The organism is Pseudoalteromonas sp. NGC95 (assembly GCF_015864705.1).
GTDB lineage: Bacteria > Pseudomonadota > Gammaproteobacteria > Enterobacterales > Alteromonadaceae > Pseudoalteromonas > Pseudoalteromonas arctica.
In genome coordinates, this window is sequence record NZ_JADYWR010000009.1 from 1 (window position 1) to 57,671 (window position 57,671).

The following is a 57,671-nucleotide window of genomic DNA, read 5'->3' on the forward strand; positions in this document are numbered from 1 at the left end:
AATGAAATGAGGCCGCATTTGAGTTTAGGAATGAAAACACCAAACCAAGTGCACAAAAAAAGCCAGGAGCAAAAGCTACTGGCCTTCAATTAAAACCGTCAACGTATTTTAGGACGGGACAAATTGATAAAATAGCTTACTGCGCTAACTTACCTCTTGTGATAGAAAAATCAGCAAACCTAACACGTTCTTCATCAACTCGAAGGCTGTCGGTTTCAACAATTGAGCGGTATATTCCCCACTTAGGACGAGCAAAATCATCATCATTAAAGCCGCGCCACATATCTATGTTTTGCTCGCTTATATTAAATATCTCTGCGTTGTCGCTTAAGCGCGTTAATGTCATATCAAGCTTACCACTTTCACTAAATGTAGCTTGTACAAATACCTCGACCCATTCATCTGTTATTAAAGACCAGTCGGTTTCAATTAAGTTTTTATCAAGACCCGTGCTGTTACCGTTTTCGTCAAAGCCTGCGCTATATCGAACCTGTAGTTGATTGCCTGTACTGTTTTTTTGCGCACCCGAGAGCGTAATAATAGGCTGATCGTCATTACCATTGGTGTTGTCGTTACTTTCGTTACGCGCTTTTATTTGAAAAAAATGGCTAAACTTACTCGTAAGCTCAAGCTCGCTGCTTACTTTAAATTTCCAGCTGTATTGAAATGTCTCCCCCTCAAACGCCAGTGTTTCTTGCGGTGATTTATCGTAGGTTTTTATTTCGTTGCGTTGCCTGTCACTTGCGCCTTTGTCTTTATCTTGGTCATCATCTCGGTGGGCTAAAAATACAAAATGGCTACCAATTATCGTATCGGTATCTTCGATAATATGGACAACACTTTCATGATTGCCAGCGTATAAATCTGGAGATTCAATTGACCCTTCGCCGAATGCATTTTCAATAAGTGTGTATGCGTCAAGTCCCGAATCTACGCCATCTGATTGCAATAACACGTGCGAGATGCTCTCAAAGCCATCAGCTTGAGTTATTGGTGCACCAACAATTGTTATGATAATTTGTGCGCCAGTACCATCTAAAGAGTTTACTGTTATTGTGTCTTGCAGTGTTTCATCTTCCCTTAAAGATGTTATTGAAGCATTTAAATCATCAAGTGTGTATGACCAATCTCCACCAGCATTTAAGCTAAAAAAACCATAGCTTGTAGCGCTATTTTCTTGTGCTATAAAAGCAGCCTCACCGGATTGTTGATCAGTAATGGTTAATGAGCCTGTTATTGCATCATTACTATCACTAATAACTTCGCCTCGGCTATTACCACCAATTATTGCAGGAGTTTGTAAAGTAATCGCTTCATTATTTTGCACCGTAGAATCAGAGCCAGAGCTGCCACAACCAACAACTAAACAAGATAGAAGTGCGGTTGTAATTACATTACACAGTTTAAGATTATATTTAGGCATTGTTAGCTTTATAGTTAATAGTAAGTTAATAAAACATAAACTTACCAATTAACTATGTAAATAACCACAACTCAATTACCAATTAACATGACCAATTTGATGGCAATCCATTTAAAATTATAAAGCTATGTTTTTTCAGTGTGATACAAACAATTATTCCTATAGAACGTTTATTTATATATGTTTTAAAATAAAATTAGGTTAAAGCTGAGTTACTTGAGATAATTAGTACTGACATAATTATTTAGGTTCATTATGAAACTATTAGTTCGTAACTTGTCTCGTGCTACCACTGAGCATGAGCTTCGTACTTTATTTGCAGAGCACGGTAAAGTGACTACCTGCAACTTGGTACTTGATAAAGAAACTGGCCAATCTAAAGGCTTTGCCTTTTTAGAAATGCCAAACGACATAGAAAGTAAAAGCGCCATTAAAGCACTTAACCAATCTACTGTTGATAAAAGTAAGATCCGCGTAAAGCTTGCAGACGCATAAAGCTAACTGCAACTTATACTAAAAAACCAGCTAATGCTGGTTTTTTGCTTTTAGTGCCAAGTATTGTATTTAAGCTTTATATTTAGCTAAAAAAACTAAGCGGTTATTAAGCCGCTTTTTTTATACTTATAGTGCCCAATATTATAAAAGAAGCAGACAGCACAAAAAATGTCTCCTGCTCAGCTAATATTGCAGCAGCAAAAAATGCAATGCCACTAGCTATAAATAAATACCCACTTTTTTTACATTGGCTCATTATGTGCTCCTTTAGGTTGTTCGTTATTTATACACCTTATAAAATCAATCTGCAATTGAATGAAAAGTTCTCTATAAAAATTCGACATCGCTGCGGTGCTTCCTTTATATTGAAAGCCTAATTAAATAACAATATGAAGACTATGGCATCTACTCTTTTAAAAAGCGCTAGCCTAAGCCTGCTAGTTGCACTCTTTGGCTGCTCAGAGCCTGCAAGCGAACAAACCCCATTAGAAAATACAGCCGGTGTAAGCCTTAGCAATATTAAACAGCATATTAAAACGCTAGCCTCTGATGACTTTCAAGGCCGAGGCCCGCTTACTCATGGCGAAGTGAAAACAGTAGGCTACTTAAGCGAGCAATATAAAGCGCTGGGTTTAACCGGTGCTTATAAAGGTAAATACTTACAGCCTGTAAAAATGGCAATGGTGACAGCTAATCAGGACATGCAGTTAAAGGTAGGTGATTTGAGCTTTGAATCAGGCAAAGACTTTACCGCACGTACCGAGCAACTTCAGCCATTAATTGATGTAAGAAGCTCTGACGTTGTATTTGCGGGCTACGGTATTAATGCGCCAGAATATAGCTGGAATGACTATAAAAATATTGATGTAACTGGTAAAACAGTGGTTGTGCTAGTTAACGATCCAGGCTTTGCTACTCAAAACGATGCCCTTTTTACTGGCAATGCAATGACCTACTACGGTCGCTGGACTTATAAATATGAAGAAGCCGCTCGCCAAGGTGCAAAGGCTGTATTTATTGTTCATGAAACAGCACCTGCGGCATACCCTTGGGGCGTAGTTGAAAGTTCAAACACCGGCACTAAATACACGTTAATGGATAACAATTTAAACGCGTCTAAATTACCGGTTATGGGCTGGCTAACACTTGATGCGACTGAGAAAATGTTTAACGCCGCAAAGCTTAACTATCAAGATTTAAAACAAGCAGCATTAAATGATGACTTTAAAGCGACGCCACTCAACTTAAAAGCAAACCTTGCCTTTAAAAACGAAGTATCTCATGCAAAATCGCATAACGTAGTTGCACAAATTACAGGTAGCGAATCACCTGACGAATACGTTGTTATTAGCGCTCACTGGGACCACTTTGGTACTAAACAAACTGATACTGGCCCTAAGATTTATAACGGCGCAGTAGATAACGCTTCAGGCACTGCAGCCACGCTTGAAATAGCACGCATCATGAGCAAAATGAACAAGCAAAAACCATTTAAACGCTCAATTATTTTTGCTAACTTTACAGCAGAAGAAACGGGGTTAATTGGTTCTGAAGAATTTGCATCGGGTGCGGTTGTACCTACAAAAAAAATGGTCGGTCTATTAAATATTGATGGCATGAACGTGCTTGATGGCACTGACTACATTTTACAATACGGTAAAGATTTATCGACAATGGAAAACTATTTAGCAAAGGCTGCAAAATCACAAGGCCGTGTTGTTAAAATGGATCCTCGCCCGCAAAATGGCTTATTTTTTAGATCTGATCATTTCTCACTTTCTAAGCAAGGTGTGCCTAGTCTATTATTTATGAGCCTGGGCGATACCGATCCTGAGTACATTGCGCATAAATACCATAAAGAAGCAGACGACTACTCAGCTGATTGGTCGTTAGGTGGCGTTAAGCAAGATATAGATCTTATTGTTGATATAGCCACTCAACTTGCAAACAATGGCGATTGGCCAAAGTGGACGAGCGAGTCTGACTTTAAAGCCAAACGCGCGCAAGATAAACAATAAATAACTATTAATAGTTATGTAATATAAAAATCCTCCTACTTGGAGGATTTTTGTTTTAAACGAGCCCGCATTAATAGCGTTTCGGCCTTTGCTCCTAAATAAACATAAATAGCTAGTGCAATTAAAAGCCCCACTACTGCAAGCATCATCGCTATTGCAGGCATTAAATACTCCGATTGCCCCAACGCCGCTTTAAACATAGTTAACAACGCCTCAATTGATATAGCAATTAACACGGTAGATATAAACCGTGTAATAGTGCGCCGCGTAGATGAGTGCCTAAAAATATCCTTATGCATAAGGATTTCTTCTTCGAGTATTGTTTTACCTAAATCGAATACTGCTAATGCTAGGGTGATGTAAATAATGATACTAAAGGGTTCAAGTGGGTCTGATGAGGTATCTACATGGGTTAATAGCGCGTATATATCATTAAAAACGATATTCAGTAAAAATAATACTAAGCAAAATAAGCACGCAACAATAATACCGTAACCCGCTTTAAAGTAAGGCGACATATTAGCGCGCGCAGTATCACCCATTACAAACTCAATAAGCTGCGTTAAGCTCACATCAACGACCAAGTAATGTTGATTATTAATTGGTTTTTTTAGTTCTTTAATCGCCGATATACATAAATGGTTAGTCGCTATAGAAATGTAGGGATCAGTAAAGCACACCCTATCACTTGTTTTAGCGTTCAAAAAATAGGGGCGCTCGCTTAAATCTTGTTGATTACCACTTTCACCTAGTTTTTTTCTATATGCCCGTTTAAAGCAGACATTATTACCCTGCTGCAAACCTTCTGCATTTAAACAATATTGTAATTCTAAAAATGGGTACTGCTTAATCAGGTAGCGGGTATCACGCTCCTTAGTTAACCCATCCTCAATACTCATCAAAATAGATTTAAGTAAGCTGTGTATTACATGCTCATATTCGTGGTAGCGCTCAACACTACTGATATAACTCATTCGCGCCATTTTAAATACTCATTAACCTAAGTTATAAATAGATTTGCAAGTTTAAAACCAATAATAAAACAACTTAATAATCAGTAACTTAATTAAATTAAAACTCGAGTTTTGCACTATTTTGGTGACTAAACAGTAATATATTAAGTTAAATGCACAAAAAAGCAGCTAAGTATTAATTACTTAGCTGCTTTGTGAGTATGACTGGTAAGGCTTTACGACTAACTTAAATATAGAGCCTGTTACTGAACCTTCGAAAACTCTTCTTTAGATAATTCGCCATTTCCATCTGCATCTAATTGATCAAAAAGCTGTACTAGTTGCGAGTTTACTTGGGCTTCTGTTTTACTAATTACGCCGTCGCCATCAGTATCAAAAGAATCAAAATCTACCGCAGCAAACGCCGCTGAAGAAGAAGCAAGGGCTACAAGTGGTAGGGCGTGTTGATCTTTGGTGGGTGAATTTGCAGCAGTATGTTTGGTTTTTAGGCAAGGCAGAGCCTATGTAGTGTGGTTATTCCCCATAAATAGGCGATAACGCAGCATAAATACCAAACATGCGCTGCCCTTTGGGTTCTTTCTAGGGACGATTAACTCTTTGTTGCTCGGTTTTTACTTAGCCCACTAGGTTACAAACCTCGCGCCGCGATTTAATCGCCCCTAGATTGAACAAATTTCAATCCACAAAGATCAATACGCCCTAAAGTTTTGTGTAATGTTTTCATAATCGTTTCCTTAGGCTTTGAGCCTGATTAGGGGTGACCTGATTAGAGGTAAGAAGTCCTTTTCAAAGATCCTTTAGGAGTAAAGTGTTTATAAATTAATATTCAAAAAAATCATTTTCTGTCGGACCACCGCTACTTTGAACATTTAGCTCGTCAAATTGCTCTATCACTTGCACCGACTCTTCAGCTTGACTAATTGAAGCGTTGTCGTCTGCATCGAGTGTTTCAAAGTCTGTGTTTGCAAATACTACTGACGAAGAAACAATAGCCATAAGTACAAATGTTGATTGTAGCTTTTTCATAATTTAATCCTTCAAAAGTATGCGGTGTCCTAAATAAATTTGCTCTATAGTGCTCTCTAGTCACTTCCTGGTTATTCTTTTTAGTAGGCTCCCTTGCCTACTTAGGTTGTCTTTGGCAACTCAGAATTTAGATAACATTACAGAACATTAACTGCTTAAGGCTTTAATTTTAGGCCTTAGAAAACTCATCTTCAGATAACTCACCATCTTGGTTTGTATCGAGTTCTTCAAATTTGCTTAAAAGCTCAGCATCCACTGATGCTTCGGCTTGGCTGATTGCGCCATTACCATCTACGTCTAGCGTATCAAAATCTGTTGCTGCAAAAGCCGCTGATGAAGAAGCTAGCGCCATTAGTACTAGTGTTGATTGAAATGTTTTCATAATAGTATTCCTTCATTGGGTTGTTGCGATTAAGGCCTTTGGCTTTCATCACGTTTTGCTTAATACACTCTAGGTATTACAACTTTGGTGCCACTTTTTATTTATTATTTAAAAACAATGAGTTAAACAATATAAAGCGAGAGAAGCTTAATTTGAGGAGGTGTTATTGTTGCTATTTAGCAACAGCCATTTACCTAAAAATAATAAACCGATATAAATCAATTAGTTAGGTTTAGTTAAAAAGACACACTTTTGCTAAAAAGCCAAAAAGGGGGGTGTTTGGGTTAGTCTTCAAAATAAACTGAATATGAACATGGAAGTAACATAGGATTTGTTCGCGACTATTAAATAATTAATTCATTTATAATTAGTCAGTTACATTATTTTTGAGATTTATTATAAAAATTTTGAAAGGATATTTTGAAATTAACTGTTTTGTTGCCAAATGGCGAATTACTCAGAAAGAATGTGATATATGAGCTAAGTTATAGCATTGAGTTCATAACTTAATGCGCCGTAAAATATAGGTTCGCTTGAGTTAAGCAAACCTACATCGTGTGCCAGCTATCTGCAAATGTGCCGCTATTGGAGTGAGGTAAACTATGTAGATTTAAACTACTTCCACCCTTGCAGCCACTTTTGGTTATCTTTTAAATCTCGCCAACTAATTGGATATTGATTTTTTGACATAACAGCCTCGGTAATACATTCAATTACGTTGCCATCTTCATCAAATTCCACCTCAACAATAATGAAGTGTTTTTCTTTATTTATAGAAGGTGTTGCGGTCCATTTACTATTCAATAATTTTTTAGGGTTTAATTTATTCATTTAATGTAACCACTCCTACTCATAACTTATATAAGGCAACTATACGACCCCAACACCTACTTAGTTCAGGTTACTGAGCAACTAGCTTGCCTTTGTACATTTTCATTTGGCAATGAAAGTCATACTCACCGGCTTCAAGCGCAGGTAGTTTAACTGTATTGCCATCACCCATTGCCAGCGTTTTACTTATATCAAGCTGTGGAAATACCACGGTTTCGGCGCACGGCGCGCTGTCTTTTCTATCAAAGGTAAGTACAACCTCTTTGTTGGCTGCCACTTTAATGTGTCCTGGCTTATAAACACCGTTATCAACGACTATCGTTACTTTGTTGTCATCACTTTGTGTTTGCTCTGGTTTGTATAGCCAAAACCAATAAATAATTGCGGCTATTAACAGTGCACCACCTATATTAATCATCAACATAATGTACTCCTTAGCTTAAATTACGATTTATTTGGTTTGAAAAAACGTAAGCGATTAGCGTTACTTACCACTGTAAGCGATGAAAGTGCCATAGCTGCACCTGCAACAACAGGGTTAAGTAGTATGCCAAAAAATGGATACAACACGCCGGCTGCAATCGGAATACCCGCCACGTTATAAATAAAGGCACCAAATAGGTTCTGTTTAATATTTAAAATAGTTGCACTACTCACTGCAATTGCATCAGCAAGGCCATGTAACGAACCACGCATTAAGGTAATGTCTGCACTTTCTATTGCAACATCGGTACCTGTGCCAATTGCAAACCCTACATCCGCTTGCGCAAGTGCGGGGGCATCGTTAATACCGTCACCTGTCATACCCACTATTTCACCGTTTGCTTGGCGCTTTGTTACTTCGTTTACTTTGTCATCGGGCATTACTTCTGCAATAAAGTCATCAATACCAACTTGCTTAGCAACGGCTCGTGCAGTGGCTTTGTTGTCACCTGTTAGCATAACTAGGTGGATACCTTTATCTTGCAGGCGTTTAATAGCTTCAACTGAATCCTCTTTAATAGGATCTGCTACCGCAATAATAGCTTGGAGCTTATTATTACTTGCAAAATACATGGGCGTTTTAGCATCACCGGCAAGTGTTTGAGCTTGCTCGGTTGCATCATCAACGGCCACATCGTATTTATCCATTAGCGCTTTATTACCAAACAACAATGTTTGCCCGTCAACACTGCCGGTTACACCTTTACCTGTAATTGCGTTAAAGTCGGCTACTTTACTTAAAGCTAAGCCCTGCTTTTTAGCGTGTGCCGTAATTGCTTCTGCCAGTGGATGCTCTGAGCTACTTTCAAGGCTTGCAACACGTTGCATTACTGTATTTTCATCACTGTTGTTAAACGTAACTACATCGGTAACTTGCGGTGTGCCTTGAGTAATCGTGCCTGTTTTATCTAAAATCATGGTGGTGATTTTAGATGTTGTTTGCAGCGACTCACCATTTCGAATTAATATTCCTGACTCTGCAGCTTTACCAATACCCACCATAACCGACATAGGGGTTGCGAGTCCTAGCGCACAAGGACAAGCAATAATAAGTACGGTGGTTATTGCAACAACGGCATAAGCAATTGATGGCTCAGGTCCAAAGTTTAACCATGCAAGACCCGCAAGTACTGCAATAATCATGACTGTTGGTACAAATATTCCTGATATAACATCAGCTAAGCGCCCTATTGATGGCTTAGAGTTTTGTGCACGTTTTACCATATTGATAATATTAGCCAGTGTGGTTTCGCTACCAATGTGCGTGGCTTTAAATAATAAAGTGCCACTTTTATTAATACTTCCGGCAACGACTTTGTCGCCCGTTTTTTTGCTTACAGCCATTGGCTCACCAGTAAGCATTGACTCATCAACCGTACTGCTGCCTTCAATAACATCGCCATCCACAGGGATTTTTTCACCCGGGCGTACGCGTACTTCATCATTTTTTACCACATCACTAATGTCGATGTCTTGCTCTTGCCCATCGCGAATTACGCGTGCAGTTTTTGGTTGCAGGCCAATTAAGCGTTTAATTGCTTGTGAGGTGCGCCCACGTGCTTTTACTTCAAAAGCGAGCCCTAAACTAATTAAACCGATGATCATCGATGATGCTTCAAAATATACGTGTCTTGCAACTTCCGGTAATAAGTTTGGTGCTATTACCACAAACATTGAATACAACCACGCAGTACCTGTACCAAGCGCTATTAATGTATCCATATTGGCAGCATGGTTTTTGAATGCCTGCCATGCACCGTTGTAAAATTGTTTACCTGATATAGCCATAACCACAAGCGTGACTATACCCACTAAAAACCATGCTATTCGTTGTGTGTCGGTGGTCACACTCATGTCAAAAATAAGCCCGTATATCATTAACGGCGTACCGACCCCTAACGCTAATATCATATTACGCATTAGCTTTTTATAATGTGCCTCATCCGACTTTGCTTTTTCATCAAGTGCATCTTGATCAGACTCGTTACTCATTGGCTTAGCTGAATAACCAATGTTTTCGACTGCTTTAATGAGCGTGCTTTCGCAAGCTTTACCTTCTACACGGACAGTACGCTGTGCAAAGTTCATTTCCACGTTTTGCGCGCCTTGCACGCTATTAAGGGCTTTTTCAATTTTAGCCACACAACTGCCGCAATTAGCGCCTTCAATAATAAAGTTTTGCGCGGTGTCTTTTGTATTAGTCGTCATTACGCTGCTCCTTATTTGCAGAATCGTTTATTGGATCAACAAAAGATTCTATTAAACTACACACGTCACTGGCATTTGCACCATCGGCTGATGTATCCCATTGCTCCAGAGCTGCATGCATTCTGTTTCGTAATTTTAATGTTTCTTGAAATAGTGCTTCGGTTTCTTCTAGGCGTTTAGTAATGAGTTTACGCGTTAACGGACAAGGACAATTCCCCTGCTCTGACTCGCCTATAATGTGTTGAATATCTTTGAGTGAAAAACCAAGTTGACGAGAGCTAATAATAAACTTTAAACGCTGCTGGTCTTGCTTTGTATACTCTTGATAGCCATTTTCTTCACTGCGTATTGGGTTAAGTAACCCAACACGTGTGTAATGACGAACAGTATCGGCAGTCACGCCCATTAACTTGGCGAGTTGTTTAACATACATAATTTAGCTCCGTCGTGTTTCAGTAGCTTCATAATAAACCTAGGTGCAACACATAGGTCAATGACTATTTTAAAACTAATAAAATAATACCAATTCGCTTAATTAAGTAACCTATTTAAGACAAGAAAATCGTGTTGATAACAAGGCAAAGGTTTCGTTATTTAGTTGTTATCACTAATTGCCCCCTGCATCCATGCAGTCGTATATCAAAAATGTTTAACGCAGTTAACGCCGAATTTAATCCCTTAAATTGATTAAGTATTGTTGCTCATTAGTATAGTGACACAAACATAATTAACTTAAGCTGATATCGGGCGTGTATTATCTGGAGGGGATGTAATTCAGGAGAGAAGCGCCTAAGTAAGGCGCGTATTAATCTAAGGGCGTGTTGATCATTGGTGGTTTAATTTACAGCAGACTGTTTGGTCTATAGGCAAGGCACAGCCTATGTAGTGTGGTTATTCCCCATAAATAGGCGATAACGCAGCATAAATACCAAACATGCGCTGCCCTAGTTTGATTCGCTACGGCTTTGCTCTAATTCGTCGCTTAGTTGCTGCGCTAAAGTTTGTATTTTAGGCATAGCATCTTTCATTAAGCTTTGTGACATTTGCATAGACTCTTGCATCACAACAGGCATTTTTTCAAGTATTTTTTGCCCTGTATCTGTTTTATAAAACGCTAACATATCGGCAATTTCTTGCTCACTAAAATGTTTGTCGTACACGCTAATCATCATCGGCTGCATTTTGGCCCAGCTCATTTCGGTTTTTAATACCGTCGTCATGTCGCTGTAGTATTTATCAAAAATTGCCTGTTCAGAAGGCTTAACGCCCATTTGATCTGACATGCCTTTCATCATACCTTCAACCTGGCCGTACATAGAGTCAACCATTGAATCTAAATTCATTACACTAATAAGTTCATCTATTTTTTGCTGCTTAGTATTTTGTTCAGCATACAAACTACTAGAAAAAATCAGTAATGATAAAAGTAGTACCTTACCCATAATAATATCCTTTCATATAAATAATCGTTTTATAGTTACATTATTAATTAGTCTTGTAAAGGGTACAAGCAGTCACTAAAAAGGCCGAATAAAATGAATTTATTCGGCCTTTTATAAATATATTTTTATGTTAATCGTCTTCTACATTATCTAGGCCTTTAGTGCCTTCTTTGGCTTTTAGCTTATGATGAATAGCTGATTTTATTAGCATGTAACCACTAATCGGTGCCGTAATTAGTAAAAATATAGTAATGAGTATTTCTTTAACACTTAGGCCATGCCCTGAATTTGCAAAATAAACCATAGCTGCAATTAGCATACTTGCCATGCCCAACGTTGTTGCTTTAGTTGGCCCATGCAAACGCATAAAAAAGTCAGGTAGTTTAACTAAGCCTATTGAGCCAATTAAAATAAACGTACCACCAAATAACAATAATATTGATACAACCCATTCGCTGATCATGTTTTCACCTTATTCAATTATATCGCCACGTAGTAAATACTTACACACTGCAACTGTACTTATAAAACCGAGCATGGCAATAAGCAGTGCAGCTTCAAAATAAAGCCCTGTATCCATACTAATGCTATATAAAATAATCAGTGCAATGACGTTAATGTACATTGTATCGAGCGCTAAAACACGATCAGGCACTGATGGACCAATGATCAATCGCCATAAATTAAGCAATAATGATAAGCCAATCATCGAAAAAACAATGAGTAATACGGTGTCTAACATTGAAATATCTCCTTTAGTGGAGCTTCGTAGCGTTGTTTTATTTGTTTGATAAGTGCTTCTTCATCTTTAAGGTCAAGCACATGTATTAATAAGTAGCGTTGTGTTGGCTCTTCACCCTCAGGTAACGATTCAGCAATTGGGTAAACCTCTGCACTCACTGTACCGGGTGTAAGCGATACACTACTGGCCAATATGGTAATTGGCATATCATGAGTTAAATCTATCGGTACTTTTATAAATGCCGGACGCAAATTTTTAGATGGCCCAAGTATAAGTAAAGCCACTTGTAAATTTGCTACGACAATATCGTACAGCACAATAAGCAACTGCTTAAGAGCCAAGCCCGGCTTTAAAATTAGTGGCTGAGGCTCGCGAAGCGAAAAACTTAATATTGGGATAAGTATTGCAAAAATAGTCGCTAATACTAAGTGCCCTACCGACACGCTATTATTTAACAATAGCCAAACCATAAACAAAAATAAGCTACGAAATGGCGTTGGTAACCAACGAAAACGGGCTTGTAATCTCATCACATGCCTCCTTTAAGTACAGCATTAATACCGCCGCTTATATCATGTAACTGAGTAGCAGCACCTAGCATGTATTCACTTATTGGTCCGCCAAAAATAACGAGCAATGGCGAACACGCAAGTAAACCTATAATTACAATTACCTGCAACGGGTGTGCATTTGCACAATCTGCGTTTTCGCTATTTTTACTTTTATGCTCCCAAAACAAGGTCGTGCCAGCACGCGAAAGCGCTACCAACAACGCAAAGCTTGTTACTAAATATACAGGCCAAAATAGTAAAGCTTGCTCACTATTTAATGTGGCTTTAAGTATCCAAATTTTACCTACAAAGCCTGATAGTGGCGGCATACCAACTACAGTTAAAGCTGCAACAATAAAGCACACACCTAATAAAAATGGTTGTTTAACAGAGCGACCCGCTACTAGCCTATCACCAACTTTACCGCGCTGGATTGAAACTAAGTCTGCTAGTAAAAACAGTGCGGCACTAACAAGTGTTGAATGCACTAAATAATATAAAAGTGCAGCAGTGGCATTTACATTTTGCAATGCAATTAGCGCAACCAACGTACCTACCGATACTAATACTAAGTTAGAGGTGAGTTTACGTAAGTCTTGCGCTGCCATAACGCCAATGGCACCCACTATAATGGTGGCAATTGCTAAGCCCCAAAGCCAAGGCTGCGCCATATGTTCAAGCGCTCCTGCTTGTTCGCCAAATATCACCGTGTAAACACGAAGCATGGCGTAAACGCCTACTTTGGTCATAATCGCAAACAATGCAGCAACCACAGGTTTAGCGCTTGAATACGTATTTGGAAGCCATAAATGCAGAGGTAATAGTGCGGCCTTTAAAGCAAATACAATTAATAGTAATAAACCACCTGCTTTTGCTAGGTATACATCATCGCCCGAAAGCTGTGATACTTTTTGCGCCATATCTGCAATATTAAGCGTACCAAGTACACCGTACAAAATACCCAAACCGATTAAAAATACGCTTGAGCCAACTAAATTTAATATTACATATTGCAGTGCCGCACGAGTGTTTTGTTTATCACCTGCATGCATTAACAATGCATATGATGCAATCAGTAACACTTCAAAAAATACAAATAGGTTAAATAAATCGCCAGTTAAAAACGCGCCATTTACACCCAATATTAAAAAATGAACAAGTGGATGATAAAAGCTACCCTTTTCATCATCGCCAGCACTACCATATAAAATAGCGCCCAAACCTAAAAGTGAAGTTAACGTAACCAATAAGGTAGATAACATATCAGCGACTAAGACTATCCCAAATGGTGCAGACCAATTACCAATAGCGTAAACATTAATACCCGTATTATTAATATGTACAAGCAAAAGCACACTAATGGCAAAAGTAGCTATTGCCATTACAATTGAAACTAAGCGGCGAATTTTGACGCTTTTACCACATGGCGGCAGCAATAAAATAACTGCCGTCAGCATAGGTAATAAAATAGGTAGCGAAGCTAAATGTTGGATCATTTTTGCTCCTTATTATCTGCAGAGGTGTTAGGCACATAACCATCAACATGGTCACTACCTAAATCGGCGCGCCCACGTATTGCCAAAATAACCACAAATGCGGTCATCGCAAAACCAATCACTATTGCAGTTAGTACTAATGCTTGAGGTAGAGGATCGGCGTATTCTGTGCCAGTACCAAGTACTACCGCTTTATTAATAGTAAGGCGACCTGCTGAAAACAAAAATAAGTTAACAGCGTATGAAATCATAGTAAGCCCAAGTACTACAGGGAACGTACGAGCTCTTAGCAGTAAAAACACACCGCAACTGACCAATACTCCAACGCAAGATGCGTACAATAATTCCATTAAATATTTACCTCTTTTTTCTGGGTATCTGCTGTCATATTACCTAAGCTTGCTAAAATCATTAATGTAGCGCCTACAACAGTTAAGTAAACACCTAGGTCAAATGCAATCGCGCTGGCAAGCTCTGTTTTACCGACAAACGGAATATCAAAGTAGTCAAACCAAGTTGTTAAAAATGGCTTATCGAAGAACCAACTACCCACACCTGTAAACAAAGAAATACCAATGCCTGAAGCTATAATTTTGCGATAATTAACATCAAAACGTTCGTTTATCCATGCTGTACCATGCGCCATGTATTGCAAAATAAACGCGATTGACGTTACCAGTCCTGCAATAAAGCCACCACCAGGTAAGTTATGCCCACGTAAGAAAATATATGCAGAGACCAATAACGCAAGCGGTAATAAACTTTGTGAAATACTCGCCAGTAATATTGGATGGCGCTCTCGTGCCCATGGGCGCCCTTCGCTGTCGCTTGCTGGCATAAATAATGGAATTCGAGAAAGTACTTTAAATATACCTAATGCGGCAATGCCTAATACGGTAATTTCACCAAGCGTATCAAAGCCCCTAAAGTCGACTAAAATAACGTTAACTACGTTAGTACCACCGCCACCAATTTTAGCGTTAGCAATAAAGAAGTCTGAGATTGAATCTAGCGGGCGTGTAAGTAATGCATAACAAATACTCGCGATAACTACACCTAACGTAGAGGCTATTGCTAAGTCTCGAAGTACGCGTAATGAACTTGATTCTTTTGGCGTATGCTGCGGCAAGAAAAACAATGCCAGCATAAGTAAAATAATAGTAACAACCTCAACAGTTAGCTGCGTAAGCGCTAAATCTGGAGCAGAAAAGCGTGTAAATACAACCGACACCATTAATCCTACAATTGAGAGCATTAATAGCGATACCATTCGAGAGCGATGCCAAATAACGGTGGCAAGAGCACCAATAATCAATAAGCCTGCACCAATTGCATTGTGCACATCAACAGGCGTAAGTGGCATGCTACCGGCAAGTTGTTGCATTTCAAATAATGGCCAACCCGCACACAGTAATACCACCGCTAACATAATTACAAGATAGCGCTGTAGCGATCCATTTTCGATACTGCTTACCTTTGACTGACACCAAGCAATAACGCTTAATATCACACGTTCAAACGTTTTTTTAGCGTTTAGAGGTGGTAATGATGCTTGAAACTGAAATAGATATTTACGATTAATATAAATAAATAAGCCGCCAGCAATCGCCATCGCACTCATTAGTAGAGGCAAGTTAAACCCATGCCAGATAGCCAATTCGTACACCGGCATTTCTTTTCCAAGTACAGCTAAAGACGCCGCAGATAAAATGCCATCAATTGTAAAGTGCGGGAACATACCCACTAACAAACAAATCACAACGAGTATTTCTATTGGTACACGCATATAGCGCGGTGGCTCATGCGGCGTACGAGGTAAATCAATTGGTTCACCATTAAAAAACACGTCATGAATAAAGCGTGCTGAGTACGCAACAGCTAATGCACCTGCAACAGTTGCCAGTACTGGAATTAACCACGACATAGAACCAAGCACTTGCTGGTGTAGCGTTTCTGCAAAAAACATTTCTTTAGACAAGAAGCCATTTAGTAAAGGAACTCCTGCCATTGCAGCCGCCGCGACCATCGCAAGCGTTGCAGTGTATGGTAAGTATCGCCACATACCATTTAATTTACGCATATCGCGCGTGCCCGTTTCGTGATCAATAATACCAACGGCCATAAATAACGACGCTTTAAACGTTGCATGGTTAATTATATGAAAAATAGCAGCAACAGTCGCAAGCTCAGTATCAAGTCCGAGTAATAGCGTTATTAAACCCAAATGGCTTATTGTTGAATAGGCTAACAAGCCTTTTAAGTCGTGTTTAAATAGTGCTATATAAGCACCAAACAACAGCGTAGCTAAACCCGTTAACCCAACGAGCAAGAACCAAGTATCGGTGCCGGCTAAAGCAGGATGAAAACGTGCTAACAAAAATATACCGGCTTTTACCATCGTCGCAGAATGTAAATACGCGCTTACTGGCGTAGGCGCTGCCATTGCATGAGGAAGCCAAAAGTGAAATGGAAATTGTGCCGATTTAGTAAACGCACCCAGTAGCACCAATACCAATGCTACTTCGTATAAATCATGAGATTGAATTATTGCTTTACTCGCTAGAATAACATCTAGGTCGTAACTACCAACAATATCACCTAATAGCATCAATCCAGCAAGTAACGCTAAGCCGCCCGCGCCTGTTACAGCAAGCGCCATACGTGCGCCTTTTCGCGCTTCTGATTTATGCCACCAAAAACTAATTAATAAAAATGAGCTGATGCTCGTTAATTCCCAAAACAACCACAGTTGAATGACGTTGTTAGACATAACAATACCAAGCATTGCAGTCATAAATAGCATTAAGTAACTATATAGCTTAGCCATTGAGTCATTAGCGCTTAGGTAGTAACGGGTGTAGAGGATAACGAGCAAGCCTATGCCTAAAATCATAAACATAAACAATAAACTGAGGCCGTCTAACCGCAGAGACAAATCGAGTCCTATTGACGGGATCCAAGCTAAAGAATAACGAATGGTTTCGCCCGCTAAAACGGCAGGTGCATGGTATAGAGTAATCCCCAAAGCCGTCAAAGGCGCAAGAGCCGTTAAACTAGTGCTTAAATTGCGGGATAACTTACCTGTGCATGCAGAAATAACACTGCCAATTAAGGATAACAAGGGTATCCAGAGCAAAGTCATAATGTAGGGCCTTTTATTATCATAAGTTTATCAGGGCATCTCTTTTTAATACTAAGTGATGCTTTTACTGCCTGTTTTTAAACGACATTAATGACTATAGTTATACTGAAAAACACTGATTTTGTCTATAAAAAGCGGTTCTGTATGGGTGTTTTTTAAACAAGAACTAACAATTTATTAAGCCTAAAAAAACAATTAATTAATACTGATAATTGTTAATTTAATATGGCCTTATTTGCAAATGTAAGCGCGCCAGGGTGACGATGAAAGTTACCATTGGTCATATCTAAATGTTTCAACCAAAGTTGTCTATACTGCGCTGAGAGCCCTAACTGCTGATATTGCATAATAGACCAATTTTCACTAGGTTTATAAGCAATACCCCCTACCTGGCAACTCTTTGCTTTATGCCAACCTGTTGGCGGCGACTCACCATGAGAAATAAATAAATTAGGTGCAACAAAACCCGTTTTTGCACACAACCATGCTTGCTTAGTTTTAGGCAAAGCGTATTCATCTTCAAAACCGTTAAAATGCATCAGCTCATGCAAAAATATACTGTATTTTGCTTTTGAGTTTATTAGCATTGTCCCATTCGTAACATTAGCCGTTCCGCCTTTTGGCATCATCACTATAAAATCAAAATTGTTAGGAAGCTGGCTATTAAGTTTAGATGATTGCCAGTCACACTTTGCTATTTGACTAGTACTACTTTTACACTCAAGCATACCCGCAACGTAAACGGGTTTTGAAAAGCAAAAAATATTTTCACGGGGCTCTGGTTGTTTATTATAAGCATTAATAAACTCTGTAAGTTTATATAAGCCACTGCGATGATCGCTCATAGTCAGCACGTTAAACATACATTGCTTATTAGGTTTGCTTATATTCCTTAAAGATGAAAAACCGAGATCGTGGATAAACGCGGTAGATATTTTACTCTGTGGTATTTTTAACTGAAGTTTTAGATGATTTAGTACATCCCCTGCTGGTAATTTGTTTTTACTAGCGAGTAACTCTAAATCGCTCCAACGTGATTGCTCAAGTAACTTTGTTGCTAATATTTTACGCTCTGGGATTGTTAAGTCATTTATAGCGGAGAGCCAAAATTGTTTTGCAGTATCACTCTGACTGCTTTTAATAAGCTTAAGAGAATACATATATTGTGCTGAGGAAATTTTACTGCGAGCAAGTATAGCTAAAGAGGTCTTTGGTAACTGCTCTAGGTGATCAGAAAAATAAGCTGGTGAATTCCAATAACTTTGTAGAACATTGGCTTTTGTATTTAAAACATGCCAAAAGCCAATAGCGCCAAGGTGATTACTCGAGCCTGTAATTAACAAACAACATAGTAATACACCTATTAATTTAAAACGCTTAACTTGCGTCAACACCTTCCATCAACTCAAGTTCTAAACGCGCATATTTGTACTCAATAAACTCATGTACATTGGTTGCTAACGCAAGCCTAAAATAGTCTGATGCTAAATAAAGCTCACCCGCTGCTTGATGCATTTTAGCTAGGTAAAAATAAGCTTCACATAAACGCTGCGCATATTCTTGCTCAGTTCTAACACCATCACTAATGCCTGATAAAAATGCATGTTCACTCATATCGCCCGTATAAAGAGAAATTAACTGATACGCCCATTGCGAATCATCAAGCGCAGTCGCATTTTGTTTAAGTGCATCAAGTGCGATTACTTTATCCTCTTGTGCCTGGGCTAAATAAACCCATAAAACACGGTACGGATCTTTAGGAGAACGGGCTAAAAACTCGTTAAAGTCATTTTTAGCAAGGCCAGCTCTATCGCCGTAATACAGTGCAATTCCTCGATTTAAATAGGCGTATTCATGCTCTTCATCAAGTTCTAGAGCTGAATCGAAAAACTCATAGGCTTTTTCGAACTGCTGCATTAGCGTATGTTGAATACCTAAAAAATTATACACTTCAGCTAAATCAGGCTTAAGTTTTACTGCACGGTTAAAATCAATACGCGAAAGAGTGGTCATACCTAGACTATCAAAAAGTACACCACGGTCGTAATAAAGCTTAGCTTGTTGCTCTTCGCTTAAGTCAGCCCTATTCAATAACTCTGAGTAGCGTGCAATAGCAATTTCACTTCTAAAGTCAGAGGCTAAAGGTGCAGTAAATGGCACATTAACAATCGGGGTTGGTTCTGAATCTGTTGTAGTTTGGCAAGCGCTTAAAGACAAAATAGCAAAAGATGCCAAAGCTAAATGTTTGAGTATCATTAAAATCCTTAATACCAAGATATATCGCGATTAATATAAGACAGACCTTGTCCAATAAGGTTTCATTAAAGCATAAAAAAAGGGGCTAAACAGCCCCTTTTTTATCATCTAGCTAATATAACTAGATTAATAAGTTAACAATTACGCGTCAGTTGGCGCGTCAGCTGCAGGTGCTGCTGATTCCATTGCTTCTTTAATACTTAGACGTACACGGCCTTGGCGATCTACTTCTAGTACTTTAACTTTAACTTCTTGACCTTCAGAAAGGTGATCAGCCACGTTATTAACGCGCTCAGTACTAATTTGAGAAATATGTACTAGACCATCTTTACCAGGAAGAATGTTTACAAACGCACCGAAATCAACAATACGTACAACTTTACCTTCGTAGATAGTACCTACTTCAAGTTCAGCTGTTAATTGCTCAATACGGCTAATTGCATTAGCTGCACTTTCGCCATCAGTAGCGGCAATTTTAATTGTACCGTCGTCACCGATTTCAATCGTTGTACCAGTTTCTTCAGTAAGCTGACGAATAGTTGCGCCACCTTTACCGATAACTTCAGCGATTTTCTTCTGTGGGATTTTCATTGTGTATATGCGAGGAGCAAACATTGATAGCTCTTCAGAAGGAGCAGAAATTGCTTCGTCCATCACTTCTAAGATATGTAAACGTGCAGCTTTTGCTTGTTTAAGCGCAATTTGCATGATTTCTTGAGTGATACCTTCGATTTTGATATCCATTTGAAGTGCAGTGATACCTGCAGCTGTACCAGCAACTTTAAAGTCCATGTCACCTAAGTGATCTTCATCACCTAAGATGTCAGAAAGAACAACGAATTTATCGTCTTCTTTAACTAGACCCATCGCAATACCGGCAACAGACGCTTTAATTGGTACACCGGCATTCATAAGTGCAAGTGAAGTACCACATACAGAAGCCATTGAAGATGAACCGTTTGATTCAGTGATTTCAGATACTACACGGATTGAATATGGGAATTCAGTCAATGTTGGCATTACAGCTGCAATACCACGTTTAGCAAGGTTACCATGGCCGATTTCACGACGCTTAGGAGAACCAACAAAACCAGTTTCACCTACACAGAATGGAGGGAAGTTGTAGTTAAGCATAAAGTGGTTTTTATGAGTACCCGTTAAATCGTCGATTAACTGTGAATCACGTTCTGTACCAAGTGTAGCTGTTACTAACGCTTGAGTTTCGCCACGAGTAAAGATAGCAGAACCGTGAGTACGCGGTAATACGCCAGTCATTACATCTAGTGCACGAATCATATCTGGTTCACGACCATCGATACGTTTTTCGCCAGAAGCGATACGGCCACGAACGATTTTCTTCTCAAGTGAACCGAAGATTTTACCAATTTCTTGCTTATCTAAAGACTCGCCTTCAGCAAGTTCAGCTGTTAACACTGCAACAACTTCATCTTTAGCTACGCCAAGTGCTTCTTTACGCGCTACTTTATCAGTGATTAAGTAAGCTGCGCCTACTTTATCAGCAGCAATTGCTGCAACTTTATCTTCTAGTGCAACGTTTTTAGCTGGTGCAGTCCAATCCCAAGTAGGCTTGCCTGCTTCTGCTTTAAATTCTTCGATTGCAGTGATGATCGCTTGAGATTGCTCATGACCATATACAACAGCGCCAAGCATTACGTCTTCTGCAAGTACGTTAGCTTCTGATTCAACCATAAGTACCGCTTTATCAGTACCGGCTACCACTAAATCAAGTTGGCTTTCTTCAAGCTCTTTTAATGTAGGGTTAAGTACATATTCGCCGTTGATGTAACCAACGCGAGATGCACCAATTGGACCACTGAACGGGATACCAGAGATAGCAAGTGCTGCTGAAGTACCAATCATCGCAACCATATCAGGTTGGATTTCAGGGTTAACAGAAACAACAGTAGCAATAACTTGTACTTCGTTTACAAAACCGCTTGGGAAAAGTGGACGAATTGGACGGTCAATAAGACGTGCAATAAGTGTTTCGCCATCGTTAGGACGACCTTCACGCTTTAAGAAACCACCTGGGATACGACCAGCAGCGTACATACGCTCTTGGTAGTTAACTGTTAGTGGGAAAAAGTCTTGGCCAGGTTGTGCTTCACGCTTACCAACAACAGTTACTAAAACTGAAGTGTCGCCAATGCTTGCAAGTACGGCGCCGTCTGCTTGACGAGCGATTGCACCAGTTTCTAGAGTCACTGTATGTTGACCTAGTTTGAATTCTTTAATAATTGCTTGCACTTAAAATATTCCTTAAATGTATTCTAATAAGTTGTCATCAAAGTACCAATTACAGTACATAATTGTATTCAGTTGGAAATCAATTAAGTACTACAATTGGCAATGATGTGAATAAGTGTAGATAAACCTTTTTACCTACGCGCATAGTATATACCAAAGCTGCTTCAAAATGCGAGTCTAGGGTGTGTTGTTCTTTGTGGATTGAAATTTGTTCAATCTAGGGTCGATTTAATCACGGCGCGAGATTTGTAACCTAGTGGGCTAAGTAAAAATCGAGCAACAAAGAGTTAATCGCCCCTAGGATGAACCCGCAGGGCAGCGCATGTTTGGCATTTATGCTGCGTTATCGCCTATTTATGGGGAATAACCACACTACATAGGCGCTGCCTTGCCTAAAGACCAAACATACAGCTGCAAAATTAATCACGAAAGGTCAACACACACTAGCTACTAGATTTAAACTGGGCTAATTAGCGGGTAAATACAACAGCTATTGGTAGGCTATGAAATGGGGGTTTTATATTATAATTCAATAGGTTTAAGAATTTTCTTAATTTGGAAACACAAATTTCAGGCACAAAAAAAGGAGCTAAAAAGCTCCTTTTTCTATAATCTAGTTCTTAGCGACGTAGGCCAAGTTCTTTGATTAACGCAGTATAACTAGTGATGTCTTTACCTTTAAGGTAATCAAGTAGTTTACGGCGAGTGCTTACTTTACGAAGCAGACCACGACGTGAGTGGAAGTCATGCTTGTGATCAGCAAAGTGACCTTGAAGCTTGTTGATGTCAAAAGTAAGTAATGCTACTTGTACTTCTGATGAACCTGTATCGCCTTCTGCACGTGCAAATTTAGCAATGATATCGATTTTTTCTTGATTGCTTAGTGACATAGTAACTCCAAAAATTAAATTTAAAAGGTGTCTTAGCCGATCACTAATTCAGCCAAAACGATTAAGCGGGCGTATTCTACCAACTGTAGGAATAACTACAAGCTAATTATCCCCAACTACAACTAATAAGCCACCGTTAGGCACATTAGTTGCTTATTCAGGCTTCACGTAATCGTCTTGCTGACTAGCAAGACCACGTTTAACCTTTAAATGACCGTTTGAGTTACGCTCACCAGTACCAATAAATATATTATCCGCAACAACTTTAATTGCACCATCAGGTAAAGCGATTGATAATTCTACAGCTTGCCCGTGACTAAAAATTCCCCCTTGTTCTTTTGTAATTTCAACAACGGGTAAATCAGTTAAAGCAGTATCAATTGGTAGCAATAGCGAGTCTAAATAAGTTGAAGGCGCAAGCTCTTCTTCTTTCGCTTTAGCAAGCAACGCTTCAATCTCATCAAGCGAGACCATTTTATCTGCCGGATACTGACCAACAGCGGTTCTGTGGAGCATAATAACGTGTGCGCCACAGCCTAGGTTTTCGCCTAAATCATCAACGATTGTACGAATGTAGGTCCCTTTAGATACATGGGCCGTCATTTGTAATACGTTGCTTTGTTCATCAAATTCGTCAAACGATAAGCTAAACACGTTTATTTTTCTGCATTTACGAGGAACTTCAATACCTTCGCGCGCGTACTTATATAACGGTCTACCTTGGTACTTAAGAGCTGAGTACATTGACGGATATTGTTCAGACTCACCAACAAAAGCAGCTATTTCTTTTGTTAGCTGTTCACGCGTAACGTTCACATCTTTAGTGCTAACAATTTCGCCATCAGAATCTGATGTTGTTGTACGCTCACCCAGTTGTGCACGAACGATATAGGTTTTATCTGTATCGAGTAAAAACTGCGTAAACTTAGTCGCTTCACCAAAACAAATTGGCAGCATACCTGTGGCAAGTGGATCTAAAGCACCTGTGTGCCCAGCTTTTTGCGCAAAATAAACACTTTTTGCTTGCTGTAATGCTTTATTTGATGAAATGCCTTGCGGTTTGTTTAACAACAAAATACCGTCAACTGCACGGCCTTTACTGCGCTTTGCCATCTGTATCAGTGCCTTCTTCGCTATCTGTATCGTCTACGTGATCAGTACCTTCTTCGCTATCTGAAACATCAGCAGCATCAACACTTTCTACGTCTTCATCTACATGCTTTGCGTTATCTTCGCGAATAATAGAATCCACTAAATTAGAAATACGCATACCTTCCATTAATGAGTTATCAACTACAAACTTTAACTCAGGCATTATACGTGCACGGATACGCTTACCAAGTAACGAGCGAATATAGCCCGTTGCTTCATTAAGTACTTTTGCGCTTTGCTTTGCTGCGTCTTCATCTTGTGTGTTAAACACAGTAATGAAAATTTTGGCATAAGATAAATCGCGCGATACTTCTACCGCTGACACTGTCACCATACCTAAGCGTGGATCTTTAATTTCGCGTTGTAAAATTACAGCAATCTCTTTTTGGATTTGCTGTGCAACACGATCAGTGCGAGAAAATTCTCTCATTATACTTGTCCTAAAATAATAACTTATTGAAATGAAATAATAAGTTAACTAAATAATGGATATGCAAATGGGGGCTAAGCCCCCATTTAAAATCTTAGCGTAGGGTGTGTAGAACGTCCGGCGTTAACCTGAGCGTTCAATACTCCCTAGTAACAATTATAGAGTACGTTGTACTTCAACTGTTTCGAATACTTCGATTTGGTCACCAACACGTACGTCATTGTAGTTCTTAACGCCGATACCACATTCCATGCCGTTACGAACATCAGCAACATCGTCTTTAAAGCGACGAAGTGACTCAAGTTCACCTTCATAGATAACAACGTTTTCACGTAGTACACGGATTGGAGCGCTACGTTTAATAACACCTTCAGTAACCATACAACCAGCGATTGCGCCAATTTTTGGAGACTTGAATACGTCACGAACTTGAGCAAGACCAATGATTTCTTGTTTAAACTCTGGCGCTAGCATACCTGACATTGCTTGTTTAACTTCGTCAATCAAGCTGTAGATTACGCTGTAGTAACGTAGGTCTAAGTTTTCAGTCTCGATAACTTTACGAGCTGAAGCATCAGCACGAACGTTAAAGCCAACTACAATTGCGTTAGACGCTGCAGCGAGTGTTGCATCAGTTTCGGTAATACCACCAACACCTGAACCAACAATCTTCACTTTCACTTCATCAGTAGAAAGTTTAGTTAGTGAATCAGAGATTGCTTCGATAGAACCTTGAACGTCTGCTTTAAGTACCACGTTAACTTCAGAAACATCGCCTTCAGTCATGTTAGTAAACATGTTTTCAAGCTTAGCTTTTTGCTGACGTGCTAGTTTAACATCGCGGAACTTACCTTGACGGTATAAAGCAACTTCACGCGCTTTACGCTCATCTTTAACTACAGTCGCTTCGTCGCCTGCAGCAGGAATACCAGAAAGACCTAAAATCTCAACTGGGATAGATGGACCAGCTGACTTAATGTCTTTACCGTTTTCATCGCGCATTGCACGAACACGGCCATACTCAAGACCACATAATACAATGTCACCTTGGTTAAGCGTACCAGATTGAACAAGTACTGATGCTACTGGACCACGGCCTTTATCAAGGCGAGATTCAATAACAACACCAGCCGCCATACCTTCAGTAGGTGCAGAAAGCTCTAAAAGTTCAGATTGGTTCAATACTGCTTCAAGAAGGTCGTCAATACCTAAGCCAGTTTTAGCTGAGATATGAACGTACTGCGTATCGCCGCCCCATTCTTCTGGAATAACGTCTAGTACAGCAAGTTCGTTTTTAACACGATCTGGATCTGCGCCTTCTTTATCCATTTTGTTTACTGCGATGATTAAAGGAACGCCAGCTGCACGAGCATGCTGTACCGCTTCTTTAGTTTGTGGCATAACGCCATCATCTGCTGCAACTACTAGGATTACGATATCAGTCGCTTTAGCACCACGAGCACGCATTGAAGTAAATGCAGCATGTCCTGGTGTATCTAAGAAGGTGATCATGTGACCGTTTACATCAACATGGTATGCACCAATATGCTGTGTAATACCACCGGCTTCGCCAGAAGCAACCTTCGCAGAACGAATGTAATCAAGAGTTGATGTTTTACCATGGTCAACGTGACCCATTACAGTTACTACTGGAGCACGTGGCTCTGACTTACCATCTTCGTGGCGGTCATTAAGTACTGTTTGCTCTAATTCGTTTTCTTTAACAATGATAACCTTGTGACCCATTTCTTCTGCAACTAATTGTGCAGCTTCTTGGTCAATCACTTGGTTAATAGTAACCATGTCACCCATTTTCATCATTGTTTTAACAACTTCAGCGCCTTTAACGGCCATGCGTGATGCAAGCTCAGCTACTGTAATTGTTTCGCTAATACGCACTTCATTTTTAACATCAACAGTTGGTTTTTGGAAACCATGTTGTAATGATGCAGGTGCTTTTAACTTAGACTTGTTACGGCCTCTTGACGCTGCAAATTTATCTTTTGCTGGCGCTTTTTTCTTTTTCTTAGCACGGCGTGTACCTTGCTCATCACGAGCATCGGCAACATCTTCTGCTTCACGTGCATAAGTAGAAGTCGTAAGATGGTGATCCGCTGTTTCTTCGCGTTTCTTACGTTCTTCTTCTTCTTTCTTCCAGCGTGCCGAGTTTTCTTCAGCTAGCTTTCTTGCTTCTTCTGCTTGACGTTTCGCTTCTTCTTCAGCTTTCTTCAATGCGGCCTCTTCTGCTTCTTTTTGCAGACGCTCAGCTTCTATGCGATCTTTCTCAGACTTAGCACTTTGCTCTGGGGTCATCTGCTTTTGTTTCGCTTTACGCTCTGCATCAGCTTTGCGTTTAGCTTCTTCTTTGGCTTTACGGTCGGCTTCTTCTTTCGCTTTGCGTTCTGCCTCTTGTTTCGCTTTTAATTCTGCGGCTTCTTGGTCAGCTTTTTGCTGCTCTTCAAGACGCACTTTTTCTTCAGCAGCTAAGCGAGCTTGCTCTTGCTCTTGTTCCATTGCGCTTTTCTTCACGTAAGTACGTGTTTTGCGAACTTCAACTTGAACATCTTTTGCTTTACCAGTAGAGCCCGTAACACTTAAAGTGCTTTTGCTCTTACGTTGTAAAGTCATACGCGCTGGGCCATCTGAACCTGTACCGCCATGATGCTTGCTTAAATGATCAAGTAACGTTGCTTTTTCAGCTTCTGTTACGTTATCAGTTGCTTGCTTAGTGATACCTGCTTGTGAAAACTGCTGTAGCAATTTATCAACAGTCGTACCTATATCGCCGGCTAGTTTTTCAACATTTACTTCTGCCATAGTGTGTAATACCTCCGTTAATAAATTACTCGTCTGCAAACCAACAAATGTTTCGTGCAGCCATAATCAGTTCACCCGCTTTTTCAGATGAAAGTTCTGTGATATCAACTAATTCGTCAATACCTTGCTCTGCCAAGTCTTCAAGTGTAACAACACCCTTGCTTGCCATAACAAATGCTAAGTGACGCTCTAAACCTTCAAGCGCAAGTAAGTCTTCAGCTGGCTCTGCGCCATCTAAGCTTTCTTCCGTTTTAAGTGCTTTAGTTGTCAATGCATCTTTTGCGCGTGAGCGCAGTAAATCTACAGTCTCTTCATCAAGACCATCAATTTCTAAAAATTCAGACGCTGGTACATACGCCACTTCTTCAAGTGTCGAGAAACCTTCGTTGATAAGTAATGATGCAAACTCATCATCAATTTCTAAATTTTCAGTGAATAAGTTAAGTAACTTATCAGATTCAGCTTCATTTTTAGTACGCATGTCTTCAACAGTCATTACGTTTAGTTCCCAGCCAGTTAACTGACTTGCTAAACGAACGTTTTGACCATTACGACCAATTGCTTGCGCTAGGTTATCTGCTTCTACAGCGATATCCATTGAGTGAGTGTCTTCATCCATTACGATTGAAGCAACTTCTGCTGGCGCCATTGCATTGATAACAAATTGTGCCGGGTTGTCATCGTAAAGTACGATATCAACACGCTCACCGCCAAGTTCTGACGATACAGCCTGAACTCGTGCCCCACGCATACCAACACATGCACCAATTGGGTCTATGCGTTTGTCGTTAGATTTAACAGCAATTTTAGCGCGTGAACCTGGATCACGTGCTGCTGCACGTAATTCAATCATCTCTTCGCCAATTTCTGGCACCTCAATGCGGAATAATTCCATTAGCATTTCAGGTTTAGAGCGCGTTACAAATAATTGTGCACCGCGTGCTTCAGGCTTAACTTCATATAAAAGACCACGGATACGGTCACCCGGGCGGAAGTTTTCACGTGGTAACATGTCATCACGGTAAATTACCGCTTCTGCGTTGTTACCTAAATCAAGCACGATTGCATCGCGAGTTGCTTTTTTAACAACACCCGTTACCAGCTCGCCTTCTTGATCTTTGTATGCTTCAACAACTAAAGCGCGCTCAGCTTCACGTACTTTTTGTACGATAACTTGCTTAGCCATTTGTGTTGTAATACGGTCAAATTTGATTGAGTCGATTTGCTCTTCAACATAATCACCCATTTGCAAATCAGGTTCTTCAACCTGTGCTGCTTCTAGAGTGATTTCGCTGTATGGGTTCTCTAAAGAACCATCTTCTAATACAGCGGCAATCTGCCAACGACGGAACGTATCGTAATCACCGGTTTTACGGTCAATTGCTACGCGTACTTCAATTTCGCCATCGTGTTTTTTCTTTGTAGCTGTCGCTAAAGCGAACTCTAGAGCTTCAAAAATCTTTTCTTTTGGAACCGCTTTCTCATTGGAAACGGCTTCAGCAACCAATAATATCTCTTTTGCCATGGGTAATGCCTCGCTTGCCCTATTCCTTCGCACTCGAATTTAAAACTTCGCGATTAAATTCGCACGTTCGATGTTACTAAGCATGATCAGATGCTCTGCACCATCGCTAGATAGTGTGATCATATCGCTGCTAACTGCTACTAAGTCGCCTTTAAAATTACGACGACCATCCTGTGGAAGTTTAGTACGCACGCGTACTTCCTCTCCTTGCGCCTGCTCGTAGTGATCTTGTTTGAATAATAGACGATCAACACCAGGAGACGATACTTCCAAATCATATTCATTTGTAATTGGGTCTTCGACGTCTAAAATCGCACTAATTTGGCGACTTGCATCCGCACAGTTATCAACTGAGATCCCATCCTCATGAGCAATATATACTCTTAAGGTAGAATGGCGACCCGCTTGCACAAATTCAAGACCATGCAATTCAAAGCCTAACATTTCTACCGCAGGCGTTAACATGGTTACTAAATCTTGTTCAAGTTTTGTCACGAAAATCCTCCATACAAACAAAAAAAGGGCTTATAGCCCTAAAATACTGAGTTTAAGTTTTAATTTGATGACAATTGCCACAAATCGCAAGGTGCAGATACAACAACGCCCCGAACCAAGCGGGGCGTCACACCAATAAAGCATAAAACTGTGTGGCCTAGGGCCAAGCTTGGTTGCGAGTCAGTAAACTGACCTAATTAAACTACATAGTCTAAAACGCAAAACGCGCATTACTTAGAATGCGCGATATAAATTAGTAAGGTAATACCTACTAGTAGAATTGGTTGCGGGAGCCGGATTTGAACCGACGACCTTCGGGTTATGAGCCCGACGAGCTACCAGACTGCTCCATCCCGCGCCAATAGATATCAAACTTTAAATTTAATATCGCTGTTAGCTGTTTTACAACATGCTAAACAATGGCCGCTATTATAAGGATGTACGGGATGATTAGCAACTATAATACGCAATTAGTTTGTAAAATTTCCAATTCGTCAAGATGCTAATTTAATGTATATATAAGTAACATAAGTAATCAATCAATTTTATAAAATGCTGTCTCTAAATTATTAAATATTACAGCTTATTATTTTTGAGTGAAAATCAAACAAACTAAATTTGAGCTACCTTAGTACCTTCTAGATGCTTACAATTTACTAGAAAATAAATTGATATAACTAAAACCCATACTTTAACACTAAAAAAACGTGCAGAATTTTATCTGCCCGCTATAATCAATTTTATGCCACTTAATAATAATAGTTATTACTCACTGCAGCGAGATAAAAATGAACCAACAACAATCAGCATTGTTAAATAACTTAACAATTATTAAGCCAAATTTTCATGCATTCACGGCTCGATTTCACAGTAAATTGGCTGAATCTAGCATTGAAATGAATTACCCAACAGCCTTACAATTTAACGAAAAGAGTTTTACCCTTTTTTGTGTGTTAGAACGAATTGTTAAACATTTAGATAAGCCAGCATCGGTAGCTCCTTTTTTAGCACATCATTTAATGTACCTAAAAAAAAGCAGTGTTTCGCAAAGTGACATTGCACTATTATCTGATGCGTTTTACGAAACCCTTAAAGAGCACCTTGGTAAACACTTTACTCCTGAGAGCCAGCTCGCTTGGAAAAAAGCCCTTAAATATTTTGAAAACTTTGCCAGCAATATTCTATTTAATGTATCTAATGTGGTTTCGTTACAACAAAAAATGCAGCAAAAGCAAAGTAATAAAATTTAAATATAAAATTTTAGGGGTGGCAATTTAACTTACTTAACCTCCCCATTAATTAAACTCATTTGCACACCATGATCCAACACGCCTTTATTGCCTTGATAATCGGTTAAGCCTTTTTGCTCTATTCACTCGTAGTTAAATAGTAAAACGATCCTTTAATTAAATACGTCCGTATAAAAAAATTTGGCTTTACTATGACCCATCACAAAACACTCAGACTAATACTAGGCGATCAGCTAAACCCATCTCATTCATGGTACAAGCAAAAAGACGACGACACGCTTTACCTCATCGCAGAACTAAAACAAGAAACTGACTACGTTAAACATCACATTCAAAAACTGTGTGCTTTTTTTAATGCTATGGAAAACTTTGCAACTGCATTAAACACGGCAGGTTTTAATGTTTTACATTTAACACTTGATGATACCGATGACGACAAGGACTTGATTGAATTACTCAAGCGAGTTGCCGATAAATACCAATGCGACTCTATTGAATATCAATACCCTGACGAGTTTAGGCTAAAATCTCAATTAGCTAAGTTTAAAAGTGATAGCTCATTAAATGTAATTGCTACAGATACTGAACACTTTTTATTACCGTTCACCGATATAAAAACACGCTTTACAAAAAACAAGCATGTAACAATGGAGCACTTTTATCGTGCTATGCGTAAGCAATTTAATATATTAATTGATGATGCAAAGCCAACTGGTGGCAAATGGAATTTTGATAGTAATAATCGTAATAAATTTTCCAAAAAAGACTTAGCCGACATCCCAGAGCCTAAGTTATTCAATACTGATGTTAGCAGTATTATTTCTCGTTTAAATAAACACAACGTCGCTTATTTGGGTGAAATAAATGAACATTCACTGGAGTGGCCAACAACGCGTAAACAAGCGATTGAATCTCTTGAATACTTTTGTGAGCACTTACTTAGTCGCTTTGGTCACTTTCAAGATGCGATGACAGATCAAAGTAAAAATAATACTAGCCTGTACCATAGCCGTTTATCGTTTGCCCTAAACGCAAAAATACTCCACCCGTTATATGTAATCAAACGTGTAATAAGCGAATACGAACAAAGACCCAATGAAATATCCCTCTCGCAAGTAGAGGGCTTTACCAGGCAAATATTAGGCTGGAGAGAGTATGTACGTGCCATTTATTGGGTTAACATGCCCGACTACGCAGTTAAAAATCAATTACAAGCCAAAAATAAACTGCCATCTTATTTTTGGAACAGCTCTACAAAAATGAATTGTCTAAGCCACTCACTCAAGCAAAGCCTTGAAACCGCTTATGCTCATCATATTCAGCGCCTAATGGTTATTGGGAACTTTTGCATGCTCACAGGAATAAACCCTGATGACGTAGACAACTGGTACTTAGGCGTTTATATAGATGCCATAGAATGGGTAGAAATGCCCAACACCCGAGGCATGAGTCAGTTTGCCGATGATGGAATAATTGCAACAAAGCCTTATGCTGCAAGCGGTAACTACATTAATAAAATGAGCGATTACTGCAAAAGCTGTCAGTACGATGTTAAACAAAAAGTAGGAGATAAAGCCTGCCCGCTAAATAGCTTGTATTGGCATTTCATGAATAGACACAGAGACAGGCTAGAAAAGAACCCACGTATTGGTATGGTATATAAAAACTGGGATAAACAAGATGAAACACTTCAAGAACAAACGCTGCAACAAGCAACCTACTACCTTAATAATTTAGAAGCGCTTTAAGTAAAAAAACCGCCTCAAATGAGGCGGCTAAATAATCAGGGGAATATGTACTTTAGAAGACTATTTACCTTCTATTAGATTGCTATTACCAATTTCTATTTTACGTGGTTTAAGTGCTTCAGGAATTTCACGCTGTAACTCTATGCTCAATAAGCCGTTAGCTAAATCGGCACCAAGTACTTTTACATGGTCTCCAAGCTGAAACTTACGTTCAAAGTTACGCTCTGCTATACCTTGATGAATAAACTTACGTTCATTATTTTCATCTTTATTAGCTTTAATACCTGCAACTTTTAATGTGTTGTTTTCTGACTCAATGGTTAATTCACTATCACTAAAACCAGCAACGGCCATAGTGATTCTGTATTTGTCTTTATCGAGTGCTTCTATATTGTAAGGAGGAAAACTAGGCTGCTTGTCTGTATTAGCTGCCGCATCCATAAGTGATGCTAAATGTTCGAAGCCGATAAATGAACGATAAAGTGGTGATAAGTCTACTGTACGCATAATAATATCCTCATATTTAAGCGATATTTTGCATGTGCTTTTCTATTGAACAAGCTCAAGCAAAGTTTAATTAATAATATAAATTTCAATTGTTTAAGTTTAATTTAGGACCCATCAGGCGTCCTACTTAACTATATATGGACGGTAAAATTGTTTTCAAGTAAATTTATTAAAAATAAATAAAAAAGGCACTGAAGAGTGCCTTTTTTGAAACCATGTAAAATGAATACTATTTAATAAATGTGCCCCGGATTGGATAGTCGTTTTCTCTTGAAAACTTAATCCCACCTAGCAGTTGCTCTAAATCAGGACGAACAAACGGGCTGTTTGATATATCGACCATTTGAAGCTGATTTTTTTCATTAAGCACATAAATTCCTGGTTCAGCAAATGGATGATCAGTTTCTGCACCACTGCGAGGCTCGCTAATATGTAGCCCTAAATCAGTCATTTGTTCGATTGTTAAACCATAGTAAATTGGGAAGTTAATATCTATTTTTTCAAGATGTTTATTAAGCTGCTCATGGCTATCACCACTTACTGCAACCACTTCAACTCCAGCCTCTTTAAAGTCTTTATGAACTTTAGCAAGCTCGTTGAGTTGCGCAGTACATTTAGGGCAGTGCTGGCCTCGATAAACAACAATCATTTTCCACGGAGAGTCACTTATTCTGTCAACTAAATCTACCTTTTTCTCATCAACATCACTCACTACTAGTGATGGCATAATATCCGCAGGTTTTAAACTAGTGTTACTCATTGCGATCTCCTTTTACTATTTCAGATTAAAAATTAATTTTGCTCTTACACATAGAGTTTAGGGTAACTTTTATTAATTCAACCTAAAATTGCAATTAAAATCTATTAAAGCTTTAAGACCATCCCTTTATTTTTCTATAAATGGTAGATGCACTTACCCCTAAATAAGCAGCAGCAAGAGGAATGTTGTCTTCGCAGCTTTTGATTGCGTTTTCAATAGCCCTTTTTTCAACTTGCCATAATGGTTCTATATCGTGAACCGACATAGGAGATAATTGAACACTCTGATCGTTTGTATTGTGAATTGACTTAGTTGAGCTTGAGTGTTTTACAGCGCCTAGACCAAATGAATTTGGTAGCATATCTCTTTCTATTACATCGCCATCATTAATAACGACTGTATTTTCAATTACATTTTGCAGTTCGCGTATATTTCCTGGCCAATCGTAATTACAAAAAAGCGCCTTAACTTCATCAGAAAAGCCAATAAAATGTTTAGCGTTGCTATCGCTTTTTTGTTTTAAAATATACTCAGCGAGCAGCAAAATATCGTTTCCGCGCTCCCTTAAAGGCGGGAGCTTTACGGGGATAACATTTAAACGATAATATAAATCTTCTCTAAAGCGCCCCTCTGCTACCTCTATTATTGGATTTCTGTTGGTTGCACATACCAAGCGGACATCGCTGTGTAATACTTCGCTGCTACCAACCTTGCTAAATATGCCAGTTTGTAAAAAGCGCAATAACTTAGCTTGTAAGTTAAGCTCCATTTCACATAGTTCATCTAGAAATAACGTACCGCCGTTGGCCACTTCAACTGCGCCTTTACGATCGCTTAAAGCGCCACTAAATGCCCCTTTAACATGCCCAAAAAATTCTGATTCAAATAACTCAGCAGGAATCGCAGCACAGTTTATAGCAATAAAAGGGCCTTGGCTGCGAGGGCTCGAATCATGAAGGGTTTGTGCGCATACTTCTTTACCGGTTCCACTTTCACCTGTAATAAATACGCATGCTTTGCTTCTAGCTGCGCTATCTAGCAATCTAAAAACGGTTTTCATTGCGAGAGATTCACCAACAAAATCTTGGCTTTTATCACTGCTTTGAACCAAAGGTTGTACTTTAGCTTGCTCTTTGGGTGTTAACGCACTTTCTACTGAGCTAATAAGTCGCTGACTTGTGAAGGGTTTTTCTAAAAAATCGAAGCCACCTAAACGCATAGCTTCCACTGCAATATCAATAGAACTATTTGAGGTGATCATGACTACATTAGCAGGATTTTTTTGTTTATTTACAAATTGTAAAACTTCAAGCCCACTTATATCAGGCAAGCATACATCTTGTACTATCACCGCAGGCATTTTTTCTTTAATACCGACCAAAGCAGAATATCCATCTGCGAAATGCTTACATTCAAAACCTACTTGCTCTAGCTGACTGGCGTACAAAGCACCACTTGCGATGCTATCTTCAACAATATAAACAAGGCCTTTACCCATTATATCTGACACGGCTTTCTCCTAGATAGCTATACTCTTACTCATTATTTGATATGCATCTCGGGTTTTATCCAAGTTATGCTTAATAACAAGCGCTGCGTGCAAATTTTCTTCTGTGGTTGGTGGTGGTGAATCGTGTAACTGTGTTGCCAATGCAGCTAAAGGAGCGGCTCCATATAAGGCAGCCGAGTTTTTCAAAACATGCATTATTTCTCTAATTTTTATAATATCTGCATTATTAATTGCCGTATCTAATTGGTTAGCCATAGTAACTAATTCATCGATAAATAAGTTTACTAATCGAGCTAAAACGCTTATTCCAACATCCTTTTCAAGTTGAATTAAAACATTTAGCTCCGTAATACTTTTATCGATAAACTGCTCTGATATAGGCATAGATAACCTTTGTGTAAGTTAAAGCTTCGTACACTAATAAAATGTAAGAATTGTAGTTTAAGAGTAATTTGTTTTTTGCATTTTGCAAATCAAAATGAATATAAACAATTACAGAGCCCAGGTATCAATACTTTTTGTTAATGTTTGCGGCTTATCGAGCAAGTACCCCTGAGCAATATCACAACCAAGTTGTTCTAATATTTGTAATTGCTCATTCTCTTCAATGCCTTCTGCTACAGTTTGTAAGCCCAATCGTTGAGCCATCGCAATAATTGCGCTACATAACGTAAAGTCTTCGTTATTAGTTGCAATACCACTTACAAAACTGCGATCAATTTTTAAACCATCGATATCAAATTGACGAAGTAGACCTAAAGACGCGTACCCAGTGCCAAAATCATCAATCCACACCTTTACGCCTTCTTTATGGAAGTTTTCAAACGCCTTAGCTATTTTATCAGGACTATGAATGAGCGCTGTTTCCGTTAATTCAACTTTAATGGCTTGTGGTGGTATTTGGTGCTTTTCTAGCAAAGCCATTACTTTTGAAAACACATCACCATCTAAAATTTGTACCGGTGAAATATTTAAAGAAACAGCAATATCTGTCATACCAAAATGTCGCATCTGTTTTAAATCAGACAAACATTGCTCAAAAATCCAGTCACCTAATTCTAAAATCATTCCCGATTGCTCTACATGAGGGATAAACTCATCAGGGCCTACAATACCAAAGCGGGGTGATTGGCACCTTACTAGCGATTCAAAGCCGACCAACTTTCCCGTTCCTAATGATACAAGCGGTTGATAAACCATTTTAAAATAATTATTTTGCATTGCATCCGACATGATTCTCTCTAACTCATGCCATCTTGCGAGATTGACTGGGCTTTCTGCTTCTAGGTACTTAAATGCATTCATGTTTTGCTCCGATTTTCACTCTTAGTGACTTATGTAATCAAGAGCAAGTTACAGACCATTTAGAAAGTGAATAAAACAAAAATAAAAACAGCAAATTCAAAAGGTTAAGTTTAGTTATTTGAGTATTTAAATTTTTCTATTTTATTTGCATTTTGCAATTCAATTTGCAATTCAATTTGCAATGCACCTAAATTAATAAATAAGAGCTTACTCAAGCCCAAACAGCACAGAGAAACCAGTTAGTAATTGTTGGCTAAAAGTAAGGATTAGTAATTGAAGATGAGTATAAAGAAAGGCTGGATAAAACTAATTTAGTTACGCACAGCTTGAATTAAAAAGCGTACACGTAATTTTAAAGCTAGGGAGAAAAAGTTAAAACGGTGATAGGAAACATAAAAAAAACGCAGGCAACAATAAATAGTTACCTGCGCAAAAGTCTCTAGTTTGAAAGAGTGTCGTTATTTTCGTTTTTAGGGGCTGTTACATGTTGTGCATAGTTAGTATTTTGCGAGTCAAAAGTATTACTCATCGACTGTGCATTTTCAACATCAGCTTGTGTAAAAGTAATCGGCTGTATGTCCGTTAACGGCTCTACAGAATCGCTACCGCGCAGAACTGTAATACCTATTACTAAGGTAGCTACAAGCAAAATAGACAAAACCATGATTTCAGGTGTAAGTACCCAATTATTACTTTTAGGTTGTTGTTTGGCTTTTGTATTTGTTTGCATATTGCACCTCTTAAAAATTTAACTAAATTGTCTTGATTTGATATTTAATATGTTGCGAAAGCCGTGCCAACTAAACAAAAACAAACGAAAGATAAAATAAACAACAAAATCAAAGTATTAAAAAAATTAAAAATGTAATTTAGAATCCAAAAATAATTCGTAACGTTGTATTTTTATTTTGAATTGCAATTTGCGAATCAAATTGAAAAACTATAATAAAAACACTCATTAAATACTAAAAAATAAATTTAACTTACTCCTAAAATACTAGGTTAATTTCTTCGTTTATCAAGTTTTATGCAACACAAACCCACTTTTTATATTGCCCTTCATTGCTCAGCTCAGCTTTTCCCACACTTGCGCTAAACGAGTAAGCTTTAAATGTTTAGATTCAATAGCCTGCTTTGGTGCATATTTATCAAGCAATAAATAAAGTGTTTCACTTACAATTGGTTTAGCTAAGTAATCATTCATCCCCGCTTCTATAAATCGCTCTTTATCACCATGAATTGCATTTGCTGTGAGCGCTATTATAGGGGTGGCTATACCTAACTTTCTGATTGCTTTGGTTGCAGAGATCCCATCTAGTATTGGCATTTGGATATCCATAAAAATAATATCAATTTTATTGTTTTTAGCCTTCGTTATTGCCTCTTGCCCATCGCTAGCAATATATACCCGACAACCTTTTTGCTCTAAAAACTGTCTTATTACTATTTGATTATTAGTATTATCTTCAGCAACCAATACATTGGTCCCATTCAACTGAGTTAACCCTGAAGAGCTTTCTAAGGCTTCTTTTTGTTCACGATTAGTAAATATAATATCTAAATGAAATAACTGCTCTTCCAATAAACTAATTGCTCGCGGTACATGCGATACTTTAAAAGGGCCATTTAACCTAAGCTCTCTGTCGTTAAGATTTTGCGGTAATAAGCTTTCACCTAGTAAGTCTAAGATAAGTAAACACGGTGAATTAAGGGAGTTATATGTATTTATACACTCGCGTGTTTGGGTTAGCATTGGAGGATCAGTTAATACAATTGCATCAGGAAAACTATCATACTCAGGGATATCTGGGCATATTTCATAGTGCTCAAAAGCGATAGAAAACCGAGTGAGTGTGTGCTCCAACGCGGTTTTTAAAATTTGGTTATGTCCTACAATCCATACTCTTGGCTTTTTACTTCGTGCTGCAAACCCCTCTCGCAATATTGAGTCGGTTGTGTCTATTTTTAACGGGTAATTAACGATAAACTCACTCCCTTTATTGAGCTCAGAGTTAACCGAAATATCTCCCCCTACTACATCACAAATTTGCTTACATATCGCAAGGCCTAAGCCACTACCACCATGTTTTCGGGTAATTGAATTATCTGATTGAATAAAAGGCATAAACATACTTTCTATTTTATTTTTTGCGATTCCCATTCCAGTGTCTTTTACAGATATATAAAGGTTTAAATTATTACCTTCAATATGAGTGCACTTAACAGTAACCGTTATTACACCATGCTGAGTAAACTTAATCGCATTGGCTAATAAATTTATGACTATTTGCCTTATACGTACATGATCACCAATTACTTGAGCGGGGACATCAGGATAAAAATCAAAAACAACCTCAAGCCCTTTTTGCAAAGCACTTTGGGTAATAATATCTATTGCTTCTTCAATACACGTATCAATACTAAATGGCTGATTATCGAGTGTTATAGCTTGTGCTTCAAAACGCGAATACGTTAATACATCGTCCAATACACTCAGTAATGCATCAGAGCTTGTTTTAATCATTTGTGTGTAACGCATTTGCTCAGAAGTTAAACCGGTATGATGCAAAATATCTGCAGAGCCAATAACGGCATTTAATGGCGTGCGAATTTCATGGCTAATATTTGCCATAAATCGGCTTTTAGACTCAGCTAATGTTTCTGCCTGATGTTTAGCTTCAAGCAATATTTGCTCGCTTTCAATACGTTCTTGTATATCAACAAGTGTTGCGGCAATAGATAACAAATCGCTTTCGTAGCCACCCACAATGGGAGTAAGTGTCATTTCAACCCAATTATTTATGCCTTGTGCATTAATCAAACGTATGTCAAAGCGACGTATATCACGCTTACCTTGTTTATAATCAAGCAAAGTGCTACAAATTTTTTCTACATCTTCTTTTGCTATAAACTTAATTATAGGTAAGCCAAGGCTCTCATCTACATTGCTGTGTAAGACGCGTTGCCATGCTTGATTTATAAATAATAAATTGCCAAATGTATCAAGGCGTAGAACAATATCAGGAATATTATCTACGACAGAGTGGTAGTTATATTCTATCTCTGCCATTGCTTGTTCAGCTTTAACTCGCTGCGTAATATTAGTTTCTATAGCGATAAAATGCTTTACTTTACCTTCATCATCTCGCACTGGATTTGCATCAATAGCAACCCAATAAACGTTACCATTTTTATCGTAATTTGTGGTTTCAACTTGAAAAGGAAGCCCATTTTTTACAGCGTGAGACATAACCTTACGACTTTTTTCACATGTTTTTGGCCCTTGTAGCAATTGACCTGGGCTAGTGCCTATAACCTCATCACAGGTGTAGCCTGTAAGCACTTCAAAACTATTGTTAACCCACTCAATCACACCAAACTTATCTGTAATAATCACTAAGTTATTTGTATGGCTCGCAACAAGCGATAAGCGTTTAACATATTTTTGCTGTTGCGTTAGCAAAAATTGAGAATCTTTATGACGTTGAATGTCATAGAACGAGCCTATAAAGCCGCTTTTTTCATCATAAACTAACCTTAACTCAAACCAGTTCATGAGCCCGATATTGCTTTTAATTTGTATTTCTACACTGGGTGCCTGCTTTCCTTCTAGCAAACAACAGCTGTATGCGACAAAATGCATAATATCATCGCAATTCATTAACTTAGTAATATTGGAGCCAATTAATGAATCGGTTGAGTAACCTAACTTCTTTTCCCAAGCTTCATTAATATAAGTAAAATTCAAATGTTTATCACACTCAAAAATACACTCATCTAAAATAGCTAATAGCTTTGCTTGACGTCGATTACTATTGGAAAGTTTTTCAACTAGTGCATATTGGATTTGAACTTGTAGCTCATCATTATTATTCATGATCTCTCCAATACTTTATAAAAGTATTACTCTGACAAACTCGTACATAAAGAAGGGAAACCTTTTCACGGTAGAATGCTTGTTCAAAAGGAGTGCGTCTCGGTGTGCAGTCACTTAAAATAGTGGCATTAGAACCAAGTGCAACAGCAGTGCGCACAGTTGAATCAATACAGATAGAAGACACAGTACCCGCTAAAATTATATTAGTGGTCCCATGTTTTTTGATGTTTTCGGCTAAACCTATATGTGTAAAAGCATTTAAACTTCTTTTCCCAAATACCACCTCTATAATATTACTAAAAAGGTCTATCTGCTTAATGGTTTGAACACCGTACGAACCCGCTTTAAATGCCCCCACCGCAATGACTTTTAATATACCAATCGGATTTTTAAGCTCGCTATAGTTTTGCGTAAAGTGAATGGGTGTATTAATAACTAAAGCAAATTGCTCTGCGCAGAAGGTCAATAAATAGAGTGTATTTTTCCCCACGCCAGTAATTCTTGATGACTCTTCAACCCCGTCATACAAAATGCCTTTTGGCAAAAAGTAATTGTTTTGAAAACCAATTAAAATAGGTGCTGTCTTAGAGAAATCATCCATAACTCTCTCCTTATTAATCAATTTAAGAGGCTAACTGCCAAGGTTTAATAAATTTCTCAAGTACCGCTTTTGTCACTGGCTTCTGTAAATAGTGAGTAATTCCTTTATCAAACAACTCAGCTATTTGCTCATCGCCTGTTAACCCCGTTAAAATAACTTTAGGAGTATTGTTATTAGGTGTATTTTGCCTAACTAATTGCTGCGCCACATCGCTACCAAACATTCCTGGCATACGCTCATCTAAAAGTAGCAAGTCAAATGGTTCATTTTGAGCAAGTGTTAATGCACTGGCACCATTTTCTGCACACGTTACTAAGCAGCCCAGCATTTCAAGCATTACTTTTGTAGCAATTTGGCTCGGTAAGCTGTCGTCTGCTACTAATACCGATAAACGTGTTTGTGTGTGAAATGTTGTTAAAATAGTAATTAAGTCGGTATCAAAAAATGGCCAGCCTAATATTTTTTTAGATAGTTTATGAGCTTGGCTCAGCTCGTAAATGTCGTTAATAGAGCACAACTTTATGTGTGTATTTAAGCTGTCACTATTTAATTTATCAATTAATGCGTTACCACTAAGATGGCGTAAATCCTCTAGCTGTGCAGACTCTCTAAGCGTGCTATTAAATAATTTAAAATTTAAACCAAAACGATCGTGAGTATTAGCTGACATTTTTAAACAGCTTTTGAGTAACGCTTCGCAATCAGTTAAAACGTCTACATTTTGTCTAACATCAAGCGCTAAACTAACAGACTCTTTAGTTGCTAAGAGCCCGTGAAAATCCAACGTGTTTACTTGTTCAGAATCATCAATCTGATAGTGAATACTAACTCCCTGAATATTTGCTTCGAGCGTCAATAAAAAGCACTGTTTTACTGCTGCTAGCGCCGGAGTAAGAAACGCCTCGCATTGTGCAATCATTTGCTCTGGCGGAATTTGCAAACAGACGTAGTTACATTGCAACTTGTTGATTAAGGTAATAGAGAATTTTTGACTTTGGGTTTCACAATATTTACCTATTACCCCTTGGATAATTTCTAAAACGTGACTATTAATATTCATAAAGTATTCTCGTTAACCCAATGTATAGCTCTACATCATCAAGTTATGTGCCATAAATTAATTCTTGTAAACACACTTGCATTCATAGACTTAAGTGTTAGACAAACTGGGCTCTGGTTTTTCATTCGCATTTTGCAAATCATATTGCTATGCATAATATGATTTATGCATTTATTAGAATGGTGCAATCGATTTTTTTCTCTTTAAATAATTTTCCATTCATTTAAACTGATATTAATCAAATTGAGGAGAAAGCTATGTTAACCGTAATTTTTGGCCGTGAAGGTTGTCCATTTTGTGTTCGTGCGAAAGATGTTGCTGAGCAATTATCAAATGAACGTGATGACTTTAAATTTCGTTACATCGACATAATTAAAGAGGGCATTAGTAAAGCCGACCTTGAAAAGTCAGCGGGTAAGCCTTGCCCTACTGTTCCACAAATTTTTGTAGACCAAAATCACATTGGTGGATTTACAGAATTTGAAGCTTACGCAAAAGAAAACCTAGGCTTGTATAAATAAGCTTTGTATTAAATATGTTAACCAGTTTAATAAACCCTACATTGAGCTGGTTAAATTTCGACCAACATCAAACACATACAAATTAGTTTCAATTTATACAAGCATTTGCCTCGCGAATCCTATATAATGCGCGCCTCTTTAAATTCGTTGAGGCGTATTAATGTCAGAACCAGTCACGTTTGAATCTCTAAATCTTTCTCCTGCAATTTTGAAGGCAGTTGAAGAGTTGGGTTACAAGACACCATCTGAAATCCAAGCTCAATGTATACCGTTATTGCTAGAAAGAAAGGACGTACTGGGACTAGCTCAAACGGGTACAGGTAAAACCGCAGCATTTGCACTGCCATTACTAAATAATATTGACCCGTCTGTGAAACAGCCACAGATCCTTGTACTCACACCAACACGTGAGCTTGCGATCCAAGTTGCTGAGGCATTCGAACAATATGCTAAACATGTTCGTGGTATTGAAGTATTGGCACTATATGGTGGCCAAAGCTACAGTATCCAATTAAGCGCACTTCGTCGTGGCGCTCAGGTTATTGTTGCAACTCCAGGTCGTTTAATCGATCACATTAACCGTGGCACTATCAAGTTTGATGCTCTACAAGCACTTGTACTTGATGAAGCCGATGAAATGTTACGTATGGGCTTTATCGATGATGTAGAAAGCATCATGGAAAAAACACCGCGCGAAAAGCAAACATGTCTTTTCTCTGCGACTATGCCTAAGCAAATTCAAAACATCAGCAGCAAGTATATGAACAATCCTGAACAGGTTCATATTTCTGCGCGTAACTCTACAGTATCATCTGTTGAGCAAGTGTTTTGGAATGCAAGCGTACATAAAAATAAAGCTATTGTTCGCTTCTTAGAAGCTGAACAGTATGAAGGTGCTATTGTTTTCGTACGTACGCGTAACGATACAGTACAACTTGCTGAGTTATTAGAGCGCGAAGGTTTCTCTGCTGCTCCACTTAATGGTGATATGAACCAGCAAGCACGTGAACGCACTGTAGAACGCTTAAAAAGCGGCATGCTAAATGTTGTTATTGCAACAGACGTTGCTGCTCGTGGTCTAGATGTTGACCGCTTAAGCTTAGTTATCAACTACGATATACCACAAGATTCTGAAGCCTACGTTCACCGTATCGGCCGTACAGGTCGTGCTGGTCGTACTGGTAAAGCAATTTTATTCGTAAAACATAACGAACGTTATTTACTTAAAAATATCATTCGTCATACGAAGTCTGAAATTGCACAAGTTGAATTACCAACTGCAAAAATCGTTGAAGAAAAACGTATTGAAGCGTTACAAGCAAAATTAACTATTGCGCTTGAAAACAAAGATATTACATTCTTTAACGAGATAGCTACTAACATGGCTGAAAAACTTGAACTTCCTCTTGAAAGCTTAGCGGGTGCGTTACTGTGTTTAGCACAGCAACAGTCTCCAATTAAAGTTGAAGAAGTTAAGATTCAACCTCGTGAACGTAACGAGCGTAACGATCGCAACCCACGTAGTAACGACCGCAATGATCGCGGTGGTGACCGTGGACGTCGTAACGAACGTGGCGGCGAACGTGGTGGTGAACGCGCTGAGCGTAAACCTCGCGAACGTAACAGTCGTGATGCAGGCCCTATGGATACTTACCGTATCGAAGTAGGTCGTGAACACGGTGTTCAGGTTAAGAACATTGTTGGTGCTATCGCTAACGAAGCTGACATCTCAAGCAAGTTTATTGGTGATATTCGTTTACACGACAATCACAGTACGGTTCAATTACCGCAAAACATGCCTAAAGATGTACTTGATCATTTCCAAAAAGTGTTTATTTGTAAACGTCCTATGGGCTTAACAATTACACAAGATCAAGGCCCTGCTGAGCCACGTGCAGAACGCTCTGAGCGTCCAGCTGGTGACAAAAAGCGCACCTTTAGTAAAGATAAAGACGATAGCCAACGCGGTGATAAGCGTACTGGCCCTCGTAAAGAACGTCGCCCAGTAAGCTTCACAGCTAAATAAGCAACGACTCTTTAATAAAAAAACCTTGCCACGAAAGTGACAAGGTTTTTTTGTTTTTAAGCTGCTGCCACAGTGAATACAAAGTAAACCTTCGCGTCAATTCAATAGCAGCTTGAGATAGTTTTTTTAGCCTGAGTTCGGGTTACTTAATGCCTAAAAATATATTCCTCTGATTTTTAAAATAACAAAAATTCTGTAAACTAAACAAAGGCTATAGTTCACGGATGAATTAAAAATTGAAAAAGATTTACGACAACTTGCTCTTTGTAGCAATAATACTCTCCATTTTATTATGCATCACTATTCCTATTTTAATGGACTTTACAGATCCACCATTCATCTCAAATGAGCTATACGACGTTGTTTTCTTTATAGCCCTCCCTATTATCTGTTGCGCACTATTTATCTATTTAAATATACTTATATTCAATAAATACAAACGCTGCAGTAAATATAGAGAATCACTTAAATACAATTTTTCAGATACAAAAATGAAATTGGCATCCATTTTCATGTACCCATTATCCCCTTTATTAATCTATGGAATACTCTATATTTTTATCTCTGATCCCATTAAATTATGGGCTTACTACACGCAAGGCGGCTATTGGTATAAGGAATATATACTGACCGATGTACAAAAGTGTGGCACCGAGTATGAAGATAGTTGTACTCATTTATACTTCAAAGACCCTAAAACGAATAAAATTCATGATTTTAGGTGGTACGACGCTAAGTCTACAATAATGAACAACAAAAAAGATGATGTGTATATTGTTGGTGAGGCCAACTTATTTGGCTATATAGTGAGAGATTTAGAAAGGTAACTTAGACTTACTTTTACATTACAGGACTTTTATTTAAAAACCTCACTCAAGTGAGTGAGGTTCATAAATCAAGGTTTAGGTTAAGGCAAAGCTGGGTAAACGTAGCTAGCATCAAGCCCTAGTGGAATACCAAGTGCCCAGTAACCTAATAAAAAGATACTCCAGCCAATCATAAAGGCGATTGAGTACGGTAGCATAATAGCAATTAAAGTACCTATACCTGTGCCTTTCACATACTTTTGACAGTACACCACCACTAATGGGAAATAAGGCATTAACGGTGTAATAATATTAGAACTTGAGTCACCTACACGATAAGCGGCTTGAGTTAAGTCTGGCGAAATGCCAAGTTGCATTAACATCGGTACAAAAATAGGGCCAAGTAACGCCCATTTTGCTGAACTTGAACCTACAAACAAGTTAACAAAGCCAGTTAAAAAGATAATGCCCACAACCGTTACTGCACTTGGCAATTCCATTGCCTTTAATAACTGCGCACCTTCGATTGCGAGTAATGCACCTAAATTTGATTTACTAAATGCAGCAATAAATAGCGAACAAAAAAACGCCATAACGATATAATATGCCATGCCGCTCATCGCTTTACTCATAGCATCAATCATATCTTTTGAAGTTTTAAAGGTACCTACCGTAAAACCATATACTGTGCCAGGTAGCCAAAAAAGTAAAAATATTAGTGGTACAATTGATTGCATTAAAGGGGAGCTAAAATTAGTAAGGGATCCGTCACTACTGCGCATTGCAGAATCGTCTGGAGCAGAGACAAATGCTAATAACGCAAGCCCTGCAATCATCACGGTACTGGCTATATAAAAGGCACGTTTTTCATCACTACGTGCATCTTCAAATACAGGTAAATCCTCTTTAGCACCATCAACCGTTGTTTTTTGTAAACGTGGTTCAATAATTTTATCGGTAATGTACCAGCCTAATGCCACAATAAATAAGCTAGATGCTGAAGCAAATGCCCAGTTATTTAACGGGTTAATTGTTATTGCAGGATTAATTATTTGCGCTGCACTTTGAGTAAAGCTTTGTAGTAATGGATCAATCCCTGATGGAATAAAGTTAGCCCCAAAACCACCACTGACTCCTGCAAATGCAGCTGCAATACCCGCAAGCGGATGGCGCCCTGCAGCATAAAATATAACACCGGCAAGTGGAATAACTAATACATAACCTGCGTCAGTAGCGGTATGGCTCACAATGGCTACTAAAATGATTGAAGGCGTTAATAGCTTTTTAGGAGTAACTTTAAGCATTAACTTAAGACCGGTATTAATGAAGCCCGAATGCTCTGCAACACCGACACCTAACATAGCTACTAAAACGACACCTAAAGGAGCGAAGCCGGTAAAGGTTTTTACCATAGAGGATAAAAAGGTTGCGAGCGAATCACTTGCCAGCATATTATTAATAATAATCGCTTCGCCAGTTCGTGGGTCTATTGCATCAAAACTCACGCCTGAAAACCACCACGACAAAAACCAAATTAATAACATTGCAAACAGAAATATTACGGCTGGATCTGGAAGCTTATTGCCAACCCGTTCAACAAAATTTAAAAAACGCGCAACAACCCCTGAAGGTAAAGCGTCTTGATTATTATTCATTCTTATTGTTCCTAAATTTATTTTTAGTAACAATATCGCATAAAAACAAAACAGTAAATTAACATAAAAATTAGCTTTAAAAGTTTTGGACACAAAAAAACACGATAGTGATAAACAAATCGTGTTTTTTGTATCACTTACTTTTAAGCGAGGGCTTTAACTTCTTCCCACAAGCGTGCAACTAATGTCTTATCTTCTTCGTTAAGCTCACCATTACGATACGCTTTAACTAAGCTCTGCTCTACAGTTTCGTTTAGCTCATCTATACTGATTGTCAGCTTTTCTACTTCGGCATAACCAACTGCAAGATCAAAATGACCTCGTAAATAGCCGCCTGCAAATAACTCATCGTCAGTTGCTTTTATTACTAAATCATCGAAGTACTGCTGGGCTGCATCGATATAGTTCACTAAACTCATTTATTAATCTCCTGGTTTTGTAAAGCACCTGTATTTTCAAGGTTTTGGTGCCCTACTGCATACATAATATGGTCGTTAAATCCGGTGGTTACTTTAATATAACCGGTTAATTCATCATCTAATTCGCCATCGCCTGTATCACAAATAAGGGGGCGACCATTAAGCGCTTGTAGTTTTGTTTTAGTTGCTACTACAATAATATTTTCTTTGCCAATTGCGCGTATAAGCGCAGGGCTCAATTGCTGGTTACCACGGCCAAATATATGCCCTTGCCCGCCAATGAGCGTAATGACTAACTTAGTACTTTGATCATGTGTAAGCTCAAGTAATTGCTTCGCCGTTAAATCTTGAGCAACTAAGGTTTGATCTTTTATTAAATCAACGCCAAGCAACGTATTCTCAAGTCCCATTTCTTCCATTATGGCTTCAACGGTTGAGCCGCTACCCATTATATAAAATGTGTCTTCATCCATTTGCGATACAACATGCGCAGCAATGTCGGCAAGTACGAGTTCGTCGGTTTCTTTGCCGCCATTTTTAACCGCTTGCATATAGCGTACTTCGCTAGGTGTTTGCATTTCGCCGTAGCGCTTTGCTTTTACTGTGCCTTGTCTAAAGGCATCTTCATCTATATCCATTACCTCTGCATCAGCTAAGGTAACTAACTCCCCCTTAACCAGCATTTCGACTACGCGCCCTGCAGCTTTTGGTGTAATAGCGTAAACACCAGAGTGAATTTTACAGCCTGCAGGAATACCAAGTACGGGAATGGTATCCTCTATTGCATGGCAAATATTACGCGCTGTACCATCGCCTCCAGCAAATAAAACTAAATCAACACCAAAGTCTTTAAGTACTTTTGCTGCTTGTTCTGTGTCATCTGGGGTTGTTATTACTGCAGAGTTGTATACAACCTCTACATTAAAGCCCAAGGCTTTTGCTGTTTGCTCACCCATGTCACCGTTAACGGTGTAAATGGTTAAGCGTTCTTTATAAGGCAATAGCACTTCAAGCGCTGCTTTTGTACGGCTATTTGCTTTTGGTTCTGCACCTAATTCGATTGCTTTAGCGGCTGTGTGTGCGCCATCACTACCTTTTAAAGCAACTGTTCCGCCTAAACCCGCTACTGGGTTTACAATTAAACCTAATTTAAACGCCATTACAAAGCTCCTTCGGATGTTGCCAATTAAATTGCTGCGCTGTTAATGGCCACTGTGTATTATAAAAATCAGAGAGTGCTTTTAAAAGTGACTCTGTACGAGAGTTAAAGCCATTTTCGATTAACGATAATACACGTGCATGTACTCGCTGCTGAAAATCAAACCGACATGTTTGCTCGCCGTTTAAGTTATCCACCGACACATTAAAATTAAACCCTGCTGCGGTGCTTAATAACCACTCTATAGCTTGAGGCTTTACTTCTACGTTTTCAAACTCAGCTTGTTTTTGTTTGTCGCGCCCATCAGGACAATACCAATAGCCGTAATCTTCTAATAAACGACGTTCATCGCCTGCAACCAACCAGTGTGCAACCTCATGTAATGCACTCGCGTAAAAACCATGCGCAAATACAACTTGGTGATATGGCACGTGCTCTGTTGCTGGTAAATACACAGGTTCAAAATCGCCTTTTATCAGACATGTATTATGACTTTGATAAAAAGTGCGTTCAAAAATTGAAATTAGATCAGCTATTTGATGCATAAAATTAGGCTAATTTTTCTCGGTTGCAGCGCTATTTTGCGCAGTAAAAACGAGACGAATTGTACGGGCTTTTACAACTAAAGTAAAAATAAGGCGTGATAGTAAAATATAAGCGGACTAATCTTTCACTTTATTGATATTTTTAATAATACCTAAACAGTAAAGAGTATTACCAAGTTCTTTACGCTGTGTTTTTTCACCTGAGGTTTTATTGGCTAAGCTAGTTAACATATCGTACCGTTTACGTAGAGTTAGTATATATCTGGCATGTCTACGGCATTCAAAGCAATGAGTACAGTGTGAATCGACCCAAAATCTTAATGTTTCAAACCAATATTGCTGCTCTTGAGCAAAAAAAATAAATGCCTTAGAGCAAGTCCCGCACTTCTCTTCAATATCAACATAAAGTGCCCGAGGATAAATGGCATAGTTTTGCTTTTTTATATCAGCCAATATTACCGTATTAGGGAAGTATTTAAGGCTCGAGTAACGCCAGTGCGCATTCTCTATCGCCTCTATTGTCACTGGGGTATTGGTAGTTATTGGTGTATTGCCATACCTTGGGTGATTTAGATACATGAGCTGCCTAGTTTAAACTTATGATTTTAAGGTATAAAACATGCCATATAAGAAAACAATAATTATACAGGCGTTCCTGCTTCATCACACTCTACAATATCGGTCTCGGTTAATGCCTGAGTGATCCATGCTTGCAATACTGGGCAGCGCATAACAAAGTCACAATATTGCTGTGCCTCTGGCGATAACGTAATTTGATAGGTTTTTAAGCGCAGTACAACAGGCACATACATGGCATCAGCAATACTAAAGTCACCAAAAAACCACTCATTTGGAAACACATCTTGTTGCTGTGCAAATATTTCGTCTATACGGGCTATGTCTTTTAGTGCTTCGCTCGATAGGTCTACTTTACGGGTTGCTCTTATATTCATTGGCATTTCACTGCGCAGTGCCACAAAGCCTGAATGCATTTCAGCGCTTAGTGCACGCGCTTTAGCTCTTTGGGTAATATATTTTGGCCATGCAGCGCCTGATAAGTAAGCATCGTTAATATATTCACAAATTGCTAGCGAATCCCATACCTGTAAATCGCCATCAATTAACGCTGGGACTTTTTGCAAAGCAAAGGTCTTTTTTAGTTCATTGTAAAAGTCGGGGGTGTCGAGTACTAGCTGGGTTTCACTAAACTCAACATCAAATTTACTCATTAAATACCATGCGCGTAATGACCAGCTAGAGTAGTTTTTATTACCGATAAATAATTGCATATTGTAAATACCAAAGTGAATAGACGCTCCTACCATACTAGGTGATTTAACAACCAACAACATTTTGTTTAAAGTCTCTTTGCTAACTGTTACTTAAAGCTATTAATTACTCACTCAACTGCTTGTTTAAATGCTTTTTTAATAGTTGTGTATTACGCGTGTTAGCTTTAAAAAAGGCATCAAAAATATCACCAAAAAATGGCACTAAACCGCCCACAAAGTCTATGAGCATATTGATAATCATCTTAGTCTTTATACGTTTACTCACACCTAAACGCTGCGCTTCTATCAGCACATAACTTGATAAAATTAGCCCTGCGGCATCACCTATAACGGGAATTAAACCAATCACAGCCTCCAAACCTATATTAAATTTAGTAAAAGGAATGCCAATGCTGCTATCAGTTAACTTACTGAATCGCTCTAAGCGGGCTATTGCAGCTTGGGCTTTCATTTGTGAGTGTTCATTAATATTATCGTTCATGATTACTACCCTCCTTCTTGCAGTATATAGGGCCTACTTGAACAACTCCTGAAAGGCTTTAAACTAAATTACAGACATAAAAAAACGCGGTAGTCCGCGTTTTTTATAATTATAAATACTTACACAGAGCCGTTAATTGGCCCGTGTTCGTGGTTTACATGTGGATTTTGTCCGCGTTGGCGCAGTAAATGATCCATTAATGTAATAGCCATCATTGCCTCAGCAATCGGGATTGCACGAATACCCACACACGGATCGTGACGACCTTTGGTGATCATCTCAACCGCTTCGTTGCTTGTATTAATGCTGTTACCTGGGATGGTAATACTCGACGTTGGTTTTAGCGCAATAGAAGCAATAATATCTTGCCCTGTCGAAATACCGGCAAGTACGCCACCCGCATGGTTTGATGTAAAACCTTCAGGGGTTAGCTCGTCGCGATGCTCAGAGCCTTTTTGCTCAACTACGTCAAAGCCATCACCAATTTCAACGCCTTTAACTGCATTAATACTCATTAATGAGTGTGCAAGTTCGGCATCAAGGCGGTCAAATACTGGCTCACCAAGACCAACAGGTACATTGCTTGCCACTACTTTTACTTTAGCGCCAACTGAGTCACCTTGCTTTTTAAGGTCACGCATATATTCGTCAAGCGCTTCAAGCTTACTTGCATCAGGGAAGAAGAATAAGTTATTTTCAACTTCGTCCCAGTCAAACGTTTCCGCCTTGATAGGGCCAAGCTGACTTAAACATGCTTTAACTTCAATACCATGAAATTGCTTTAAGTATTTTTTAGCAATAGCACCTGCCGCTACGCGTATTGCGGTTTCGCGTGCAGATGAACGACCGCCACCGCGATAGTCGCGCAAGCCGTACTTATGCCAATACGTGTAATCGCCATGACCTGGGCGAAATACATCTTTAATTTTGCCGTAATCTTGCGAGCGTTGATCGGTATTTTCAATCAATAAACCAATGCTGGTACCTGTGGTTTTACCTTCAAAAACGCCTGCTAATATTTTTATTTGATCGCTTTCACGGCGCTGCGTTGTATAACGGCTTTGGCCTGGTTTTCGGCGATCTAAATCAATTTGTAAGTCGGCCTCTGTGATTTCAAGACCTGCGGGAGTACCATCAACAACGCCGCCTAATGCAACGCCGTGGCTCTCACCAAAGGTGGACACTTTAAATAACTGTCCAATGCTATTACCTGCCATTAACTTTCCTCATTCCTAATGACTACCAATAGCCAAGCACACGGCTTGGCTATTCATTTTTTACTTATTTTGCAAAATACTCATCTAGCTGCTTTTTGCTAATTACAAATACACCTAAGCCGCCTTGTTCAAATTCAATCCATTCAAACGGCGCGCCCGGATAAAGTGCATCCATATGTACCATAGAGTTACCAACTTCTACAAATAACAAACCGTTATCAGTTAGGTGTTCACTCGCTTCACTTAAAATAGTACGGGTTACATCTAAACCATCGTGGCCTGATGCAAGCCCAAGCTCTGGTTCATGATGAAACTCACGTGGCAGGTCAGCCATATCTTCTGCATCAACATACGGTGGGTTTGCAACTATTAGGTCGTATTTTTGACCTGGTACACCGCTAAATACATCAGACTGAATGGGTAACACACGATCACTTAACATGTAATCGTTAATGTTAATGTCTGTCACTTCAAGCGCTTCATACGATATATCTACCGCATCAACTTGTGCTTCCTCAAAAGCTTGAGCAAGTGCAATTGCTATACAACCCGACCCCGTACATAAATCTAATATGCGGTTAACCGATTGTGGCTCTTCAAGCCAGGGTGTAAAGCGGTTGCTGATAAGCTCAGCAAACGGTGAGCGAGGTATAAGTACACGTTCATCCACATAAAATGGCATACCCGCAAACCATGCAATGTTTGTTAAGTAAGGTACTGGTGTGCAGTCGTTAATACGTTCTGCAATAAGACCCGCAAGTCGGTTTTTTTCTGTGCTTGTTAAACGCGCGTGCATTAATTCTTTTGGCGCATCAACAGGCAAGCTAAGCGCAGGCAGTAATAAGCTTACAGCTTCATCCCATGCGTTATCTGTACCGTGTCCAAAAAATATACTACTACTTGCAAATTGGCTTGTAGTCCAACGTAACCAGTCATGTAAAGTTGACAGTTCTGCAACGGCTTCTTCGAGTGTTGCTTCTTCTATTTGTAAATCGCTCATATATTTTTACCTGTATTAGCTTACTGACTGTTTTGAGTCTTTAAGACGATTGCATTGCCTATCTGCGCTGGGCAAATTACAATTGCCCCTCATTTAAGTATTGTACCGCCTTTTGCGCTGCGTTTTTACGTTTTTTTGTTTAGGTAATAGTTATGAAAAAAGACACTCCATCACATTCGTCCCTAAGCAATGACGACATAAGCTTATTTCGTCAAACGATCACAGGCGCCAAAGTATTTAAACAAGATACTCATCGTTTTGATACAAAGCCTAAGGTGTCACAAGCTAAGCAATTTGCCCAGCAAAAAAAGCAGGCTCAATCTGAATTTTTCTTCTCAGACGTTTATATTCCCGATATAGACACCCACGGCACGGTTAAATATGTAAAACCAGGCCAAGATACTTTCCTAGCTAAACAGCTTCGCCGTGGTGACTTTGCACCCGATTTGACGCTAGATTTACATGGCTTAAATAAAGAACTTGCTAAAGACGAACTCGCTGGACTCATTCACGAATGTAAAAAGCAGCATTACTATTGTGCGTGTGTAGTGCACGGTATTGGCGGCGGCGTACTAAAACACAAAGTGCCTCAGTACTTAGTACAGCATCCTGACGTAATAGCGATGCACCAAGCCCCTCTCGAATATGGTGGTAGAGGCGCTGTACTCATACTAATTAATTTACCGCAAAGTGATGAATTTAGACGCTAACTTTAGCTATTACTAGGATGTAACTACGTGCATATTTTTTCAATTATTTTTCCGCTCATTTTTATTGTGGCACTGGGTTATGGCTGTTGTAAGTTAAAATTTTTTAACGAACAACACATTGCGGGTCTAAGTAAATTTACTTTTTATGTGAGTTTGCCTGCTTTTTTATTGTTAAATATGTCGCAAATTAACTTACAGCAAAGCATTAGCCTTTTTGCATTTTTGAGTTTTTACATACCCGTTCTGAGCGTGTTTGGGGTGGGTATTTTAATTGATCGCTTTTATTTAAATAAAAAGTATTTAAAAAATTACCAACAACACGGCGTCTTTGGACTCGCTTCTAGCTATTCAAATATGGTGTTAGTGGGTATTCCTATTGTTATTGCATCGCTTGGCAAAGAGATGATAGCCATTGCGTTTATGATCATTACTTTTCATAGCACATTGTTATTTGCACTTACTTTTTTAATAGGGGCTAAGGGCAGTAGCGATAAATTTTCGTGGTCGCACTTTGGAAAAAGTATGGTGTTAAATCCAATAGTACTGAGTATTGGATGCGGGCTTACATTAAACATATTAGGAGTAACACTGTTCACCGACTTAGCAAATAGTTTGGAGCTATTAGCTAAACCAGCAATTGCCTGTGCGCTATTTGTACTTGGTGCTAATTTAGCTTTTTATAAAATAGCAGCAAATTGGCAACCTGCGTTAATAGCATCAATTTTAAAAATATTTTTATTGCCTGCGTTAGTTTTATTGGTAGGCACCTATGTATTTAAGCTAGACACGCAAATACTTAATGTATTGGTACTTTTAAGTGCGTCCCCTGTTGGCGTAAATGCTTATCTTATTGCGACTCAAATAAAGCAGCATGAAGCTACTCTTGCTGGGGCTGTCGTACTTTCTACTATCTTAAGTGTTATTAGCTTTACGTTTTGGCTAGCTTTATTACTTTAGCTTACAAACCGCCGGCTACATCAACAAAACTACCCGTTGTAAAAGAAGCGTGCTCTGAAGCTAAAAAGTAAATTGCTGCAGCAACTTCATCGGGTGTACCGCCTCTGCCAAGGGGTAATTTACTTTTAAGACGATCGACTCGATTTTTTTCACCGCCATCACTATGCATATCAGTGTAAATAAGCCCAGGTCTAACCGAGTTAACACGAATACCTTTACTTGCCACCTCTTTGGCCAAGCCAATAGTAAATGTGTCCATTGCACCTTTAGATGCTGCATAATCAATGTACTCATTAGGAGAGCCCGTTTTAGCGGCCCCCGATGAAACATTAACAATACTACCGCCATTTCCCATTCGCTTTATTGCCTCACGGCTACATAAAAAAGCACTGGTAATATTTGTAGTCAAAACTTCGTTTATGCGCTCAGCACTCATTTCTAACAAAGGCATTTGTGGTTTTAAAATACCGGCGTTATTTATTAGTACATCAAGTTGACCAAAGACTTTATCTATATGCATAAATAAAGCTAAAACGTCAGCCTCTAGTGACACGTCACCTTGAATTACTTCAGCCTCAACGCCTAATTGCTTTACTTTTTCTGCCACCAATATTGCACTAGCTAAATCTGCTTTATAATTAATGCAAACATTATAACCGTGCTTTGCAAAATATAATGCGGTAGCTGCGCCAATACCTCGACTAGAGCCAGTGATGAGTACAACGGGGGAGCAAGTCATTAAAGCTATTATTCTTTTAAAGCTGCAACGACTGAAATTTCAACAAGCAGTGCATCACGTGCCATTTTAGCTTCTACGCAGGCACGTGCTGGTGCATAACCCTCGGTTACCCACGCATCCAATACTGCATTCATATCAGCAAAGTATTCCATACTCTTTACATAAATAGTCGCGCTAAGCATATGTTCTTTTGAACTTCCCGCTTCATCAAGCAATGCCTCTACTTTATCAAGCATAGTTTGAGTTTGTTCTTTGATATCTTTTTGCGCGTCGGCGCATACCTGCCCACATAAATACACAGTGCCGTTATGTTTTACAATGCGGCTCATGCGCGCACCTGTTTGTAAACGTTCTATTGTCATTTTACTTTACTCAATTATTTATATTTAAACGTTTTCTGGGGCATTTATACTTAAATAACTACTACGCTGGGTTTGCTCATCGTAACTAATAACAGCAACAGCACCCGTATTAAAAATGGGCATATTGCCAGGGCTTAACTGGTCCACTAAATAACTTACAATAGGCATATGTGATACAACAAGCCATGTATTGCATTGGGGGTGAGTAGCAATAAGTGTTTCGATGTAGTCAGCAGCAATTTGAGGTTTGCCTTCGGGAATTATATCAGACGTGGTTTCGCTAAATTTAAATACGTTATTTTTAGCCACACCTGCAGCTGTTTGCTGTGCTCGAATGTAAGGACTAACTAACAGTGCATCAGGGTAGTGTGCTTTACTGAGCCAAAGGCCCATTTTTTCAGCTTCATCATGCCCTGCTTGGGTTAAATTTCTACCTGCATCATCAGCCTGCATGGGTGTTGCTTCGCCGTGGCGCATTATTAGGATTGTTTTCATAAAAAATCAACCGATTAAAGAATATAAAACAGTAGCCAGTTTGCCCGTTTGTCAGCTATATTAACAATATAAATCTATTTATTTCTAAAATAGTTCTTTCATGAGATTCAGGTAAATCTTTAAGCTGTACTTCGCTTTCCTGAAGCCATCATCTGTTGTTAACAAGTAAACGTTTAGTTTCAGGAGCATCATTTGAATATCAGCCGCAATGATAACAGAGCATACCGCGCCTTTACACTGGACAATGGTCTAAAAGTACTATTAGTGCAAGATAAAGATTCTACAAAAGCGGCAGCATCAATGGCAGTTAACGCCGGACATTTTGACGACCCTCTTGATAGGCAAGGCCTAGCACACTTTTTAGAGCACATGCTTTTTTTAGGCACTGACCAATACCCAGATTCAGGCAGTTTTAATAATTTTGTTTCGCAAGCTGGCGGCAACACCAATGCGTGGACCGGCACTGAGCATACCTGTTACTTTTTTGATATTAACAATCAAGAATTTGAACAAGCACTTACCCAATTTAGCCGCTTTTTTATTGCGCCTCTTTTAAATTCAGCCGAAACAGAAAAAGAACGTAACGCAATTGAAGCCGAGTTTAAACTAAAAATAAAAGACGACGGTCGCCGTATTTATCAAGCCCATAAAGAAACGGTAAATCCAGCTCATCCATTTGCTAAGTTTTCTGTAGGAAACCTACAAACCTTAGCTGACAGAGAGCGCTGTATTAGTGATGAGCTTCGTGACTTTTTTAATAGCCAGTACCAAGCTCAGTGGATGACTTTAGTTATTTGCGCAAACGAAACACTAGATACACTACAAAGCTGGACTCAAACTTACTTTGGCGCAATTAACGGCAACAAAAACCTTAAAAAGCCAGAGATCAGTGAGCCACTTTATCGCAAACAAGACATAGGAAAAATACTCCATATTGAGCCACATAAGCATATGCAAAAACTTATTATAAGTTTTGCTATGCCTAATATTGACGACTTTTATCGCCATAAAACAGTAAGTTTTATTGCCCACTTACTTGGCTATGAAGGCGCTGGTTCTCTTTATTCTATTTTAAAAGAGCAAGGCTGGATCAATGCACTTTCTGCTGGCGGTGGTATTAATGGCAGCAACTTTAAAGATTTTAATATTAGCTTAGCGCTTACCGATGAAGGTATTGAATACTTCGAAGACATTATTGAAATGGTGTTTGAATACATTTGCTTAATTAACGATAACACCGAAAAATTGCCACGCTTATACCAAGATAAAAAAAATCTATTACAAATAGCATTCGATAACCAAGAAAAGTCACGCCTGATTGATTGGGTCAGTAATTTAAGCATTAATATGCAGCATTACGATGAAGCAAACTACGTGCAAGGCGACTATTTAATGGAAGGCTTTAAAAAAGCGACCCACGAAATGGCCATGCAGTGGTTAACGCCACATAATATGCGCATCGTACTTATACATCCAGATGTAGAGCCTGAACATAAAACGGCATGGTACAACACACCATATAAAGTAGAACATATTTCACCTAGTTGGCTTGATGCCCTTAGCGAGATAAATAAGCCGTTGAGCGAAATGCTGCTACCTACAGCTAATCCTTATTTAACAAAA

At 38.8% G+C, this 57,671-nt stretch carries 56 protein-coding genes, 1 tRNA gene and 1 pseudogene (1 of these 58 running past the window's edge); 10 read left to right on the forward strand and 48 right to left on the reverse strand.

The window, feature by feature from the left end; genetic code table 11:
- Window positions 1–136: 136 nt before the first annotated feature.
- On the reverse strand, window positions 137–1,423 hold the full coding sequence (locus tag I6E70_RS09840) for a VCBS domain-containing protein (RefSeq protein ID WP_010554694.1): 1,287 nt from the start codon (window positions 1,421–1,423) through the stop codon (window positions 137–139).
- A gap of 255 nt (window positions 1,424–1,678) precedes the next feature.
- Between I6E70_RS09840 and I6E70_RS09845 the strand changes: the two genes are divergently transcribed.
- Window positions 1,679–1,918 carry an RNA recognition motif domain-containing protein gene (locus I6E70_RS09845; RefSeq protein WP_007585551.1) on the forward strand — a complete coding sequence of 80 codons (240 nt, stop codon included), beginning with the start codon at window positions 1,679–1,681 and terminating at the stop codon, window positions 1,916–1,918.
- Window positions 1,919–2,024: 106 nt separating this feature from the next.
- Here the strand turns inward: I6E70_RS09845 and I6E70_RS09850 are convergent, their stop codons facing one another.
- The gene (locus I6E70_RS09850; protein WP_007585545.1) at window positions 2,025–2,174 is read right to left on the reverse strand and encodes a hypothetical protein; all 150 of its coding nucleotides are present in this window, start codon (window positions 2,172–2,174) and stop codon (window positions 2,025–2,027) included.
- Between the two features lie 142 nt (window positions 2,175–2,316).
- Here I6E70_RS09850 and I6E70_RS09855 point away from each other — a divergent pair, with 142 nt between their 5' ends.
- Window positions 2,317–3,936, forward strand: a complete 1,620-nt coding sequence (locus I6E70_RS09855; RefSeq protein ID WP_197188621.1) for a M28 family metallopeptidase — start codon at window positions 2,317–2,319, stop codon at window positions 3,934–3,936.
- Window positions 3,937–3,971: 35 nt separating this feature from the next.
- On the opposite strand, the gene I6E70_RS09860 is transcribed toward I6E70_RS09855, so the two are convergent.
- From I6E70_RS09860 to I6E70_RS09980, 25 genes and pseudogenes are all read right to left on the reverse strand, one after another.
- Window positions 3,972–4,919, reverse strand: coding sequence for an EAL-associated domain-containing protein (locus I6E70_RS09860; RefSeq protein WP_165721384.1), 948 nt, complete (start codon window positions 4,917–4,919; stop codon window positions 3,972–3,974).
- A gap of 233 nt (window positions 4,920–5,152) precedes the next feature.
- A pseudogene (locus I6E70_RS09865) lies at window positions 5,153–5,347 on the reverse strand (EF-hand domain-containing protein); the annotation flags it as partial.
- 382 nt (window positions 5,348–5,729) lie between these two features.
- Window positions 5,730–5,936: a hypothetical protein gene (locus tag I6E70_RS09870; protein WP_024593886.1), complete on the reverse strand. Its 207-nt coding sequence runs from the start codon at window positions 5,934–5,936 to the stop codon at window positions 5,730–5,732.
- A 169-nt stretch (window positions 5,937–6,105) separates the two neighbouring features.
- A complete protein-coding gene (locus tag I6E70_RS09875; RefSeq protein WP_007585535.1) occupies window positions 6,106–6,318 on the reverse strand; it encodes a calmodulin in 213 nt (70 codons plus the stop codon).
- A gap of 615 nt (window positions 6,319–6,933) precedes the next feature.
- On the reverse strand, window positions 6,934–7,149 hold the full coding sequence (locus tag I6E70_RS09880; RefSeq protein WP_007585532.1) for a TIGR02450 family Trp-rich protein: 216 nt from the start codon (window positions 7,147–7,149) through the stop codon (window positions 6,934–6,936).
- Between the two features lie 70 nt (window positions 7,150–7,219).
- Window positions 7,220–7,573 (reverse strand): cupredoxin domain-containing protein, encoded by a 354-nt coding sequence (locus I6E70_RS09885; protein WP_197101601.1) that lies wholly within the window; start codon window positions 7,571–7,573, stop codon window positions 7,220–7,222.
- A gap of 20 nt (window positions 7,574–7,593) precedes the next feature.
- Complete coding sequence (locus I6E70_RS09890) at window positions 7,594–9,840, reverse strand: heavy metal translocating P-type ATPase (protein ID WP_197188622.1); 2,247 nt, start codon at window positions 9,838–9,840, stop codon at window positions 7,594–7,596.
- Complete coding sequence (locus tag I6E70_RS09895) at window positions 9,830–10,273, reverse strand: MerR family transcriptional regulator (RefSeq protein WP_101217268.1); 444 nt, start codon at window positions 10,271–10,273, stop codon at window positions 9,830–9,832. Before I6E70_RS09895 ends, I6E70_RS09890 begins: the two co-directional genes overlap by 11 nt.
- 511 nt (window positions 10,274–10,784) lie before the next feature.
- Window positions 10,785–11,282: a DUF2059 domain-containing protein gene (locus I6E70_RS09900; protein ID WP_010554687.1), complete on the reverse strand. Its 498-nt coding sequence runs from the start codon at window positions 11,280–11,282 to the stop codon at window positions 10,785–10,787.
- Between the two features lie 130 nt (window positions 11,283–11,412).
- Window positions 11,413–11,745 (reverse strand): Na+/H+ antiporter subunit G, encoded by a 333-nt coding sequence (locus tag I6E70_RS09905; RefSeq protein WP_007585525.1) that lies wholly within the window; start codon window positions 11,743–11,745, stop codon window positions 11,413–11,415.
- A gap of 9 nt (window positions 11,746–11,754) precedes the next feature.
- Window positions 11,755–12,024 carry a K+/H+ antiporter subunit F gene (locus I6E70_RS09910; RefSeq protein ID WP_007378493.1) on the reverse strand — a complete coding sequence of 90 codons (270 nt, stop codon included), beginning with the start codon at window positions 12,022–12,024 and terminating at the stop codon, window positions 11,755–11,757.
- Entirely contained in the window at window positions 12,018–12,554 is a 537-nt protein-coding gene (locus I6E70_RS09915; protein WP_007585523.1) for a Na+/H+ antiporter subunit E, read from the reverse strand. Before I6E70_RS09915 ends, I6E70_RS09910 begins: the two co-directional genes overlap by 7 nt.
- Window positions 12,554–14,071: a monovalent cation/H+ antiporter subunit D gene (locus I6E70_RS09920; protein WP_101164004.1), complete on the reverse strand. Its 1,518-nt coding sequence runs from the start codon at window positions 14,069–14,071 to the stop codon at window positions 12,554–12,556. The genes I6E70_RS09915 and I6E70_RS09920 overlap by 1 nt, the downstream gene beginning before the upstream one ends.
- Window positions 14,068–14,421, reverse strand: a complete 354-nt coding sequence (locus tag I6E70_RS09925) for a Na+/H+ antiporter subunit C (protein WP_010554685.1) — start codon at window positions 14,419–14,421, stop codon at window positions 14,068–14,070. Before I6E70_RS09925 ends, I6E70_RS09920 begins: the two co-directional genes overlap by 4 nt.
- A complete protein-coding gene (locus tag I6E70_RS09930; RefSeq protein WP_033012429.1) occupies window positions 14,421–17,213 on the reverse strand; it encodes a monovalent cation/H+ antiporter subunit A in 2,793 nt (930 codons plus the stop codon). The genes I6E70_RS09925 and I6E70_RS09930 overlap by 1 nt, the downstream gene beginning before the upstream one ends.
- Before the next feature lie 215 nt (window positions 17,214–17,428).
- Entirely contained in the window at window positions 17,429–18,604 is a 1,176-nt protein-coding gene (locus I6E70_RS09935) for a hypothetical protein (protein ID WP_197188623.1), read from the reverse strand.
- Complete coding sequence (gene nlpI, locus I6E70_RS09940) at window positions 18,591–19,469, reverse strand: lipoprotein NlpI (RefSeq protein WP_197188624.1); 879 nt, start codon at window positions 19,467–19,469, stop codon at window positions 18,591–18,593. The genes I6E70_RS09935 and nlpI overlap by 14 nt, the downstream gene beginning before the upstream one ends.
- Before the next feature lie 141 nt (window positions 19,470–19,610).
- Window positions 19,611–21,737: a polyribonucleotide nucleotidyltransferase gene (gene pnp, locus I6E70_RS09945; protein WP_007585511.1), complete on the reverse strand. Its 2,127-nt coding sequence runs from the start codon at window positions 21,735–21,737 to the stop codon at window positions 19,611–19,613.
- Between the two features lie 620 nt (window positions 21,738–22,357).
- Complete coding sequence (gene rpsO / locus I6E70_RS09950) at window positions 22,358–22,627, reverse strand: 30S ribosomal protein S15 (RefSeq protein WP_007585509.1); 270 nt, start codon at window positions 22,625–22,627, stop codon at window positions 22,358–22,360.
- 153 nt (window positions 22,628–22,780) lie between these two features.
- A complete protein-coding gene (gene truB / locus I6E70_RS09955; RefSeq protein ID WP_197188625.1) occupies window positions 22,781–23,740 on the reverse strand; it encodes a tRNA pseudouridine(55) synthase TruB in 960 nt (319 codons plus the stop codon).
- The gene (rbfA, locus tag I6E70_RS09960; RefSeq protein WP_007585506.1) at window positions 23,724–24,209 is read right to left on the reverse strand and encodes a 30S ribosome-binding factor RbfA; all 486 of its coding nucleotides are present in this window, start codon (window positions 24,207–24,209) and stop codon (window positions 23,724–23,726) included. The genes truB and rbfA overlap by 17 nt, the downstream gene beginning before the upstream one ends.
- Window positions 24,210–24,365: 156 nt before the next feature.
- Window positions 24,366–27,026, reverse strand: a complete 2,661-nt coding sequence (gene infB, locus I6E70_RS09965; protein WP_007585504.1) for a translation initiation factor IF-2 — start codon at window positions 27,024–27,026, stop codon at window positions 24,366–24,368.
- A 25-nt stretch (window positions 27,027–27,051) separates the two neighbouring features.
- Window positions 27,052–28,551, reverse strand: coding sequence for a transcription termination factor NusA (gene nusA / locus I6E70_RS09970; RefSeq protein ID WP_007585502.1), 1,500 nt, complete (start codon window positions 28,549–28,551; stop codon window positions 27,052–27,054).
- Window positions 28,552–28,590: 39 nt separating this feature from the next.
- A complete protein-coding gene (gene rimP, locus I6E70_RS09975) occupies window positions 28,591–29,046 on the reverse strand; it encodes a ribosome maturation factor RimP (RefSeq protein ID WP_002958482.1) in 456 nt (151 codons plus the stop codon).
- 281 nt (window positions 29,047–29,327) lie between these two features.
- Window positions 29,328–29,404: transfer RNA gene (locus I6E70_RS09980), tRNA-Met, on the reverse strand.
- A 430-nt stretch (window positions 29,405–29,834) separates the two neighbouring features.
- On the opposite strand from I6E70_RS09980, the gene I6E70_RS09985 reads away from it, so the two are divergent.
- Window positions 29,835–30,296, forward strand: a complete 462-nt coding sequence (locus I6E70_RS09985) for a globin domain-containing protein (RefSeq protein ID WP_007585499.1) — start codon at window positions 29,835–29,837, stop codon at window positions 30,294–30,296.
- Between the two features lie 191 nt (window positions 30,297–30,487).
- A complete protein-coding gene (locus I6E70_RS09990; protein ID WP_197188626.1) occupies window positions 30,488–32,044 on the forward strand; it encodes a cryptochrome/photolyase family protein in 1,557 nt (518 codons plus the stop codon).
- Window positions 32,045–32,104: 60 nt separating this feature from the next.
- Here the strand turns inward: I6E70_RS09990 and I6E70_RS09995 are convergent, their stop codons facing one another.
- From I6E70_RS09995 to I6E70_RS10035, 9 genes are all read right to left on the reverse strand, one after another.
- Window positions 32,105–32,551, reverse strand: a complete 447-nt coding sequence (locus I6E70_RS09995) for an Hsp20 family protein (RefSeq protein ID WP_007585496.1) — start codon at window positions 32,549–32,551, stop codon at window positions 32,105–32,107.
- Between the two features lie 229 nt (window positions 32,552–32,780).
- Entirely contained in the window at window positions 32,781–33,311 is a 531-nt protein-coding gene (locus I6E70_RS10000; protein WP_007585494.1) for a peroxiredoxin-like family protein, read from the reverse strand.
- Between the two features lie 112 nt (window positions 33,312–33,423).
- Window positions 33,424–34,821, reverse strand: coding sequence for a sigma-54-dependent transcriptional regulator (locus I6E70_RS10005; protein ID WP_007585492.1), 1,398 nt, complete (start codon window positions 34,819–34,821; stop codon window positions 33,424–33,426).
- A 9-nt stretch (window positions 34,822–34,830) separates the two neighbouring features.
- On the reverse strand, window positions 34,831–35,205 hold the full coding sequence (locus tag I6E70_RS10010; protein WP_101216632.1) for an Hpt domain-containing protein: 375 nt from the start codon (window positions 35,203–35,205) through the stop codon (window positions 34,831–34,833).
- A 108-nt stretch (window positions 35,206–35,313) separates the two neighbouring features.
- Entirely contained in the window at window positions 35,314–36,126 is an 813-nt protein-coding gene (locus I6E70_RS10015; RefSeq protein WP_139016253.1) for a putative bifunctional diguanylate cyclase/phosphodiesterase, read from the reverse strand.
- 439 nt (window positions 36,127–36,565) lie between these two features.
- Entirely contained in the window at window positions 36,566–36,856 is a 291-nt protein-coding gene (locus tag I6E70_RS10020; protein ID WP_007585474.1) for a hypothetical protein, read from the reverse strand.
- 336 nt (window positions 36,857–37,192) lie between these two features.
- Window positions 37,193–40,003: a PAS domain-containing hybrid sensor histidine kinase/response regulator gene (locus tag I6E70_RS10025; RefSeq protein ID WP_197188627.1), complete on the reverse strand. Its 2,811-nt coding sequence runs from the start codon at window positions 40,001–40,003 to the stop codon at window positions 37,193–37,195.
- Window positions 39,996–40,604 (reverse strand): isochorismatase family cysteine hydrolase, encoded by a 609-nt coding sequence (locus tag I6E70_RS10030; RefSeq protein ID WP_165725682.1) that lies wholly within the window; start codon window positions 40,602–40,604, stop codon window positions 39,996–39,998. The genes I6E70_RS10025 and I6E70_RS10030 overlap by 8 nt, the downstream gene beginning before the upstream one ends.
- Before the next feature lie 22 nt (window positions 40,605–40,626).
- Entirely contained in the window at window positions 40,627–41,664 is a 1,038-nt protein-coding gene (locus I6E70_RS10035; protein ID WP_024593897.1) for a response regulator, read from the reverse strand.
- A gap of 257 nt (window positions 41,665–41,921) precedes the next feature.
- Between I6E70_RS10035 and I6E70_RS10040 the strand changes: the two genes are divergently transcribed.
- The 3 genes from I6E70_RS10040 (at window position 41,922) to I6E70_RS20665 (ending at window position 45,038) form a co-directional block, all read left to right on the forward strand.
- Window positions 41,922–42,185 (forward strand): GrxA family glutaredoxin, encoded by a 264-nt coding sequence (locus I6E70_RS10040; protein ID WP_007585470.1) that lies wholly within the window; start codon window positions 41,922–41,924, stop codon window positions 42,183–42,185.
- Window positions 42,186–42,345: 160 nt separating this feature from the next.
- Complete coding sequence (locus I6E70_RS10045; RefSeq protein ID WP_007585469.1) at window positions 42,346–44,211, forward strand: DEAD/DEAH box helicase; 1,866 nt, start codon at window positions 42,346–42,348, stop codon at window positions 44,209–44,211.
- 512 nt (window positions 44,212–44,723) lie between these two features.
- A complete protein-coding gene (locus I6E70_RS20665; protein WP_231620094.1) occupies window positions 44,724–45,038 on the forward strand; it encodes a hypothetical protein in 315 nt (104 codons plus the stop codon).
- Between the two features lie 80 nt (window positions 45,039–45,118).
- Here the strand turns inward: I6E70_RS20665 and I6E70_RS10055 are convergent, their stop codons facing one another.
- The 9 genes from I6E70_RS10055 to prmB all read right to left on the reverse strand — a co-directional run bounded on the left by I6E70_RS10055 (window position 45,119) and on the right by prmB (window position 52,785).
- A complete protein-coding gene (locus tag I6E70_RS10055; RefSeq protein ID WP_024593900.1) occupies window positions 45,119–46,672 on the reverse strand; it encodes an AbgT family transporter in 1,554 nt (517 codons plus the stop codon).
- Window positions 46,673–46,815: 143 nt separating this feature from the next.
- Window positions 46,816–47,091 carry a YfcL family protein gene (locus I6E70_RS10060; protein ID WP_002962183.1) on the reverse strand — a complete coding sequence of 92 codons (276 nt, stop codon included), beginning with the start codon at window positions 47,089–47,091 and terminating at the stop codon, window positions 46,816–46,818.
- Window positions 47,088–48,251, reverse strand: coding sequence for an ATP-NAD kinase family protein (locus tag I6E70_RS10065; protein WP_197188629.1), 1,164 nt, complete (start codon window positions 48,249–48,251; stop codon window positions 47,088–47,090). Before I6E70_RS10065 ends, I6E70_RS10060 begins: the two co-directional genes overlap by 4 nt.
- Complete coding sequence (locus I6E70_RS10070; RefSeq protein WP_010554670.1) at window positions 48,241–48,795, reverse strand: elongation factor P hydroxylase; 555 nt, start codon at window positions 48,793–48,795, stop codon at window positions 48,241–48,243. The genes I6E70_RS10065 and I6E70_RS10070 overlap by 11 nt, the downstream gene beginning before the upstream one ends.
- Window positions 48,796–48,912: 117 nt before the next feature.
- A complete protein-coding gene (locus I6E70_RS10075) occupies window positions 48,913–49,374 on the reverse strand; it encodes a zinc-ribbon domain containing protein (RefSeq protein ID WP_010554668.1) in 462 nt (153 codons plus the stop codon).
- Between the two features lie 62 nt (window positions 49,375–49,436).
- Window positions 49,437–50,084 (reverse strand): glutathione S-transferase family protein, encoded by a 648-nt coding sequence (locus I6E70_RS10080; RefSeq protein WP_165725678.1) that lies wholly within the window; start codon window positions 50,082–50,084, stop codon window positions 49,437–49,439.
- Between the two features lie 106 nt (window positions 50,085–50,190).
- Entirely contained in the window at window positions 50,191–50,568 is a 378-nt protein-coding gene (locus tag I6E70_RS10085) for a DUF4112 domain-containing protein (RefSeq protein ID WP_007583361.1), read from the reverse strand.
- Window positions 50,569–50,687: 119 nt separating this feature from the next.
- On the reverse strand, window positions 50,688–51,785 hold the full coding sequence (gene aroC, locus I6E70_RS10090; protein ID WP_008138551.1) for a chorismate synthase: 1,098 nt from the start codon (window positions 51,783–51,785) through the stop codon (window positions 50,688–50,690).
- A gap of 64 nt (window positions 51,786–51,849) precedes the next feature.
- Complete coding sequence (prmB, locus tag I6E70_RS10095) at window positions 51,850–52,785, reverse strand: 50S ribosomal protein L3 N(5)-glutamine methyltransferase (RefSeq protein ID WP_007580615.1); 936 nt, start codon at window positions 52,783–52,785, stop codon at window positions 51,850–51,852.
- A gap of 152 nt (window positions 52,786–52,937) precedes the next feature.
- Between prmB and smrB the strand changes: the two genes are divergently transcribed.
- On the forward strand, window positions 52,938–53,495 hold the full coding sequence (gene smrB, locus I6E70_RS10100; RefSeq protein ID WP_007377742.1) for an endonuclease SmrB: 558 nt from the start codon (window positions 52,938–52,940) through the stop codon (window positions 53,493–53,495).
- A 27-nt stretch (window positions 53,496–53,522) separates the two neighbouring features.
- Window positions 53,523–54,452: an AEC family transporter gene (locus I6E70_RS10105; RefSeq protein ID WP_197188630.1), complete on the forward strand. Its 930-nt coding sequence runs from the start codon at window positions 53,523–53,525 to the stop codon at window positions 54,450–54,452.
- Between the two features lies 1 nt (window position 54,453).
- On the opposite strand, the gene I6E70_RS10110 is transcribed toward I6E70_RS10105, so the two are convergent.
- Genes I6E70_RS10110 through sixA form a run of 3 tightly spaced genes read right to left on the reverse strand, consistent with a single transcriptional unit; the run spans window position 54,454 to window position 56,048 of the window.
- A complete protein-coding gene (locus I6E70_RS10110; protein WP_197188631.1) occupies window positions 54,454–55,191 on the reverse strand; it encodes an SDR family oxidoreductase in 738 nt (245 codons plus the stop codon).
- Window positions 55,192–55,199: 8 nt separating this feature from the next.
- Window positions 55,200–55,553, reverse strand: a complete 354-nt coding sequence (locus I6E70_RS10115) for a RidA family protein (protein WP_197188632.1) — start codon at window positions 55,551–55,553, stop codon at window positions 55,200–55,202.
- A 24-nt stretch (window positions 55,554–55,577) separates the two neighbouring features.
- Window positions 55,578–56,048: a phosphohistidine phosphatase SixA gene (gene sixA, locus I6E70_RS10120; protein ID WP_024608902.1), complete on the reverse strand. Its 471-nt coding sequence runs from the start codon at window positions 56,046–56,048 to the stop codon at window positions 55,578–55,580.
- 192 nt (window positions 56,049–56,240) lie between these two features.
- On the opposite strand from sixA, the gene I6E70_RS10125 reads away from it, so the two are divergent.
- Window positions 56,241–57,671, forward strand: the 5' portion of a protein-coding gene (locus I6E70_RS10125) for an insulinase family protein (protein WP_010554661.1). 1,293 nt of this gene lie beyond the right edge of the window; the window shows 1,431 of its 2,724 coding nt (coding positions 1–1,431); the start codon lies at window positions 56,241–56,243; its stop codon lies off the right edge, out of view.

Bases quoted from the DNA above. Each gene is read 5' to 3' on its own strand.
- I6E70_RS09840 (WP_010554694.1), bottom strand. From the start codon at position 1,423: ATGCCTAAATATAATCTTAAACTGTGTAATGTAATTACAACCGCACTT.
- I6E70_RS09845 (WP_007585551.1), top strand. From the start codon at position 1,679: ATGAAACTATTAGTTCGTAACTTGTCTCGTGCTACCACTGAGCATGAG.
- I6E70_RS09850 (WP_007585545.1), bottom strand. From the start codon at position 2,174: ATGAGCCAATGTAAAAAAAGTGGGTATTTATTTATAGCTAGTGGCATT.
- I6E70_RS09855 (WP_197188621.1), top strand. From the start codon at position 2,317: ATGGCATCTACTCTTTTAAAAAGCGCTAGCCTAAGCCTGCTAGTTGCA.
- I6E70_RS09860 (WP_165721384.1), bottom strand. From the start codon at position 4,919: ATGGCGCGAATGAGTTATATCAGTAGTGTTGAGCGCTACCACGAATAT.
- I6E70_RS09870 (WP_024593886.1), bottom strand. From the start codon at position 5,936: ATGAAAAAGCTACAATCAACATTTGTACTTATGGCTATTGTTTCTTCG.
- I6E70_RS09875 (WP_007585535.1), bottom strand. From the start codon at position 6,318: ATGAAAACATTTCAATCAACACTAGTACTAATGGCGCTAGCTTCTTCA.
- I6E70_RS09880 (WP_007585532.1), bottom strand. From the start codon at position 7,149: ATGAATAAATTAAACCCTAAAAAATTATTGAATAGTAAATGGACCGCA.
- I6E70_RS09885 (WP_197101601.1), bottom strand. From the start codon at position 7,573: ATGTTGATGATTAATATAGGTGGTGCACTGTTAATAGCCGCAATTATT.
- I6E70_RS09890 (WP_197188622.1), bottom strand. From the start codon at position 9,840: ATGACGACTAATACAAAAGACACCGCGCAAAACTTTATTATTGAAGGC.
- I6E70_RS09895 (WP_101217268.1), bottom strand. From the start codon at position 10,273: ATGTATGTTAAACAACTCGCCAAGTTAATGGGCGTGACTGCCGATACT.
- I6E70_RS09900 (WP_010554687.1), bottom strand. From the start codon at position 11,282: ATGGGTAAGGTACTACTTTTATCATTACTGATTTTTTCTAGTAGTTTG.
- I6E70_RS09905 (WP_007585525.1), bottom strand. From the start codon at position 11,745: ATGATCAGCGAATGGGTTGTATCAATATTATTGTTATTTGGTGGTACG.
- I6E70_RS09910 (WP_007378493.1), bottom strand. From the start codon at position 12,024: ATGTTAGACACCGTATTACTCATTGTTTTTTCGATGATTGGCTTATCA.
- I6E70_RS09915 (WP_007585523.1), bottom strand. From the start codon at position 12,554: ATGAGATTACAAGCCCGTTTTCGTTGGTTACCAACGCCATTTCGTAGC.
- I6E70_RS09920 (WP_101164004.1), bottom strand. From the start codon at position 14,071: ATGATCCAACATTTAGCTTCGCTACCTATTTTATTACCTATGCTGACG.
- I6E70_RS09925 (WP_010554685.1), bottom strand. From the start codon at position 14,421: ATGGAATTATTGTACGCATCTTGCGTTGGAGTATTGGTCAGTTGCGGT.
- I6E70_RS09930 (WP_033012429.1), bottom strand. From the start codon at position 17,213: ATGACTTTGCTCTGGATACCCTTGTTATCCTTAATTGGCAGTGTTATT.
- nlpI (WP_197188624.1), bottom strand. From the start codon at position 19,469: ATGATACTCAAACATTTAGCTTTGGCATCTTTTGCTATTTTGTCTTTA.
- rpsO (WP_007585509.1), bottom strand. From the start codon at position 22,627: ATGTCACTAAGCAATCAAGAAAAAATCGATATCATTGCTAAATTTGCA.
- truB (WP_197188625.1), bottom strand. From the start codon at position 23,740: ATGGCAAAGCGCAGTAAAGGCCGTGCAGTTGACGGTATTTTGTTGTTA.
- rbfA (WP_007585506.1), bottom strand. From the start codon at position 24,209: ATGAGAGAATTTTCTCGCACTGATCGTGTTGCACAGCAAATCCAAAAA.
- infB (WP_007585504.1), bottom strand. From the start codon at position 27,026: ATGGCAGAAGTAAATGTTGAAAAACTAGCCGGCGATATAGGTACGACT.
- nusA (WP_007585502.1), bottom strand. From the start codon at position 28,551: ATGGCAAAAGAGATATTATTGGTTGCTGAAGCCGTTTCCAATGAGAAA.
- I6E70_RS09985 (WP_007585499.1), top strand. From the start codon at position 29,835: ATGAACCAACAACAATCAGCATTGTTAAATAACTTAACAATTATTAAG.
- I6E70_RS09990 (WP_197188626.1), top strand. From the start codon at position 30,488: ATGACCCATCACAAAACACTCAGACTAATACTAGGCGATCAGCTAAAC.
- I6E70_RS09995 (WP_007585496.1), bottom strand. From the start codon at position 32,551: ATGCGTACAGTAGACTTATCACCACTTTATCGTTCATTTATCGGCTTC.
- I6E70_RS10000 (WP_007585494.1), bottom strand. From the start codon at position 33,311: ATGAGTAACACTAGTTTAAAACCTGCGGATATTATGCCATCACTAGTA.
- I6E70_RS10010 (WP_101216632.1), bottom strand. From the start codon at position 35,205: ATGCCTATATCAGAGCAGTTTATCGATAAAAGTATTACGGAGCTAAAT.
- I6E70_RS10015 (WP_139016253.1), bottom strand. From the start codon at position 36,126: ATGAATGCATTTAAGTACCTAGAAGCAGAAAGCCCAGTCAATCTCGCA.
- I6E70_RS10020 (WP_007585474.1), bottom strand. From the start codon at position 36,856: ATGCAAACAAATACAAAAGCCAAACAACAACCTAAAAGTAATAATTGG.
- I6E70_RS10025 (WP_197188627.1), bottom strand. From the start codon at position 40,003: ATGAATAATAATGATGAGCTACAAGTTCAAATCCAATATGCACTAGTT.
- I6E70_RS10030 (WP_165725682.1), bottom strand. From the start codon at position 40,604: ATGGATGATTTCTCTAAGACAGCACCTATTTTAATTGGTTTTCAAAAC.
- I6E70_RS10035 (WP_024593897.1), bottom strand. From the start codon at position 41,664: ATGAATATTAATAGTCACGTTTTAGAAATTATCCAAGGGGTAATAGGT.
- I6E70_RS10040 (WP_007585470.1), top strand. From the start codon at position 41,922: ATGTTAACCGTAATTTTTGGCCGTGAAGGTTGTCCATTTTGTGTTCGT.
- I6E70_RS10045 (WP_007585469.1), top strand. From the start codon at position 42,346: ATGTCAGAACCAGTCACGTTTGAATCTCTAAATCTTTCTCCTGCAATT.
- I6E70_RS20665 (WP_231620094.1), top strand. From the start codon at position 44,724: ATGTACCCATTATCCCCTTTATTAATCTATGGAATACTCTATATTTTT.
- I6E70_RS10055 (WP_024593900.1), bottom strand. From the start codon at position 46,672: ATGAATAATAATCAAGACGCTTTACCTTCAGGGGTTGTTGCGCGTTTT.
- I6E70_RS10060 (WP_002962183.1), bottom strand. From the start codon at position 47,091: ATGAGTTTAGTGAACTATATCGATGCAGCCCAGCAGTACTTCGATGAT.
- I6E70_RS10065 (WP_197188629.1), bottom strand. From the start codon at position 48,251: ATGGCGTTTAAATTAGGTTTAATTGTAAACCCAGTAGCGGGTTTAGGC.
- I6E70_RS10070 (WP_010554670.1), bottom strand. From the start codon at position 48,795: ATGCATCAAATAGCTGATCTAATTTCAATTTTTGAACGCACTTTTTAT.
- I6E70_RS10075 (WP_010554668.1), bottom strand. From the start codon at position 49,374: ATGTATCTAAATCACCCAAGGTATGGCAATACACCAATAACTACCAAT.
- I6E70_RS10080 (WP_165725678.1), bottom strand. From the start codon at position 50,084: ATGCAATTATTTATCGGTAATAAAAACTACTCTAGCTGGTCATTACGC.
- I6E70_RS10085 (WP_007583361.1), bottom strand. From the start codon at position 50,568: ATGAACGATAATATTAATGAACACTCACAAATGAAAGCCCAAGCTGCA.
- aroC (WP_008138551.1), bottom strand. From the start codon at position 51,785: ATGGCAGGTAATAGCATTGGACAGTTATTTAAAGTGTCCACCTTTGGT.
- prmB (WP_007580615.1), bottom strand. From the start codon at position 52,785: ATGAGCGATTTACAAATAGAAGAAGCAACACTCGAAGAAGCCGTTGCA.
- smrB (WP_007377742.1), top strand. From the start codon at position 52,938: ATGAAAAAAGACACTCCATCACATTCGTCCCTAAGCAATGACGACATA.
- I6E70_RS10110 (WP_197188631.1), bottom strand. From the start codon at position 55,191: ATGACTTGCTCCCCCGTTGTACTCATCACTGGCTCTAGTCGAGGTATT.
- I6E70_RS10115 (WP_197188632.1), bottom strand. From the start codon at position 55,553: ATGACAATAGAACGTTTACAAACAGGTGCGCGCATGAGCCGCATTGTA.
- sixA (WP_024608902.1), bottom strand. From the start codon at position 56,048: ATGAAAACAATCCTAATAATGCGCCACGGCGAAGCAACACCCATGCAG.